Origin of the sequence: Paenarthrobacter sp. NPDC057981 (assembly GCF_042886835.1) — a bacterium.
Lineage (GTDB): Bacteria > Actinomycetota > Actinomycetes > Actinomycetales > Micrococcaceae > Arthrobacter.
Genome location: NZ_JBHVQI010000005.1, coordinates 114,220 through 170,210, shown reverse-complemented (window position 1 = coordinate 170,210; position 55,991 = coordinate 114,220). Strand labels below are relative to the sequence as shown.

The window sequence follows — 55,991 nt, the reverse complement described above, 5'->3', positions numbered from 1 at the left end:
CCAGCCGATGCTTGACGCTGTTGTCGACTTCCTGCCGAACCCGCTCGACGTCCCGCCGATGATCGGTCACGATCCCCGCGACGAAGAGAAGGAACTCACCCGTAAGCCTTCTGCTGACGAGCCGTTCTCGGCCCTCGCCTTCAAGATTGCTGCGCACCCGTTCTTCGGTCAGCTGACCTTCGTCCGCGTGTACTCCGGTCACGTTGAGGCCGGCGCCCAGGTGGTCAACTCCACCAAGGGCAAGAAGGAACGTATCGGCAAGCTGTTCCAGATGCACGCCAACAAGGAAATGCCCGTTGAGGGCGCTACCGCCGGCCACATCTACGCAGCCATCGGTCTGAAGGACACCACCACGGGCGACACCCTGTGCGATGCCAACAACCAGATCGTCCTCGAATCCATGAGCTTCCCGGAGCCCGTGATCTCGGTTGCCATCGAGCCCAACACCAAGGGTGACCAGGAGAAGCTCTCCACGGCCATCCAGAAGCTCTCCGCTGAGGACCCGACCTTCCAGGTCTCCCTCAACGAAGACACGGGCCAGACCATCATCGCCGGCATGGGCGAGCTCCACCTGGACATCCTGGTGGACCGCATGCGCCGCGAATTCAAGGTCGAGGCAAACGTCGGCAAGCCGCAGGTTGCTTACCGCGAAACCATCAAGCGCGCAGTCGAGCGTCATGACTACACGCACAAGAAGCAGACCGGTGGTTCGGGTCAGTTCGCAAAGATCCAGATTGCGATCGAACCGATGGACACCGCTTCGGGCGAACTGTACGAGTTCGAGAACAAGGTCACTGGTGGCCGCGTTCCGCGCGAATACATCCCGTCTGTCGACGCCGGTATCCAGGATGCACTGAACGACGGCGTCCTGGCCGGTTACCCGGTTGTCGGCATCAAGGCCACGCTGATCGACGGCGCGTCCCACGATGTTGACTCTTCGGAAATGGCGTTCAAGATCGCCGGACGTATGGCTTTCAAGGAAGCTGCACGCAAGGCGAACCCTGTTCTGCTTGAACCGCTGATGGATGTTGAGGTCCGCACACCTGAGGAATACATGGGTGATGTTATTGGTGACCTGAACGCCCGCCGTGGCCAGATGCAGTCCATGGAAGACGCAGCAGGTGTGAAGGTTATTCGTGCACACGTTCCGCTGTCCGGCATGTTCGGCTACATCGGTGACCTGCGGTCCAAGACCCAGGGTCGCGCTGTGTACTCCATGACGTTCAACAGCTACGCGGAGGTCCCGAAGGCAGTAGCCGACGAGATCATCCAGAAAACCCGCGGCGAGTAATCTCCCGGTAACGGATGCAATTCCGGTATCGGGAAGGCATCTAAGCGCATGAGGCGGGGCTGTGGCGAGAGCCGCAGCCCGGCCCCTGCGCAAACAGACTCGAGGAACTATCATTGGTTCCTGAATCTGCAATTTCATCAAAACCAAGCCCCCAAGTAGACTTGCTAAAGTTTCTGCCGCGAAAAGCGCGGCCGAGGAGCACTTCACTTGAAATCGTTCTAGGAGGAACCTGTGGCAAAGGCAAAGTTCGAGCGGACTAAGCCGCACGTCAACATCGGCACCATTGGTCACGTTGACCACGGTAAGACGACGCTGACTGCCGCCATTTCCAAGGTGCTGTACGACCAGTACCCGGATCTCAACGAGCAGCGCGACTTCGCGTCGATCGACTCCGCTCCGGAAGAGCGCCAGCGCGGTATTACCATCAACATCTCCCACGTGGAGTACCAGACCGAGAAGCGCCACTACGCACACGTAGACGCCCCGGGTCACGCTGACTACATCAAGAACATGATCACCGGTGCTGCCCAGATGGACGGCGCAATCCTCGTGGTTGCCGCAACCGATGGTCCGATGGCTCAGACCCGTGAGCACGTTCTGCTCGCCCGCCAGGTTGGTGTTCCCTACCTGCTGGTCGCACTGAACAAGTCCGACATGGTTGATGACGAAGAACTCCTCGACCTCGTCGAAATGGAAGTTCGTGAGCTCCTGAGCTCGCAGGGCTTCGATGGCGATGAGGCTCCGGTTGTTCGCGTTTCCGGCCTCAAGGCTCTGGAAGGCGACCCGGTTTGGGTCAAGTCCGTCCAGGACCTGATGGCAGCTGTCGACGAGTCCGTTCCGGACCCCGTACGTGACCGCGACAAGCCGTTCCTGATGCCGATCGAAGACGTCTTCACGATCACCGGTCGTGGCACCGTTGTTACGGGCCGCGCCGAGCGTGGAACCCTCGCCATCAACTCCGAGGTCGAGATCGTCGGCATCCGCCCGGTCCAGAAGACCACGGTTACCGGTATCGAGATGTTCCACAAGCAGCTCGACGAAGCATGGGCCGGCGAGAACTGTGGCCTCCTGCTCCGTGGTCTGAAGCGCGACGATGTCGAGCGTGGCCAGGTTGTCGTCAAGCCGGGTTCCATCACCCCGCACACCGACTTCGAGGCAAACGTCTACATCCTGTCCAAGGACGAAGGCGGACGTCACAACCCGTTCTACTCCAACTACCGCCCGCAGTTCTACTTCCGTACCACGGACGTAACCGGCGTTATCACCCTGCCGGAAGGCACGGAAATGGTTATGCCTGGCGACAACACTGAGATGACCGTTGCGCTCATCCAGCCGATCGCTATGGAAGAGGGCCTCGGCTTCGCTATCCGTGAAGGCGGCCGCACCGTTGGTTCGGGACGTGTCACCAAGATCATCAAGTAGTCATTGCTTGTAGATCGGTGATTTCCCGGCATAGCCGGTAGATTGCTCGGAAGAACCCCATCGCTTCTGCGGTGGGGTTCTTCTTTGCTATCATTTATCTATCGAATGGATAAAAATGCAACGCGGGGTCATTTATGGCCCTTTGGGAGACCCTTTATGGGCCATAAGTGACCCCGCGTTGTTTTGCTCTCTAGCTGGCTGACGCCCGACTGCCAGTAGCCCCGAGGAGTTGCCGTGAACGCCCTGCTGATTGTGATGCTGCTTGCCATAACTGCTGTTGTCAGTAACGCCGTGGGCCGGAGGCAGGGCCGCAAAACTCCGCTTCGGAACGCCGAAGCTTCCGGAACCGTGGATCCACAGTCCTACCATGCGGGTTTCCTGGCGGGGCATATGGCTGGATGGCGGGACGCGGAGGCCAAACGGCAGGGGAGTGTCCCACCGCCGACGCAGCCGGTGCGCCCGGTTCCGGCCCGCCCGGCTCCCGCACAGCCAGCGCCTGCCCGGCCAGCTCCACTTCAGCCGGGTCCGCTCCTATCCTCGCAGCTCCCATCCGCCCCGCTTCCGCCCGCCGCAGTCGGTTTTGCCGTACAGGGCCCGCCCGTCACACGGGAATCACCGGCGGAGGTGGCAGCACGCAAGGCAAAGCGGGACCAGCAGAACATCAATATCACCCTCTATGTCGCCAGCCTCCTGCTGGTTGCCGCAGGAGCATTGTTCGTGGGAACCAGCCTTCCGGAGTTCTTCCGCTTTGCAGGCATCTGGCTTATCACGGCGCTGTTCTACGTGTCCGGACTGGTCATCCATGCCAAGGTCCTGCGCTTGCGACCCGCGGCTACGGCATTCGTAGGAACAGGACTTGCGCTCATTCCGGTCACCGGCCTTGCCATGTACAACTTTGCGCTCCACAGTGGCCCCGCCGCATGGTTGGTCACATCGTTGCTGGGAACCGCCCTTTATGCCTATACGGCGGTGAGGTTGGACAACAGGGTCTTGGCCTACTTGTCGCTCAGCTTCGTGGTTTCCACCGCGTGGTCCGGTGTCTCCATACTCGGCGGAGCACTGGTTTGGTACTTCACGGCCCTGATCGGTGTTGCCGTACTCCTCACACTGGCAGCACTGCTGCGGCCACGCTGGATACCGCCCTTGTACGTTCGCCCGTTGATGACGCTGCATCCGTACGTTGTGCCGTTGGTTGCGTTGGCCGTGACCTTGACTCCGCACCTCCTGGCAAAGGGGGAGTACGCGCTTGTCATGCTGATGTGTGGCAGCTACTTCGCCGTCATGGGTGCCATCCCACGGGCGCGGCACAGGGTCCAGCATGTTTATGCTGCGCGGCTTGCCTTGACCCTGGCGCTAGCGGGGCTGGTCTGGGATCTCACGGCCGATGTCAGTACGGTGCTTTTTGCCGCCGTCCTTTGCCTGGGTGTCCAAGCCCTCGGGGTGGCCGTCGCAGGTGCGAGGTTTGCTCCGCGTCTCTGGTGGAACGATTCTGTGTCCTGCCTGGCCCTGCAGTTGGTTGCCTCCAGCGTCCTGACGGTAGTGCTGGGGCTTGGCGCCTTCGAATTGCCTGCCCACCTTCCATTGGCGGTGACCATGCTGACTGCCATGATGCTGGGCTTGAAGCTGCGCAACGGTGTTGAGTTTGCCCCCGCGGGTGTCCTTGTAGCGGCCTTGGCGTTCAGTGCGTGGCTGGGTGCTTGGCCTGTCGCCACTCTCCTGATTTCCGCCGCGTTTTTCTGGTTCCTGTTGACGATTGCCACGACCGACTATCGCCGGCAGCTTGTCCTTGCCGGACGGATCGCCCTGACGATTGCTGCCCCGGCCGCCGTGGCTGCCCTGTTCGAAGGCAGCCCGGACAGGGTGGCCTTCTCAGTGGTGGCGTTCGTGGCCGCGGCAGCGGTGCAGCAGTTGGTGAATGCGGTGCTGGCACCCAGTGGAACCCGGGTTCTGGCGCCGCAGTCTTCCGTGGCGGGGTTCGGTGGAGCTGCAATGGCGGGACTCCTGGTGCTGCCGGTGTTTGATGACACCCCAGGCCGCACCTTCGTCGCCACGGCGCTGCTGTGGGCCCTGGGTGCGGGAGTGGCATCGGGGATGTTGTTGCTCCACGGTACCCGCACTGCGCAACTCGGACCGACTCCATGGACCCTGTCCGTGGGCGAAATCCTGGCTCCGTCGACTGCCTTGCTGACCGGAATCCTGGCGGTTGCGGCCGTTTCGGTGGCCTTGGGAAACCTGGTTCTTGTGGTCGCCGTGGCCTACTTCTGCGCAACTGCCCTGAGGCTTGCCCATTCCTTCCATCGGCAGCTGTACTGGTGGTTGGCTCGGGCCGGTGGCACCCTTCTGGCGGCATCAGCCTACGCCGATGCAGGAGAGCACGGCTGGCGTGTCCTCCTGGCGGGTGAGACGCCGACAGTGCCCTTGGTGCTCGTGTTTGCGGCTGCTTTGCAATTGGCGCTGCCCTTGGGCGGATCCAGCCGGCGCCGGTTCCCGGCGGCGTCGATGATCGACGCCGCCGCGGTGCTTGGAGTGATGGCCGCTGCCACCATTGTCCTCACAACGGGCGGCAGGGTGGTTCAACCCTTCCTGTACAACAGCTGGCAACCCGGACTTGCCGCGTCGGCGACCGCTCTTGCCGCGATTCTGTGCGGTGTGGTCCTGCGCCGCCACCCAGGCGCGTGGCTCTTCGCCCCAGCAGCGTGTGCACTTCTTCTTCTCCTTCGGATGGGTAGCGTCCGAGACGTCGAGATCCTGTTCGCAATCTTCGCGGCCTATGGCGCTCTCATGGCGTGGACCGTTCGGGACCGGACTCTTCGTGGGGGATACCTGGTCGGGGCCCGCGTCCTGTTCACGGCCTTCGTGGGACTAGTGGTGTTCGACGCCACAGAATCATCGACCGCTGCAACCATCGCCCTAACTGTGGTCCTGTTGGTGCAGCACGGTGTGACGTTGCTCCTGCGCTCGTTCACCGTGGACATCGCCTTCCAAGGCGGCACTTTCGTGGCAACGTTGGGTGCCCAACTCCTCCTGCCGCTGGCCTACTTGGCGGCCGGGGATTACGACGGCGGTGGCCGTTGGGTGGTCCTGCTCGGCTTGGTCATCGTCCCGGCGTGTGCCGCTTTGGCTTCGCGTTTGTTGGCTGCGAGGGGTTTGGCCGGGATTCTCTGCGCATACCTTGGGGTCGTTGCGGTCATCGGGGGAGTGCTCGCAGCAGGTCCGGCGCTGCGCTTCCCGTCTGCCACCTGGCTCTATCAACCTCTATTGGACAAATCCCAGGTTCCCGTAGTTTTGCTGGGTCTGGCTCTGGCGCTTGTTGTCGGCCGGACCAGGATCGCAGCCCGACCGGTAGGGACTTCAGGGGTGAACGTCCTCACGCGCTGGTTCTGGTTGGTTTCCTCGCTGGCCATGGTGGTCACCGGCGGACTGTTGGCCCTGGCTGTTTCCCCCGGACTCAGCGGTCTGTCCGCCCTTGTGCTGGCGCTCGTCCTGTTTGCGGCCTCGCACCTGGAACGCGTGCCTGCCCTGTACGCAGCGGCGGCTCCGTCCGTGCCGCTTGGTGCGGTACCCGCCGTCGGAGGTTTGCTGGAGGGCCTGCCGCCCGGCGTCTGGACGGCCTATACCCCTTGGCTTGTGGGTGCCGCGGGTTCCGCTGTGCTCCTTTACGCCATGAAGGCGTTTGGTGGTCCGGCCATCAGAAGCGAACTCGGGCGGCAGCGGGCCCTGGCTGCCACGACTGCTGTGGCTCTCGCGTCGTCGGCTGTTGTCGGAATGGGGCGTGACGAAACATCCTTGGCCGCCTTCGGGCTCATGTCCGCGCTGGGCGTGCTGGTGGTGGCTGAGGTTCCACAGGGCAAATGGCTCGCCGGCGAAGTGGCGGCGTTGGTCTCCGTTGCCGCACTGCAACGGGCGGTCCTGTTTGCGGACGGGGCCAGGCCGGACTGGTTCTGGACAGTGCAGTGGTACGTGGCAGCAGCTGCTGTTATGGCAGGGCTGCGCTATATCAAAGGCCAGCACCGGGATGGATTGTGGCGACTGTGCGCGGGGGCAGGGCTTCTGTCGTTGACATCGCTCGCGACCATCTTTGGCGGTACAACGGCCCAGCAGTTGTACGTTCTGGTGGCCCACGTGCTGCTGCTCGCGGCGGGTCTTGTCGTAGCCGATCGCATACCAGTGGTTTGGGGGGCCGTCGGCGTGGTGCTGAGCATCATGTGGGCCCTCCGGACCTACGCCTTCGCGATGCTTGCGCTGGTTGCGGTGGGACTCATCGTCCTCGCCGTCTGGCGCTTGAACCGAAAGCCGTCTGGTCCCGGAGACCAGCCCGACATTGGGGACCACCCCGCGGCCCCGCAGGGGGTCGACGGTATCCGATAGGCTTGCAGTTCAAGGAGAGGAGCGCGGCATGGAATTCCTGATTTTCCTGGCAGTCATAGCTGCTATTGGTGGTGCGGTGCTGTGGGGACGCAAGAACTTCCGGCAAGAGATCGACAGGGCCAAGCGCATCCGCCGGGCCAACAAGAACCAGTAGCTTCCGGTTCGGTCAGCCGCCCTGCGTAACCGGGGAGAGATTTAACCTATCTGCGCTACATCCCGTTTCTTCGTGCGTGTGCCAAAGCCCGGAACCAGTAGAACGACTCCTTCGGAGTCCGTTCCAGCGTCTCGAAGTCCACATGGACCAAGCCGAACCGCTGCGAGTAGCCCGCTGCCCACTCAAAATTGTCCAGCAGGGTCCACACGTAGTATCCGCGCAGATCCACCCCTTCAGCCACGCCCCCCGGGCCGGCCGCCGTCACGGCGTGTCCAAGGTGCTCAGCCAGATAAGTGATGCGGTTGGTGTCCTGGATCGCGCCGTCCACGTGGGCCGGCTCCGGAAAGCTGGCGCCTCCTTCGGTTATGTAGACAGGCGGCAGGGCTGAGCCATACCGCTGCTTCATTTCCTGGAGCACCGTGGCAAGTTGCTCAGGTGCCTCGGGCCAACCAAAACCGGTGGTTTCGTATTCCTGGTACGCGGCCAGGTGGAAGGGGACATTGCCCATCTCTTCGGCCTGCCCCGTGGGTATCTCGGCAGGCCCCCTGCCGGAGGCCACTTTGATGGGGTAGTAATAGTTCAGTCCATAGAAATCCAGGGGCTGGCTGATGGTCTCAAGGTCGCCATCAAGTACGGGACCCAAAGAGCGGAACCAGGGCCACAGGGGAAGTGACGGCTTGGGGTATTGGCCCAGGAGGACTGCGTCGGCGTATATACGGTTCAGTATCAGGTCCAGCGCCTCGGCCATCAGGCGGTCCGACAGGCGGCTGCTCGCCGGCCGCACCGGGGAGTGCATGTTGGACAGCCCGATCTCTCCTTTGACCCCTTCTGCCCGGAGTGCCTTGACGGCCAGCCCATGGCCCAACAACTGGTGATGTGCTGCAGGGAGGCAGTCAAACAGGAGTTGGCGACCAGGGGCGTGCGCCCCCAACGCGTAGCCTTGCAGGGTCACTGAAACGGGTTCGTTGACAGTGACCCAATGATCGACGCGGTCTCCGAAGTGACGGGCGGCGATAGCGGCATAGTCTGCAAGCCGCTGGGAAGTGTCCCGGTTCATCCAGCCGCCCGCATGCTCAAGGGGGAGCGGGGTATCCCAGTGATAAAGCGTTACCATGGGGGAGATCCCCGCCGCCAGGAGCTTGTCCAGCAAGCGGTCGTAGAAGTCCAGGCCGCGCTGGTTGACGGCACCTTGGCCGTCCGGCTGGATCCTTGGCCAGGAAAGCGAGAGGCGATAGGAGTCCACCCCCAGCTCCTGCATGAGGGCTATGTCCTCATCAGCGCGGTTGTAGTGGTCGCACGCAACGGCGGGGGAGCCGCCGTCGACTATTGCTCCTGGCTTTTCCGCGAACGCATCCCAACCGGAGGGGCCGCGTCCATCGGCCGTGAGGGAACCTTCGATCTGGAAGGCTGCAGTTGCGACTCCCAGCCTGAAACCCGGCCGCAAGCGTGCAGCGAGATCTTCCACTGAGCCTGAATCCTGCACGGACATGCCACCATCATCCCCAGTCGGCAGGGGTCGGGCAATGGCCATTCCGGCCCCGATTGGCCTTTGCTCCGGATTTCCGCCATACTGGATGAGTTGTTCAAGCGCTTCTTCGTGTCCCGATCCGGATAATGCCGGGTGCCAGGGTCCAGGTTGAAGCCCAAACATAACCCTGAACCCCATGGAATGCGGTCGAGTCTGCGTTGAAATCGCGACACGCCCGACCGCGGGGGTCGGTGCGCCGGCAGGTTGAGGAACCCGGAATTTCCGGATTCAGCTTGTGCGGCGTGTGGTGGTAATACCTCAAACGCCTCGGCGGCCACATCAACAGGTAAGTAAACAGAGCAGCCCTAACTAGAGCAGCACTAGCTGAAAGAGAGTCAGGCGACATGGCGGGACAAAAAATCCGCATCCGGCTGAAGTCATATGACCACGAGGTCATTGATGTTTCAGCGCGGAAGATCGTTGAGACGGTCACGCGCGCAGGCGCAACGGTAGTCGGCCCGGTGCCGCTGCCCACGGAGAAGAACGTTTACTGCGTTATTCGCTCTCCTCACAAGTACAAGGACAGCCGTGAGCACTTCGAAATGCGTACTCACAAGCGTCTGATCGACATCATCGACCCCACGCCGAAGGCCGTTGACTCGCTTATGCGTCTCGACCTGCCTGCAGACGTGAACATCGAAATCAAGCTCTAGGGAGGTGCTGAGAGACTATGACCGCAACCCGTAACGTAAAGGGCCTGCTGGGCACGAAGCTCGGCATGACCCAGGTCTGGGACGAGAACAACAAGCTCATCCCGGTAACTGTCGTCCAGGCTGACTCCAACGTCATCACGCAGCTGCGCAACGCAGACGTCGATGGCTATGTCGCCGTCCAGATCGGCTACGGCCAGATCGACCCCCGCAAGGTCACCAAGCCGCTGGCTGGTCACTTTGAAAAGGCTGGCGTTACCCCTCGCCGCCACGTCGTCGAACTGCGTACCGCAGACGCCGCATCCTACGAGCTGGGCCAGGAGCTCTCTGTTGAGATCTTCGAAGCCGGCCAGAAGATCGACGTCGTCGGCACCTCCAAGGGTAAGGGCTTCGCCGGTGTTATGAAGCGTCACGGCTTCTCCGGTGTTGGCGCTTCCCACGGTGCCCACAAGAACCACCGTAAGCCTGGCTCCATCGGTGGCGCATCCACCCCGAGCCGCGTCTTCAAGGGCCTGAAAATGGCCGGCCGCATGGGCGCCGAGCGTCACACCACGCTGAACCTCACGGTTCACGCTGTTGACGTTGAGAAGTCGCTGCTCCTTATCAAGGGTGCCGTCCCCGGCGCCCGCGGCCAGGTCGTACTCGTACGTTCCGCCGTGAAGGGAGCCTAGTTCAATGACTAGCACTGTCAAGGTTGACCTGCCTGCAGAGATCTTCGACGTCCAGACCAACGTGCCGCTGCTGCACCAGGTCGTCGTCGCACAGCTCGCTGCTGCACGCCAGGGTACCCACAAGACGAAGACCCGCGCTGAGGTTTCCGGTGCAGGTCGCAAGCCGTTCAAGCAGAAGGGCACCGGCCGCGCCCGTCAGGGTTCCATCCGTGCTCCTCACATGACCGGTGGTGGCGTTGTCCACGGTCCGACACCTCGTGACTACAGCCAGCGCACCCCCAAGAAGATGAAGGCTGCTGCACTCCGCGGTGCCCTGTCTGACCGCGCCCGCAACGGCCGCATCCACGTCATCGCTGAACTGGTCGCCGGCACCAAGCCGTCCGCCAAGGACGCACTGGCTTCGCTGCGCTCCGTCACCGAGCGCAAGAACCTGCTCGTCGTTATCGAGCGCGCCAACGATGTTGCTGCACTGTCGGTGCGCAACCTCCAGGATGTTCACGTTCTGTACGCAGACCAGCTGAACACCTACGACGTGCTCATCTCCGACGACGTGGTCTTCACCAAGGCTGCTTTCGAGGCGTTCGTCGCTGACAAGGCAAAGAACGAGGAGGCCTCCAAGTGAGCGTAACCACCATCAAGGATCCGCGCGACGTCGTGCTTGCACCCGTCGTTTCGGAAAAGAGCTACGGTCTGATCGACGAAGGCAAGTACACCTTCCTGGTGGACCCTCGCTCGAACAAGACCGAGATCAAGCTGGCCGTTGAGAAGATCTTCTCGGTCAAAGTTGACTCGATCAACACCATCAACCGTGCCGGTAAGCGCAAGCGCACCAAATTCGGCTGGGGACAGCGCAAGAGCACCAAGCGTGCGATTGTCACCCTCAAAGAAGGCACAATCGACATCTTCGGCGGTCCGCTCGCGTAGCGGAGACCACTTTAACGAGGAAATAAATTATGGGAATCCGTAAATACAAGCCGACTACCCCGGGCCGTCGCGGCTCGAGCGTAGCCGACTTTGCTGAAATCACGCGATCGACTCCGGAAAAGTCGTTGCTGCGTCCGCTGCACAAGACCGGCGGCCGTAACAACACCGGTAAGATCACCACCCGTCACAAGGGTGGTGGGCACAAGCGCCAGTACCGTCTGATCGACTTCCGTCGTCACGACAAGGACGGCATCAACGCCCGCGTAGCCGAAATTGAGTACGATCCGAACCGTACGGCACGTATCGCTCTCCTGCACTACGTTGATGGCACCAAGCGTTACATCATCGCCCCCAACAAGCTGTCCCAGGGTGACTTCGTCGAGGCTGGCCCCGACGCTGACATCAAGCCGGGCAACAACCTGCCGCTGCGCAACATCCCGGTTGGTACCGTAATCCACGCAGTTGAACTGCGTCCGGGTGGCGGCGCCAAGATGGCCCGTTCCGCAGGTGCTTCGGTACAGCTCGTCGCCAAGGAAGGCCGTTTCGCCCAGCTGCGTCTGCCCTCCGGTGAAATCCGCAACGTTGACGTGCGCTGCCGCGCAACCGTCGGCGAGGTTGGCAACGCCGAGCAGTCGAACATCAACTGGGGCAAGGCCGGCCGTATGCGCTGGAAGGGCGTTCGCCCGACCGTCCGTGGTGTAGCCATGAACCCGGTTGACCACCCGCACGGTGGTGGTGAAGGTAAGACTTCCGGTGGACGTCACCCGGTTAACCCGAACGGCAAGCCCGAGGGCCGTACCCGCCGTCCGAACAAAGAGAGCGACAAGCTTATTGTTCGTCGCCGCCGTACTGGCAAGAACAAGCGATAGGAGCCTGGACACATGCCACGCAGCCTGAAAAAAGGTCCTTTCGTTGACCAGCACCTCTTTGTGAAGGTCGCACGGGAAAACGATAAGGGCACCAAGAACGTCATCAAGACCTGGTCCCGTCGTTCGATGATCATCCCCGACATGCTCGGGCACACGATCGCCGTACACGACGGACGCAAGCACATCCCGGTGTTTGTCACTGAGTCGATGGTCGGGCACAAGCTCGGCGAATTCGCTCCCACGCGGACATTCCGCGGCCATGTTAAGGACGACCGTAAGGGCAAGCGCCGCTAAGGCGCCTGACTTTACGTCTTAGACGAGAGAAGGAAAGCAATGGAAGCCAAGGCTATTGCGCGTCACATCCGCGTAACGCCTATGAAGGCCCGGCGCGTCGTCAACCTTGTTCGTGGTAAGCAAGCGAATGAGGCTCTGGCAATTCTGAAGTTTGCCCCCCAGGCAGCTTCGGAGCCGGTATTCAAGGTACTTCAGTCGGCAATGGCCAACGCACGCGTCCTCGCGGACCGTGACGGCGTTGCATTCGACGACAGCGACCTGTTCATCAGCGAAGCATTCGTTGACGAAGGCCCGACCATGAAGCGGTTCCAGCCGCGTGCCCAGGGCCGCGCCTACCGCATCAGGAAGCGGACCAGCCACATCACTTTGGTCGTGGCAACCCCGGAGAAAGAGGAGGCTCGCTAAGTGGGACAGAAAGTAAACCCGCACGGGTTCCGACTCGGCATCACCACCGACCACGTTTCGCACTGGTTCGCTGACAGCACCAAGCCCGGACAGCGCTACAAGGACTTCGTCCGCGAGGACATCAAGATCCGTCAGCTCATGTCCACCGGCATGGAGCGCGCCGGCATCGCCAAGGTCGAGATCGAGCGCACCCGTGACCGTGTCCGCGTGGACATCCACACGGCACGCCCGGGTATCGTTATCGGCCGCCGCGGCGCCGAAGCAGACCGCATCCGCGGCGAGCTCGAAAAGCTCACCGGCAAGCAGGTCCAGCTGAACATCCTCGAGGTCAAGAACCCCGAGATGGAAGCACAGCTTGTTGCCCAGGGCATCGCTGAGCAGCTGACTTCCCGCGTGGCTTTCCGCCGTGCGATGAAGAAGGCAATGCAGTCCGCACAGCGTGCGGGTGCCAAGGGCATCCGTGTTGCTTGCTCGGGCCGTCTGGGTGGCGCAGAAATGTCCCGCTCGGAGTTCTACCGCGAAGGCCGTGTGCCCCTGCACACCCTCCGCGCGAACATCGACTACGGCTTCTACGAAGCCAAGACCACCTTCGGCCGCATCGGTGTGAAGGTCTGGATCTACAAGGGTGACGTAACCGCCAAGGAACTGGCCCAGCAGGCAGCTGCTGCTCCGTCCCGTGGCCGTGCAGGAGACCGTCCGGGCCGCCCGGGTGGCGACCGCCGTCGTCGTAACGACCGTCCGGCAGCTGAGGCAGCACCTGCTGCCGTTGAAGCACCGGCCGCTGAAGCTGCTGCTCCGGCAGCAGAAGGAGGACAGGCTTAAATGCTTATCCCACGTCGAGTCAAGCACCGTAAGCAGCACCACCCGGGTCGTTCCGGCGCCGCTACGGGCGGCACCAAGGTCAGCTTCGGTGAGTTCGGTATCCAGGCCCTGAGCCCGGCATACGTTACCAACCGTCAGATCGAGTCCGCTCGTATCGCGATGACCCGCCACATCAAGCGTGGCGGTAAGGTCTGGATCAACATCTACCCGGACCGTCCGCTGACGAAGAAGCCTGCTGAAACCCGTATGGGTTCCGGTAAGGGTTCTCCGGAATGGTGGGTCGCAAACGTCAAGCCGGGTCGGGTTCTCTTCGAACTCTCCGGTGTCAATGAAGAGGTAGCTCGCGAGGCCCTGCGCCTGGCAATCCACAAGCTGCCGTTGAAGGCACGCATTGTGCGTCGCGAAGGTGGTGAATAGAAATGGCAGTAGGGTCGAAGGATCTCGCACCCGCACAGCTGGACGGTTTCGACAACGAGCGTCTCGTTGAAGAACTCCGCAAGTCCAAGGAAGAGCTGTTCAACCTGCGTTTCCAGTCCGCCACCGGACAGCTGGAGAACCACGGTCGCCTGCGCGCGGTAAAGAAGGACATCGCACGCATCTACACCGTTCTCCGTGAGCGCGAGCTGGGCATTCGTGCCGAGGTTGCCGCACCGGTTGTGGAAGCCAAGGAAGAAAAGAAGTCCAAGAAGGCTGCCAAGGCTGAAAAGGCCGAGGTTGAAGCTGGAGAGGACGCCAAGTGAGCGAGAAGGAAAACGTGACGGAAGCAGCAGCCAGCGCTGAACAGCGCGGTTACCGTAAGACGCGTCGCGGCTACGTTGTCTCCGACAAGATGGAAAAGACCATCGTTGTCGAGGTTGAAGACCGCGTGAAGCACGCTCTGTACGGCAAGGTTATTCGCCGCACCTCGAAGATCAAGGCTCACGACGAGCAGAACACCGCCGGCATCGGCGACCTCGTTCTGATCGCCGAGACCCGCCCGCTGTCCGCTACCAAGCGGTTCCGCCTGGTGGAGATCCTCGAAAAGGCCAAGTAAATCCGACGCCGGGCCCGCCCGGCATGGATTCACTGGAAAGGTCCGCATTCCTGACGGAATGCGGACCTTTCCGCGTTCCTGCCCGTTTCGGTCGAAGGCCGAAAACGTGCTAGGATATTGAGTTTGTATGGCGCCATTAGTGCGTCGTCAACCACCTCGTAAACAATCGTGCCGCTGCATACTGCCCCGCGCAGAGTTTTCTGCAAGGGAAGCTGATGCTCGTGGCACGGGCGTTTAGGCCTGTTCTGGCAAAATCCAGGCAGGTCAAGAGACACCCCGATCAACCGTTCCGCAAGGCTCATTCCGTATGCATGATTTCGGTCTGAGAACCGGCGCGACGCAAGGAGTAGAAATTGATTCAGCAGGAGTCGCGACTGAAGGTCGCCGACAACACGGGTGCTAAGGAAATCCTTACCATTCGCGTTCTCGGTGGATCCGGCCGTCGCTACGCAGGCATCGGTGACGTCATCGTCGCCACCGTCAAGGACGCTATCCCTGGCGGAAACGTAAAGAAGGGTGACGTCGTCAAGGCCGTCATCGTTCGTACCAAGAAGGAACGCCGCCGTGCGGATGGTTCCTACATCAAGTTTGACGAGAACGCAGCTGTGATCCTGAAGAACGACGGTGACCCCCGCGGTACCCGTATCTTCGGCCCGGTTGGTCGTGAACTTCGCGACAAGAAGTTCATGAAGATCGTTTCGCTGGCCCCGGAGGTGCTCTAGTCCATGGCTAAGATCAAGAAGGGTGACCTCGTTCAGGTCATCACCGGCGCCAAGCAGGAACGCGGCGGCGACCGCGGCAAGCAGGGCAAGGTCCTGCGCGTATTCCCCGACACCAACCGCGTGCTGGTAGAGGGAATCAACCGCGTCACCAAGCACACCAAGGTTGGACAGTCGCAGCGCGGCACCAAGACCGGCGGCATCGAGGTTGTTGAAGCCCCGATCCACGTCTCCAACGTTGCTCTGGTAGACCCGTCGACCAAGAAGCCGACCCGTGTTGGTTTCCGTCTCGACACCGTTGAGAAGGACGGTCGCACCAAGACCGTTCGCATCCGCGTGTCCAAGGCCACCGGGAAGGACATCTAATGACTGAGACTCTCGAGACTCCAGTGAAGATCGTTCCGCGTCTGAAGACGAAGTACGCAGAGACCATCAAGAAGTCACTGCAGGACGAATTCAACTACGCGAACGTGAACCAGGTTCCCCGCCTGGTGAAGGTTGTAGTGAACATGGGTGTTGGAGATGCCGCCAAGGACTCCAAGCTGATCGACGGCGCTGTCCGCGACCTCACCCTGATCACCGGCCAGAAGCCGCAGGTAACCAAGGCCCGCAAGTCGATCGCACAGTTCAAGCTGCGCGAAGGCATGCCGATCGGTGCACACGCAACTCTGCGTGGAGACCGCATGTGGGAATTCGTGGACCGTCTGGTTTCGCTGGCTCTGCCGCGTATCCGTGACTTCCGCGGCCTCAACGGCAAGCAGTTCGACGGTAACGGCAACTACACCTTCGGTCTGACCGAGCAGGTTATGTTCCACGAAATCGACCAGGACTCCATCGACCGCGTTCGCGGTATGGACATCACGGTTGTAACCACCGCCAAGACCGACGACGAAGGCCGCGCGCTGCTCAAGGCGCTTGGTTTCCCGTTCAAGACCGAAAACTAACTACGTGACAGGTCCGTCCGCGCAGGTTCGTAAGAACACGCGCAGCGGAAACCGGTACGAGGAAGGGCTATAGCCCAAATGACTATGACAGATCCTGTCGCAGACATGCTCACGCGTCTGCGCAATGCAAACTCGGCATACCACGACTCCGTGTCCATGCCGTACAGCAAACTGAAGGCACGCGTTGCCGACATCCTCAAGGCTGAAGGCTTCATTGCCGGCTGGAAGGAAGAGGACGCCGAGGTTGGCAAGAAGCTGACCATCGACCTGAAGTTCGGTCCGAACCGCGAGCGTTCCATCGCTGGCGTCCGCCGCATCTCCAAGCCGGGTCTCCGCGTTTACGCGAAGTCCACCAACCTGCCTCACGTGCTGGGTGGCCTGGGTATCGCAATCCTGTCCACCTCTTCCGGCCTCCTGACTGACAAGCAGGCCGGTAAGAAGGGCGTGGGCGGCGAAGTCCTCGCGTACGTCTGGTAACGGGAAAGGAAGAGAATAATGTCACGTATTGGACGTCTCCCCATCACCGTTCCTGCCGGAGTTGAGGTCAAGCTCGATGGCTCCGTCATCAGCGTCAAGGGTTCCAAGGGCGAGCTGAGCCACACTGTTGCCAGCCCGATCGAGGTCTCCCTGGAAGAGAACACTCTCACGGTCACCCGCCCGAACGACGAGCGCAACTCGCGTTCGCTGCACGGCCTGACCCGCACCCTGATCGCCAACATGATCCAGGGCGTTACCGAGGGCTACGAGAAGAAGCTTGAAATCGTCGGTACCGGTTACCGCGTTCAGGCCAAGGGTTCTGACCTGGAGTTCGCTCTGGGCTTCAGCCACCCGGTCAACGTCTCTGCGCCCGAAGGCATCACCTTCGTAGTAGAGGGTCCGACCAAGCTCTCTGTTGCGGGTATCAACAAGCAGCAGGTCGGCGAGGTTGCTGCCAACATTCGCAAGCTGCGCAAGCCCGACCCCTACAAGGGCAAGGGTGTCCGTTACGCCGGCGAAGTCATCCGCCGCAAGGTCGGAAAGGCTGGTAAGTAAACCATGGCCATCGCAATTAACAAGAAGCGTACGAACAAGAGCAAGTCGGCTGCACGCAACCGTCGCCAGCTTCGTATTCGCAAGCGCATCAGCGGTACGGCTGTACGTCCTCGTCTGGTCGTAAACCGTTCGGCACGCCACATCTTCGTCCAGGTTGTCGATGACAGCAAGGGTGTAACCGTGGCTTACGCTTCCACTTTGGAAGCTGACCTTCGCGCACTTGACGCAGACAAGACGGCCAAGGCCAAGCGCGTTGGCGAGCTCGTTGCAGAGCGCGCAAAGGCTGCAGGCGTCGAGGCTGTTGTCTTCGACCGTGGCGGTAACAAGTACCACGGCCGCATCGCCGCCGTCGCTGACGGTGCTCGCGAAGGTGGGCTGGCACTGTGACCGTTGAAAATAACGAAAAGGACATTCAGGTGACTGAAGCTGTAGCTGCTGAAGCAACTGAGACCGCACCCGCTACCGATGACCGCCGCGGCGGACGTCGTGGCGAGCGTGGCGACCGTGGCCAGGGCCGCGGCGACCGTGGTGGCCGTGGTGGCCGCGACGGCGGTCGTGAAGCCGAGAAGAGCCAGTTCGTAGAGCGCGTTGTCACCATCAACCGCGTTGCCAAGGTGGTCAAGGGTGGTCGTCGCTTCAGCTTCACCGCTCTGGTCGTCGTCGGTGACGGCAACGGTCTGGTCGGCGTTGGCTACGGCAAGGCCAAGGAAGTTCCCGCTGCTATCGCAAAGGGCGTAGAAGAGGCCAAGAAGTCCTTCTTCCGCGTTCCCCGCGTTGGCAACACCATCCCGCACCGCGTGCAGGGTGAGGCTGCTGCAGGCGTTGTCCTGCTGCGTCCGGCTTCCGCCGGTACCGGTGTTATCGCCGGTGGTCCGGTCCGCGCGGTATTGGAGTGCGTGGGTATCCACGACATCCTCTCCAAGTCGCTCGGTTCTTCCAACGCGATCAACATCGTTCACGCGACCGTTGACGCTCTGAAGCAGCTCGAAGAGCCCGCTTCCGTGGCTGCCCGCCGTGGCCTGCCGCTGGACGAGGTTGCTCCTGCTGCTCTGGTGCGCGCGCTCCAGAACCAGAAGGCAGGTGTTTAGTCATGGCTAAGAACCTGACTCCCTCCGACGCCAAGTTGGAGATCACCCAGATCAAGGGCGTCATCGGCGCCAAGCAGAACCAGATCGCTACCCTTCGGTCCCTCGGCCTGAAGCGCATCGGACACACCGTTGTCCGTACCGCTGATGCTGTAACCGTCGGCTACCTGAACACGGTTCCGCACCTCGTGAATGTAGAGGAGGCGAAGTAATGGCAGAGAACCAGACCGCCGCAGAGACTGCTGAGAAGCAGAACGCTCTGAAGGTCCACCACCTGCGTCCCGCCCCGGGTGCCAAGACCGCCAAGACCCGTGTTGGTCGTGGTGAAGGCTCCAAGGGTAAGACCGCTGGTCGCGGTACCAAGGGTACGAAGGCCCGCTACCAGGTAAAGGCTGGCTTTGCCGGCGGCCAGCTGCCGCTGCACATGCGCCTGCCGAAGCTGCGCGGCTTCAAGAACCCGTTCCGGGTTGAGTTCCAGGTTGTTAACCTGGAGAAGCTCAACGAGCTCTTCCCGGAAGGTGGCACCGTCACCGTTGAATCACTGGTTGAAAAGGGCGCCGTTCGCAAGAACCAGCCCGTGAAGGTGCTTGGCACCGGCGACATCACCGTCAAGGTCGACGTCACCGTCCACGCTTTCTCCTCCAGCGCTTCGGAAAAGATCGCTGCAGCAGGCGGATCCACCACCACTCTCTAAGGGTGTGTGGGGCATCAGCCCGCTGTCATAAAGAATCCCGGTATGCGGGGCTTCGGCCCCGGATACCGGGATTTTTTTCGTGGTTGTGGACTCTCGATTATTACGACGGCGTCACAAGCAGTTAGACTCGGTTGTTGGGTTTCATTGAGCCCGACCACATCCTTGTACTTTCTACTCAGGAGGACGCTTGCTAAGCGCATTCGGCCGGGCGTTTCGGACGCCTGATTTGCGACGCAAGTTGTTGTTCACGCTGGGAATCATCACAATCTTCCGCTTGGGAGCTTTCATCCCCTCGCCTGGTGTGAACTACCAGAATGTCCAGCAATGCTTGAACAACGGTGACACCTCGCAGGGCATTTACCAGTTGGTGAACTTGTTCAGCGGCGGCGCGTTGCTGCAGGTCTCGATCTTCGCCCTGGGCATCATGCCCTACATCACGGCGAGCATCATCGTGCAGTTGCTCCGGGTGGTTATTCCCCGGTTCCAGCAGCTCTACGAAGAGGGTTCCTCGGGACAGTCCAAGCTGACGCAGTACACCCGGTACCTCACCATTGCCCTGGGCCTGCTGAACGCCACCACTTTGGTGTCCTTGGCGCGGTCCGGGCAGCTGCTTCCCGGCTGTAACCTGCCGATCATCCCCGATGAGAGCATCATCACCACCCTCCTGATCATCATCACGCTGACGGCCGGCACCGGTCTGATCATGTGGATGGGTGAGCTTGTCACCGAGCGCGGTGTCGGCAACGGAATGTCCCTGTTGATCTTCACCTCCATCGCAGCCGGCTTCCCCCGTTCGCTGGGCTCCATCTGGGAGACCAAGGGCCCGGGCACGTTCTTCATCGTTCTGGCCATCGGTCTTCTTACCGTGGCCCTCGTGGTCTTCGTTGAGCAGTCCCAGCGCCGGGTTCCGGTGCAGTACGCCAAGCGCATGATCGGCCGACGCACCGTTGGCGGAACCAGTACCTACATCCCCATCAAGGTGAACATGGCCGGCGTCGTGCCTGTCATCTTCGCTTCCTCCATGCTCTACCTGCCCGGCTTGATTTCGCAGTTCAACCAGCCGAAGCCAGGGGAGCAGATGGCTCCATGGGTTGAGTGGATCAACAACAACCTCACCCGTGGCGACCATCCCATTTACATGGCGCTTTACTTCGCCATGATTGTGTTCTTCACCTACTTCTACGTGGCCATCACCTTCAACCCTGAAGAAGTGTCGGACAACATGAAGAAGTACGGCGGGTTCATTCCGGGCATCCGGGCGGGTAAACCGACCGCGGACTACCTGCAGTACGTGCTCTCCAGGATTACTTTGCCTGGAGCCCTCTACCTGGGCTTCGTGGCGTTGATTCCGCTGGTTGCACTCGTCCTGATCAATGCCAACCAGAACTTCCCGTTCGGTGGCACCTCAATCCTGATCATGGTGGGTGTTGGCTTGGAGACCGTCAAGCAGATTGATGCGCAGCTACAACAACGTCACTACGAAGGGCTTTTGCGATGACGAGAATGCTGATCATTGGACCTCCCGGTTCGGGTAAGGGTACACAGGCTGAGCGTATTTCCGAGCGCCTCGGCGTAGTCGCCATCTCCACGGGCGACATCTTCCGTGCCAACGTAAAGGGCGAAACCCCTTTGGGCATTGAAGCAAAGAAGTACATGGATGCCGGCGACTTTGTTCCGGACAGCGTCACGAACAACATGGTTCGCGACCGCCTGAGCCAGAGCGATGTCGAAAATGGCTTCCTCTTGGACGGTTACCCGCGCACCACTGCGCAGGTTGACTACCTTGACCAGATCCTCGCTGAGGGTGAGCAGGAGCTCGACGTCGTGCTCCAGCTGACTGCCGACGACGAAGAACTGGTTGCACGGCTGCTTGGCCGCGCCAAGGAAACAGGCCGCTCGGACGACAACGAGACCGTGATCCGTCACCGTCTTGACCTCTACCACGAGCAGACCGAAGCCGTGGTGGCGAAGTATGCCGAACGTGGAATCCTCACCCAGGTGGATGGCATCGGCGGTATCGATGAAGTTACCGACCGCGTGCTCACGGCCATCGAGTCGGCCAAGGCTGTCTAGGCTTTCCACATAGCCGGGCGACCGGAGCTTGAACGAAGGGTGTGTCCCGTACCATAAGGTGCGGGACACACCCTTTTCTTATGACGCGGCACATTCTTGGGGGAAGCGCATGCAGAGAGCTCTGTCAGGGCACAGCCGGATCGCGGGGCTTGAAGTCTACTTGCCGCCAGCGCGCCTGGACACGGCCGCCGTCGAACGCCGCATTGAAGAGTCCAGTCCCGGGTTCCGGGTCCCGAAAGGCCTCATCGGCAGGGTCACCGGTATCCGGTCCAGGAGTGTCATGGCCGATACAGAGCAGGCCTCGGACTTGGCCGCCAACGCTGCTGCCAAGGTCCTGGCGGAATGCGGGCTCCAGGCCCCGGATGTTGACCTGCTCATTTTCGCCTCCGCCAGCCAGGACATGGTTGAGCCCGCGACTGGCCACATGGTGGCCGCAAAGTTGGGGCTGTCCTGCCCTGTCATGGACGTCAAGAATGCCTGCAACAGTTTCCTGAATGGCATGGAAGTCGCCGATGCCCTGATTGGCAGCGGACGTTATGCCCGTGTCCTGGTGGCTACGGGGGAGTCGCCTTCAAGGGCCGTGCGGTGGTCGGTTCCGGATTTCCCGACGTTTGCCTCGAGCTTTCCCGGATACACGATGAGCGACGGCGGTGCTGCGGTGTTGCTGGAGGCTGCGGTTGGGCCTGGTGAGGCTGACGGCGCTGCGGCAGGGATTGTCGCTACGGCTTTCACTGCGAAAAGCAGCCACTGGTCCGTGGGGACTTTGGCGGCCGGCGGCTCGGCATTCCCACGTGATCCGGAGGCCAGCTATTTCGCCATGGATGGTGAAAAGCTCAAGGACGCTTTCCTGGACCTGGGCTCGGAGCTGCTTGATGAGACTCTCGAAGGCTTGGGTCTTTCCTGGACTGACTTTGCCGTGGTCTGCGTTCACCAGGTCAGCGCGCCTTACCGGCAGATATTCGCAGAGGGTGCCGGTGTGCCGCCCGGGCTGCTGGTGAACTCTGTCGAGGAGTTCGGCAATCTGGCATCAGTCAGCCTTCCCCTGCAGTTGAAGCTTGCTGTAGACAGTGGCCGTGCAGGGCCGGGCGATCTCGTCGCGTTGGTCGGCCTGGGCGGCGGAGTGAGCCTGGGAATGGCGGTGGTGCGGCTGTGAACGCCCTCATGCCGGACGCGGCACTGAAGAGTGCTGGCCCTACGCGGGACCTCTGCATAGCCATGCCGATGCTCAACGAGGAGAAGCTCGTAGGGCAAGCCCTCAGCTCCCTTGTTGCGCAGTCGTTCAGGGACTTCACTGTGGTGGTAGTGGATAACGGTTCCACGGACCGCAGCTGTGCCATCGTGGCGGACTTCGCGGCGGAGCATCCGGACATGGACATCAGGTTGGTGCATGATGCCGAAAAGGGCACGGGCGCGGCAGCTGATACCGGCATGCGCTTTGGTGTCGAGCACGGGGCGCGGTGGTTGGCGCGGACGGATGCCGATTGCCTGGCCGCACCGGACTGGACGGCGCGCATCATGGGGGCGTTCGATGACGGGCTGGAACTCGTGGCCGGCCAATTGGTTCCCCGCGAAGACGAGGGAATCACGCGCCGTGAACGGTTCTTGATGTTGTTCGCCGTTGAAGTGGCTTCCTTCTTCGGAAAGATCCGTCCCGGAAACAAGGGCGAGGGGTACCTTGGCCCGTACCAAATGCTTCCCGGGTGCAATATGGCCATCACGGCAGAGATGTACCACCGCTCGGGTGGCTTTCCGAGGACCAGGATCGAGGACCTCCACGAGGACCGGGCATTATCCAACCGGGTTCGGAAGCTGACGCGGAATTACGGGCTGCGACGCGACGTGGTGGTCTACGGGTCCTCGCGCCGTGTGAAGGCTTGGGGACTGAAGAACACGCTGGCGTGGTACGCGGATCACCGGTATCGCCCCGAACATGTGGACATCCGGTGATCGGCGGACCCGCGGTGGGGCGCCAGCAGAATACCCGGCAGATCGCGGCGGAACGGTGGGAGCGTCGTGTCCACCTTGGAGCGCACCCGGTGTTGTATCCGGTGATCCGTGGGCTTGGCGGATTACGTCCCGTCCTGAGGCTTCCAGGACTGGGAGTCCTGGTCAGCGAAGCCGGCTTGGTCCGGGAAGTGTTGATGAACCAGGAACTTTTCGTGAAGGACGGCCCGTCGGGCTCGGGGGCGCTGTGGACTCCCGTGGTGGGGCCGAAGGCGCTGCTGAACATGGACGGCGAGGAGCACAGGCTCCTGCGGCGGCGGCTGGCAGACATTTTCACTCCGCGTTCCGTTGCAGGCATCGTGGAACCCGCGGCCCTTGCGTTGGAGTCACGCGTCCGCGGCGATTTGGCCACACAGGGCCGGGTGGATCTGGTGGACTGTGTAAAGGAATTGGCCGGTGGTGTCATTTCCCGGTTGCTGGGGATCCCGGCGGATGCCCCGGGCAGGTTGGCGGACAGGGAACTCTTCGACCTCGGTTCCTCCATCTCGTCACTTGTTCGCCTGGGCCGGCCGTCGCTTACGGCGAGCCAGGTGGCCAAGGGAAAGGCCGCCGTCGAGGTCTTGGCTGGTCCGGTCCGGGTGGCCTACAGGGAAGGCGACCCGGAAACCTTCCCCGGCAGGCTCCATGAACTGGGCATGTCCGAGGACGAGGCGATGGGCATCATCAGCGCCTTCGTGATGGTGGGCACCGAGACATTGGTGTCGTTCGTGCCGCGATTGGTGGCGTTGCTTACTGACAGCGGACAGCTCGGCCAACTCGCCCGGGACCGGTCCGCCCTTCCTGCAGCAGTCAACGAGGCGTTGCGCTTCACTGTTCCCTCGCCGATGATGCTTCGGGACGCTGTGGGAGACGGAACCATTGGCGGCACGAAGGTGCTCACAGGAGACAGGATCCTGCTCTCAACCATTCACGCCGCCAAAAGCCTAGGGGGTTTTGATCCCTCCCGGCCAACCCCACAGCAAGCACGCCAGCTATGGTTCGGTGCCGGTCCGCACTTCTGCATCGGCATGCCGCTGGCCATGGCCGAAATCAATTCGGCTCTGGAGCTGCTGCTGGACCTGTATGCCCAGCGGCCGTGGCGGATTGCTGCACGCCACGTGAGCAGGGGAGTGCTGATACCCGGCTACCGGAGGCTGGAGTTGGCCCATGCCTGAGGAAGCACCTGCCCGGTCCATCGCCACCGCGGATTTGATCAGCGCCGTGTATGCCTCCGCTGAGCGCGTCCCCGACCGCCCGGCCATCACGGCACCCGGAAGGAGGCAGCCGCGCTGGACCAGACAAAAGAACGACGGCGTACGGCCCGGCCGCACCATCACGTACCGCGGGTTGGTAGATGGTATCGAGGCAACGGCGCGGGGGCTTCTGGAAGAGGGATTCGGCGCAGGGGAGCGGATGCTCTTTTCCGTTCGCCCCAGTCCGGAAGCCTTCATCCTGGCCCTGGGTGCAGTCCGGGCCGGTGGTTCCGTGGTCTTTATCGACCCTGGAATCGGGCCTGCGCTCTTCCGGGACCGGGCGGAGCTTGCCGCACCGCGCTGGGCTGCCTCCGAGTCCGTCCTGTATGCCCTGAGTGCCAAGAGCCCGCTCCGTCCCCTGGCGAGGAGACGGGGACTCCTCCTCCCGGATTACGGAGCAATGGACGTCCGGCACTTTTACTCCGGCCCCTGGTTGCCGGGCGTGCCCCGCGGTGCTTCGCCGGTCAAGGCTCTCGCGGGCCCTTCGCACGGAGACGTGAGGCAGGATGACGCCGACCGGCCCCTAACCGAACAGGAAGCTGTCATCATCTTCACCTCGGGCACCACCGGCTCACCCAAAGGCGTGGTTCACACCCGCGGCTCGCTCGCGGCGGGTTTCGAGCAGTTATCCACGCGGTGCACCTTCGGTGAGGGCGACCGGATCCACTCCGAGCAGCTCATGATGGGCCTGCCGGCCCTGATCGCCGGGGCACACTGGACCATGCCAGGTTATGGCTTCTCCGCGCACATCGATCCGCTGCGGCTGGCAGCAGAGTTGGGTCCTGCCTCGGGAGAGGGAACAAGCTACGACGCCGCCACCCACCTTTTCCTGGTTCCCTCGCAGCTGGCGCCCATCCTGGATGCCGTCGAAGAGGGATCCGTGCAGCTGCCCGGAACGCTGCGGACCGTAATGCTCGGGGCCGCGCCGATTCTTGCGCCTTTTCTGGACCGCGCCATGAAGCTCCTGCCCGATGTGGACTTCAAGCTCATCTACGGCATGACAGAGGTGCTGCCGATCGCGATCGCGGACGGTCGGGAGAAGTTGGCCTTCGCCTCCGGGGCGGAAGCCGAGTTCACGGCTCCCGATGGCAGCGGAGAAGGTGACTTCCTCGGGGAGCCGCTGCCCGCCGTCGGAATCCGGGTAGCCGAAGACCACGAGCTCTTTGCCAGCGGCCCGAACATGTGCCGCGGCTACTTGGGCGAGGACGCCATGGCGGAGCACTCGACAGGGGACCTCGTGCGGCTGGACCATGGCGGAACAGGGACACCCAGGTTGGTCATGATCGGGCGCAAGAAAGACATGATCATCCGCGGCAAGACGAATATCTATCCCGCCCTCTACGAGCCATTGATCGCTGCGTTACCAGGTGTCCGGCAAGCGGTCATGGTGGGTGTTCCGGACAGCATCGGCGACGAAGCAGTCTGGCTGGCAGTAGTCCCGGGTCCCGGACAGGCTGCCCAAGCCCTCAAATCCCGCTTGGCCAGGGAACTGCCCAAGATCATCGATGAGTCCGCGCTCCCGGACTATATGGAAGTCCTGGATGCCCTTCCCACCACGGGAAGGCACCGCAAAGCTGACCGCGTGGCGTTGCGGGCCATGTTCGCCGCCCGCCCAGCGCCAGGGTCGGCAGAATGAGGATCGCAGTCACCGGCGCTACTGGGTTCATCGGTGGCGCGGTGGCCAACGCTGCTGAAGCCCGCGGCTGGGAGGTGGTGCGTTATGCCCGCAGACCAGGGAAGGGATTGCGCTATTGGGACTTGGCCGGGTTGCCGCCTGCACAGCTTCCGGCCGTGGATGCGGTGGTCCACGCCGGCGCCCACGTAGCCGACTGGGGAGACGCGGCGCTCTTTCACCGCACAAACGTGCTGGGGACCAGGGCAGTTGCCGAGGCCTTCGCCGCCACCCGCCTGGTGCACCTATCAAGTTCAAGTGTCTATCCCTGGTGGCAACCATGCGTGGACCGCGCAGAAGAGGAAGTGGCCTCCCGGCACCTGAATGCCTATGGCCGCAGCAAAGCGCTCGCCGATGTGGAAGCGCGGAACCACGGCAATGCCGTAGTCCTGCGCCCCCACGGCGTTTATGGTCCGGGGGATCGAACGCTCCTTCCCCGCCTGGTTGGCAACATCACGGGCGGGCGGCTGATCAGTGTGGGTAACCCTCGGGTGAAACACCAGCTGACGCATGTGGACAACCTGGTCCGGGCCGTTCTGGCTGCCTGCCAGTCAACGGTGAAGGGCGCCGTCAACGTCGGAGATGCCGAACCCGTCGAACTGGGAACTGTCCTCCGGCAGGTCCTGGACGTCTCCGGCCATTCCGGCGTTCCCATCACCTATCTTCCCGAGCCTGCGGCGATGGCGCTCGCAGCGGTTTCGGAAGCCGCATCACGGATCAGCGGCCAGGCTCCGAAGGTGACCCGCTACGCTGTCAGCCAGGTGGGGAAGCAGCGAACCTACCGTTTGGACCGGCTGCGCCAGGAGCTGGGAATCGAGCCAATTTCGACCACGGTCTCCGATGCGGGAAAATGGTTGGAGCACGGGGCCTGATCGGTCCCAACCGCAAACCTTCCAGAGGAGAACATGGCGTTCGGTCAGCCCCGCATTGAATACAAGAGCAACGAGCAGATGCGCACCATGCAGCAGGCCGGGCTCGTCCTGAGCAGCGCACTGGACGCTGCCGTTGCTGCTGCCAAGCCCGGCGTCACCACCAAGGACCTGGATGATGTCTTTGCCGCGGTGCTCAACGACGCCGGAGCCAAGTCCAACTTCCTTGGCTATCACGGTTTCCCGGCTACCATCTGCACCTCCGTGAATGAGGAAGTGGTCCACGGCATTCCCGGCGGTCGCGTCCTCCAGGATGGCGACATCATCTCCATCGACGGTGGCTGCATCGTTGATGGCTGGCACTCGGACTCTGCACGCACTGTCATCGTTGGCACCGCTGACCCCGAAGACCAGCGGCTCTCGGATGTCACTGAGGCTGCCATGTGGCGCGGTATAGCGGCGCTGGCCAAGGGTAAGTTTGTGGGCGATATCGGCAACGCAATCGATGACTACGTCTCCTCGGTTCCCGGCAAGCCCTTGGGAATTCTTGAGGACTACGTCGGCCACGGCATCGGTTCCGAGATGCACATGGCCCCTGATGTCCTGAACTACAGGACCAGCCACCGTGGTCCCAAGATCCGTCCCGGGCTTTGCCTTGCCATCGAGCCGATGCTGGTTCGCGGTGACATCGAAACCGCAACCCTCGACGACGACTGGACAGTCGTCACCACGGACGGCAAGCGTTCCTGCCAATGGGAGCATTCGGTAGCCGTCCACGAAAAGGGCATCTGGGTACTGTCCGCCCCCGATGGAGGCGCCGCACAATTGGCGCCCCTCGGCGTCGTTCCTGTCCCGATCCCGTAACACCCGCATAAGAAGAGCGCGGCTACTGCAGTAGCCGCGCTCTTGCTTTGTCGTACAAGGGTCAGGACTTCAGCTTCGGCTTGACGTCCTTGGTGTAGATGCCTTCAAGTGTCTTTTTCAGTTCGGCCATGGTGGCCTGCACGTCGCCCTGCTGGGTGAGGATTTTGGCCGCCGACTTGGCCATTTCCTGGTCCGCGCCTGGCAGGAACACGCGTGCGTTGTCCTGGACCTTGGTGGCTGCGAGCTGGTCCATGGCGGTCTTGATCTGCGGGGTGGCCGCCAGGACAGCGGACATGTCAGCCGAGACCCGGGTAGGCATGTAGCCGGTCGCGGCGGAGAACGCAGCAGTGTTCTCCGGCTCGGTCATGAACTTGAGGAACGTCGCGGCGGCCAGCTGTTCTTCCTTGGTGATGCCGCTGGGGATGCCCAAACCGGCACCGCCGGTGGGGCAGACACCGCTGGGTGCCTGGGGACCGCCGGGCAGGAATCCGACGCCGACATTGAACTTCGCTGCCTTCAGGACGCCCAGGAGTGAGCCCGTCGAGGAGATGGTGGAGGACGTGATGCCGGCGGCGAAGTCGTCAGCTGCTTCCTTGGAGGAAACACCTGCCCAGCCGTCCTTGTAGATGGAGTCCTGGGCCCATTGAAGGGCTGCGACGGATTCCTTGGAGTCGCAGGTGATGTCCCAGCCCTTGGACCAGCCGCCGCCCCAACCCCACAGGTTGTTTTGCAGGGTCCACCCGGCATAACCGGCGAGGGCGGGGTAGATGTAGGCGTACTGCGCCCCGGAAGTGGCCTTGAGCTTCGGTGCCCACTCCGCGAACTCCTGCCACGTGGCCGGTGCCCGGTCGGGGAGACCCGCTGCCTTGAAGTGGTCCTTGTTGTAGTAGAACAGCGGGGTGGAACGGCCGTACGGAAGGGCCCACTGCTTGTCGTCGTACTTGTAGTCGTCCACCAGTGATTTCTGGAAGTCGTCGATCTTGATGTCCAGCTGTTTGACCAGGCCATCGATCGGAATGATGCTGCCGTTGGAGAAGTACCGGAACCACCAGACGTCGGACAGGACCACGAGGCCGGGCAGGCCGGTCTTGGCTGCCTGGGACGTCTGGAACTTTTGGGCAATCTCTTCGTAGTTGGCGCCGGCGGTGACCAGATTGACTTTGATGTCCGGGAACTTGGCGTGGAACTTCTCGATGATGGCCTTCTCGACGTCCTGGGACTTGCCGGGGTGGTTCGTCCAGAAGTCGATGGAGGCCGCGGGCTTGACGCCGCTGAAGTCGATGGTTCCGGTGTCGACGGCGTCTGCCGGACCCGCCGTCGACGGTCCGCCGCAAGCGGCGAGGGCCGCAGCTCCGGCTCCGAGGCCCGCCAGACCCAGGAAATGGCGGCGGTCAAGGGTGGTGCTCATGGTGCTTCCTCTCAATAACTGACGTTGATGCGAATAGTGCGTTGGAGAATCAACCGGTGACACTGCCTTGGGTCAGCCCGGCGACGATGTAGCGCTGGAGTGCGGCGAACACCAGCAGGATGGGGACGATCACCAGGACCGCTCCGGCCATGAGGATTCCCCAGCCCGCGCCGTTGCCTTCAGAGTTCTGGAGCAAGGTCAGGCCAACGGGCAACGTCATGGTTTCGGGACGGTCGGTGATGATCAGTGGCCAGATGTAGTCGTTCCATTCACTGACCACGGTCACCAGGGCCACGGTGGCGATGGATGGCACGGACACGGGGACGATGATCTGCCACAGCCTGCGCCAGTGGCCTGCCCCATCGATCTCCGCGGCTTCCAGGATCGACGGCGGCAAGGTCAGGAAATGTTGACGCAGGAGGAAGGTACCGAACGCCGTGCCAAGCCCCGGCAGGATGATGCCCCACAGGGTGTTCTTGCCGCCCATGCCGGCGATCAGGATGTAGTTGGGCAGGATCGAGACCTGGGCCGGGACCATGAGGGCCACAAGGATCAGCACGAAGATGACGTTCTTGAACGGGAAACGCACGAACACCAGCGCGTAGGCGGTGAGGATTGCCAGGACCACCTTGATGGACGATCCCACCGCGGTGACGATCAGGCTGTTGGCGAAGAACTGCGCGAACGGGACCGTGGTCATGGCCGTGACGTAGTTCTGCAGGTTCAGCGTCTCCGGAAGGATCTTCAGATCCATGGTGACGATCTCGCCGGGCTGCTTGAAGGAGCTCAGGAGCATCCACAACAGGGGCAGGAACACCACGAGAGTCGCGATGATCAGAGGGACATACCCGGTTGCAACTGTCTGCAGCAGATTGGATCTGGAGAGTGGACGCTCCGGCGCAGCGGTTTGTTCGGCGTCTTCACGAACCAGGACGGGTGCCGGGGCGCTCATGAGTAGTGGACCTTTCGCTCAACGAACCGCAGTTGGAGGACGGTAATGACGAGCAGGATGGCAAAGAGGATCACCGAAACCGCTGCCGAGTAGCCGGCCCTGTTGTAGGCCCCGAATGCCTGGAGGTAGGCCTCGTAGATCAGGGTGCTGGTGCCGTTGCCCAGCGGAGTCATGATGCGGATGAGGTCGAAGGCCTGCAGCGAGCTGAGCATGGTGGTGATGAGCAGGAAGAACGTGGTGGGGGAGAGCAACGGCAGCGAGATGTTGAAGAACCGCCGGACACTGTTGGCCCCGTCCAATGCGGCCGCCTCCATCACGTCCCGGGGCAGGGATTGCAGCCCAGCGAGGAACACCACTGCGCAGTAGCCCAGGTTCTTCCACACGTAGACGATGATGACCATCACCAGGGAAAGTTGGGGGTCGTTGATCCACTGGGGACTCTGTTGGCCCAAGCCCCGGAGGATCCAGGCGAGGACTCCATATCCGGGATCGAAGATGAACAACCACACCAGGCCGACGCCGACTCCCGACAGAACGTAGGGCGCGAAGACCGCAGAGCGGGCGAACGTGGTGCCCCGGACTTTCGAGTTCAGGGCCAAGGCCACCAGCAAGCCGAGGACCATGGACCCGCCCACGGTCAGCACAGTGAAGATTGCCGTGGTTCCCAGGACCTTGGACGCGTCATCGCTGCTGAAGAACGTGACGTAGTTCTGAAGTCCGACCACCGTGGCCCTTGAAGAACCGAGCGTCCAGTCCAAGGTGGAGTAGTAGATGTTGTTGATCAGGGGCCAATAGGTGAAGGTTCCGATCAACAGCAGGTTTGGCAAGGCCATGGCCAGGAACACCACGAAATCCTTGCGGCTACGGCCGGACCAGCGTGGCCGTGCCCGAACGGGTGCGGCGCTGCTCGTGTTTATCAAAGGGGCAGTCATGTAGTACTCACGGTTTCGGCGAATGCGGGGGCGCCTGCCCCCTCACAGGGGGCGGCGAAGACAGGCCTAGCTCACCACATTGGCCATGGCCTCCATGGCCAAAAGCCGCCTCCGTAGCGAGAGTTGTCTTACACTTCCGGGACCGTTCACCGGACGTTACCCGCGCATTCGTATTTGAGGCCCGACTCCCGTTTTGTTGCCGCATGGGCGGTTGCGCCGAGGTGGAGAATGGAGCCATGAATTCGATCACCGATGTTGAAGGCATCCGGATTGGGCACGTGCAGAAGAACGACGACGGGTGGCTCAGTGGCGTGACCGTTGTGCTGCCTCCGCCCGGAACCGTCGGGTCCGTGGATGTCCGGGGTGGGGGACCGGGGACGCATGAGACAGACGCACTGGATCCAACGACGCTCGTATCCACGGTGGATGCCGTGGTGCTGACCGGCGGGAGTGCCTTCGGTCTGGTGTCGGCCCATGGCGCCCAGCGATGGTGCGAAGAACAAGGGCGGGGATTCGCTGTCCCCGGCACTGTGGTTCCGATTGTTCCGGCCGCAGCCATCTTCGACCTCGGCCGCGGTGGCGACGTGCACGCCCGACCCGACCAGGAGATGGGCTACCAGGCAGCTGCCGCGGCCTTCGCCTCAGGTGACCATGCCGCCGTCGAACGCGGAAACGTTGGTGCCGGTACCGGTGCCGTCATTGCCCGCGGGCAGTACAAGGGCGGCGTGGGAACCTCGTCAATCGAACTCGAGGGTGGCGTCATCGTAGGTGCGCTGGCGGTGGTTAACGCGCTGGGGTCGCCGGTGTATCCTGCGGGACTGCAGCCCTCTGCGCGCTCGGTCGTTCCTCCCTTAGACGCGCGCGGCCGGGCTCCAGCCCCGCAGTCAGGGGGCGAGGCGGCCGGCGCAGAACCGCAAGGCCTGAACACCACGCTCGTCGTCATCGCGACCAATGCCGTGCTGGATGTAGCCGAGTGTAGGCGGACTGCTTCGTCCGGGCATGCGGGCCTGGCGCGGGCGCTTGATCCGTCCCACACTTTGGCCGACGGCGACACCGTTTTCGCCTTGGCGACTGGCGCCGTCGGCCTTGACCGAAGCAGCGAACAAGCGCGGCAGGTATCGCTGATTACCCTGCAAAGCGCGGCGGCCGAAGCGGTCCGGTTGGCCATCCTGGACGGCGTGGAGTCAGCCCAAAGCATCACGACGGCGGCGGGCAGCTTCCCGGCCTATCGTCCGACGGGGGAGTGACGGCCGACGATACGTGCGCTACCATGGTCGGATTTAACTTTCCAGCCTGATTGGCGTAGAGTTATTTGTTGGTTGTCTGTGCAGCCGCGCCCTTTTTGGTGTCGTGGTTCCAGGATGGTCAAACAAACAAAAAACGTCCGTTGGATCTTCGGTGCCTCATCGAAGGACGGCGGCAAACAACAGTTAGCGGAGGATATGGCCAAGAAGGACGGGGTCATTGAGATCGAGGGCGTTGTGACTGAAGCGCTGCCCAACGCGATGTTTCGTGTTGAGCTCACCAACAAGCACATCGTTCTCGCACACATCTCTGGGAAGATGCGTCAGCACTACATCAGGATTCTCCCAGAGGACCGGGTAGTGGTGGAGCTGAGCCCATACGACCTCACACGTGGTCGTATCGTCTACCGCTACAAGTAAATTGCTGGGCGGCAGGCAATAGTGCCCAAGCCGCTCCAGCAGATCAACTGCAAAACACGCAAAGGAACGCCATGAAGGTCAAGCCGAGCGTCAAGCAGATCTGCGACAAGTGCAAAGTGATCCGCCGTAACGGCCGGGTCATGGTGATCTGCGAGAACCCGCGCCACAAGCAGCGCCAGGGCTAATTCCCTTTCGGGAATCAGCGCCCGCAAGGGCAAACCTGGGTTGCTAGCCCACGCAAGTAAATAAAGGCAGCACAAGCTGTGCCAGGACTGCTTCACAGAGCCTGGTCAGCGAACCCCCGGTCGGAGGCTGGGGCCGCACTGAAAGTGCGGGTGTACTGCCTACGACCTCCGGTTTATTCAAGGAGTACCGCCACTATGGCTCGTCTCGCTGGCGTAGACATTCCCCGCGAAAAGCGGTTGGAAATTGCGCTTACTTACATCTACGGCGTGGGCAAGACCCGTGCACACGAAACCCTGGCTGCCACCGGCATCAGCGCTGACGTTCGCGTCAAGGACCTGACTGACGCCGAACTGGTTCAGCTGCGTGACTACATTGAAGGCAACTACAAGGTTGAGGGTGACCTTCGCCGCGAGGTAGCCGCTGACATCCGCCGCAAGGTCGAGATCGGCAGCTACGAAGGCCTGCGCCACCGCAAGGGCCTGCCCGTACGCGGACAGCGTACGAAGACCAACGCTCGTACCCGCAAGGGCCCGAAGCGCACCGTCGCCGGCAAGAAGAAGGCCGGACGTTAATCCCTCGGGATTGACCTGGTTTTCCCCCGATAACTTTCTGTAGGAGAAACAATGCCCCCGAAGACTCGTGGAGCGGTTCGTAAGCCGCGTCGCAAGGATAAGAAGAATATTGCGCTTGGACAGGCGCACATCAAGAGCACCTTTAACAACACCATCGTGTCCATCACGGACCCGACTGGCGCTGTGATCTCCTGGGCTTCCGCCGGTGAGGTTGGCTTCAAGGGCTCCCGTAAGTCCACCCCGTTCGCTGCCCAGATGGCTGCCGAAGCTGCTGCAAAGCGCGCTCAGGAGCACGGTCTGCGCAAGGTTGACGTTTTCGTCAAGGGACCGGGTTCGGGACGCGAAACCGCAATCCGTTCGCTTCAGGCTGCTGGCCTCGAGGTTGGCTCCATCCAGGACGTCACCCCCAGCGCCCACAACGGTTGCCGCCCGCCGAAGCGCCGCCGCGTCTAATTAGGTTCACCCTGCCTGACTGGCCGGGCCTGCTGTGGATGGTTTTACCGTCCATAAGCATGGCCCGGCTGGTCAGGCTGGAAACCGAAGCCGATTTCCACCACCTGTGTTGCGTCATATAGCGGATGCTCGCCGAAAGGAAACCTAAGTGCTCATTGCACAGCGCCCCACCCTGTCTGAAGAAGTTGTATCCGAGAACCGCTCCCGTTTCATCATTGAACCGCTGGAGCCGGGCTTCGGTTACACCCTCGGAAACTCCCTCCGCCGTACCCTGCTCTCCTCCATCCCCGGTGCTGCTGTAACCAGCATCCGGATCGATGGCGTGCTGCACGAGTTCACCACGGTTCCGGGTGTCAAGGAAGATGTCACCGAGATCATCCTGAACATCAAGAACCTTTCGGTTTCCTCTGAGCACGACGAGCCGGTTGTTGCTTACCTGCGCAAGCAGGGCCCCGGAGTCGTCACCGCCGCGGACATCGCTCCGCCGGCCGGCGTCGAATTCCACAACCCGGATCTGCACATTGCCACTCTGAACTCGAAGGGCAAGTTCGAACTCGAACTGACCATCGAGCGCGGCCGTGGCTACGTTTCGGCAGCTCAGAACAAGTCCGGCGACTCCGAGATCGGCCGTATCCCGGTCGACTCGATCTACTCGCCGGTCATGAAGGTAACTTTCCGCGTGGAAGCTACCCGTGTTGAGCAGCGCACCGACTTCGACAAGCTCATTGTCGACGTCGAGACCAAGCAGGCAATCGCTCCGCGCGATGCTGTTGCTTCCGCAGGCACCACCCTGGTGGAACTGTTCGGTCTGGCCCGTGAGCTGAACACCGCAGCTGAAGGTATCGAGATTGGCCCGTCGCCGACGGACGCTGCCCTGGCAGCTGACATGGCTCTGCCGATCGAGGATCTGGACCTCACGGTCCGTTCCTACAACTGCCTCAAGCGTGAGGGCATCCACACCGTGGGTGAACTCGTTGCCCGCTCCGAGGCTGACCTGATGGACATCCGTAACTTCGGTGCGAAGTCCATCGACGAGGTCAAGGCAAAGCTCGTCGAACTGGGTCTGTCCCTCAAGGACTCCCCTCCCGGTTTCGATCTCGCAGCCCGCGCCGCAGCCATCGAAGAGGACGACGCCGCGTTCAGCGACGACGAGCTCTAAACAGCAGATCTTGGCCGTCGGGTCCAGCAATGGACCTGACCGGCTTACATAACAGGAGAAATAACTATGCCTACCCCCACTAAGGGTCCGCGCCTCGGAGGCGGCCCGGCTCACGAGCGTCTGATGCTCGCGAACCTGGCAGCTGCTCTTTTTGAGCACAAGCGCATCACCACCACGGTCACCAAGGCCAAGCGCCTCAAGCCGTACGCAGAGCGTCTGGTCACCTTCGCCAAGCGTGGCGACCTCGCTTCCCGCCGCCGCGTTCTCGGCCTGATCAGCGACAAGGGCGTTGTCCACGAGCTGTTCACCGACATCGCCGGCGCCGTTGCCAACCGCGATGGTGGCTACACCCGCATCACCAAGATCGGCAACCGCAAGGGCGACAACGCTCCCATGGCTGTCATCGAGCTCGTTCTCGAGCCGGTTTCCCCGAAGCAGGCCGTTGTTGCTGAAGCAACCGCTGCCGCTGCCAAGGCTGCTCCGGCTGCCGAGGAAGAGGTCGTTGAGACCGAAGCCGTAGAGACCGAAGCTGCTGAAACCGAAGAGGCTCCGGCCGCTGAAGCCGAAGCTGCTGACGCTGAAGTTGCTGAAACCGAAGAGGCTCCGGCCGCTGAGGACAAGAAGTAATTCACTGAATTCTTCACAGTAGACTTGAGTCTATGAACGAACGAAAACCCGCTGCCCCCGTTTTGGGGGGCGGCGGGTTTTTGCGTGTCCGGCTTGATCTTTCCTACGACGGCGGTCCTTTCAGCGGGTGGGCATTGCAACCGGGTCTGCGGACCGTGCAGGGCTCCCTTGAAGAAGCTCTGGCGTTGCTTCTGCAGCGAAGTGTTCGTGTAACCGTCGCTGGCCGGACCGATGCCGGAGTCCACGCCCGCGGCCAAGTAGTCCACTTCGACGTCACCGAAGCCGAGTGGCTGTCACTGCCGCGCGGGCACGAACTTGATCCCGCCGTCGCCCTTTTGCGGCGGCTCCGCGGCGCTTTGAGCCGCGTCCTTGGCGACCTCACCGGTGCAGTGGAAGTGCACGACGCCGGTCTGGCGCCGGAAGGTTTCGACGCGCGCTTTTCGGCACTGTGGCGCAGGTACAGTTACCGGATTGCCGACGGTCCGGGGCGATGGGATCCGGTGCTCCGTGGCATCACGCTCTGGCACAAGGCGGCCTTGGATGTTGCCTTGATGAACGAGGGCGCTCAGTCTTTGCTGGGGCTCCAGGATTTCCGCTCGTACTGCAAGCCCCGGGAGGGTGCCACTACTATCCGCGAACTGCAGAAGTTCTCGTTTGCGCGGGGGAGCGACGGCGTCATTGTGGCCACCGTGCAGGCTGATGCGTTCTGCCACAACATGGTGCGTTCGTTGGTCGGCTCAACCCTGCGGGTGGGGGAGGGGCTGGAACCCCGGGCGTGGCTTCACGAGCGGCTGCTTGAAAGAAAGCGCGATGCCAAGTCGGTGCTGGCCGCGCCTCATCCGCTGGTCCTGGAAGAAGTCGCCTACCCGTCCGACAGTGAACTGCTGGCCCGGGCCGAATTGACGCGCGCCCGGCGCGAGTAGCGTTTCTTCCTGCTGTGCCCGGACGTTGGAGGACCCCCTCCCGGCTCTGGGTACCGGAAGGGGGCCGTTGTGGCACTCCGTGGTCTGGGATCCGCGAAGTGCCGGTCTATTTCCCGAGGGAAGGATCAGCTGAAGGCCTGAATGATCCTGATGGCCGCGGGACCCAGAAGGACTATGAACAGCACCGGGAAGATGCAGAACAGCAACGGGAAGAGCACCTTGACGGGGAGTTTCATCGCCTTTTCTTCGGCGCTCTGACGCCGCCTGACGCGCGCCTTCTTGGCCTGGGCCCGAAGCACATTGGCGATACCGATCCCGTATTTATCGGCCTGGATGACTGCAAGGACGAAGCTGCGGATGTCCGGTACAGCGCACCGCTCGGCAAGGGCTTCGTAAGACTCCTGCCGGGGCCGGCCCACTTGGATGTCCTGCAGCGTGCGTATCAGCTCCTGGGGCAGGGGACCGGTTCCCTGAGCTGCGGTCCGTTCCATGGCGGCTTCGAATCCGAGTCCCGCCTCCACCGAAATCAGCATTTGATCCAAGGTGTTCGGAAATTCCAGCTTGATGGCTTCCTGCCGTTTGAGGCCCGTGTTGTAGATCAGGAGGTCGGGCAGGAAATAGAGGAACAGTGTAAGAAATATTGCCAGGCCTAAAATCCCTGGCCCTGGGCTGACGAGAAACAGGAGCGTACCGGCGGCTGCTCCGGCCAGCGCCAAGGCCGGCTTCAAGGACAACAGCCTGGGGAGCGGCATTGACATTGGACGCCCGGCGAGGGCAAGCCAGTGATCGAGCTTGGCCTCGTAGCTTCCAGGGGTCAGCTTCCGGGCAACACCCAGCAGGAGAGGTGGGCGTTGCAGATTCACACCACCACCTTGCGTGAAGCCGGAACCGAGGTTGGTCTGAATTGCGACGATACCCTTACGGTCGATGCTGATCAGGGACCACGCAAAATATGCAAGAGGCAGCACGATGACCGCGATAATCAGCCATGCGATGGGAGTCATGAGCTTTATCTCCTAGAACTTGATCTTCACGGTGCGGCTCATCCAGAAACCGCCGACGGCGAACAGGATCACGCTGATGACGATCATGGCGATCCCCAATGGGTGGCCTGTGAAGAGTTTCAGATAATCGGGGTTCAGCACTGACATGAACATCCCCACCGCGACAGGCAGGATCATCAGAACTACTGCCGACATCTTGCCTTCGGCGCTGAGGGCGCGTACGTGACCCTTGATTTCACTGCGTTCCCTGATGGTTCCCTCGACCTGCTCGAGAACCTCGGCCAAGTCGCCGCCCACTTCGCGGTTGATCTGGATGGCTTGACCAATCCACTGGAAATCCTCGCTGTCCATGCGGGCCGCGCAATCCTCTATCGCTTGGCGCGGGTCCTTGCCGACTCTCACCTCGTTGACGATGCGGCTCAACTCTTCGGACGTCGGGGCTTGCGACTCTTGTGCCGCAGCCTGCAAAGACCTCATGATTCCGTGCCCCACACGGAGGCCACCAATCAGCATCTGGATAGTGTCCGTCAGTTGCAGCTCGAATTTTGCACGGCGTTTCTGTGTCTTGAGGACCAGGACCAGTTTCGCCAGGAAAGGGACCAACACGGCCAAAAAGATGCCGCCAAAGACGCCGAAAACCAGGGAACCGACTACCGCGGTAACGACTGCGCTGGCGGCCACAAGCACCATGAAATCGGCCGGCGCCTGCTTGACACCTGCTTGATAGAGAACCTCCCTGTTGAATGGTCCTCCCGAGCGTCCGAGCGCGGTGCCCATGAATCTGACAGCAGTCTCGGATACCAGGCCCACGGCTGACGTATCTGTGGGGGCATCCAGTCGGCGTCGTTCAATGGGGATACTGCTGCGTTGCGGTTTAAGGACAACCACCACAAGGATGACGAGTGCACCCACGCACAAGGCGATGGCCAGGAAAAACGCGCTTGGAGAATCCACAGTCATCGCCTCCCCACGGGCACTGAGGCGACACCGAAGGCCGCAGGCGAAACCTGAATGCCAAGCTCGGCGAATCGGTCCAGGAAACGAGGACGCATCCCGGTGGGAACAGCCCGGCCCAAAAACCTTCCTTGGGCATCCAGCCCCGCCGAATAGTCGAAGAGGAACGCGTCCTGCAGTGTCACTACGTCCCCTTCCATCCCTTGGACCTCAGTAACGTGGGTTATGCGTCGGCTTCCGTCACGTAAGCGGGTGACCTGAACAATCAGATCGACTGCCGAAGACACTTGTTCACGGATCGCCCGGAGCGGAAGGTCCATCCCGGCCATGAGCACAAGCGTTTCCAAGCGGGCAATCGCATCCCGGGGAGAGTTTGCGTGCACGGTGGACAGCGATCCGTCGTGGCCGGTGTTCATGGCTTGAAGCATGTCCAGGGACTCACCGCCGCGTACCTCTCCGACTATGATCCGATCGGGACGCATACGCAGCGAGTTACGGACCAGATCGCGAATGCTGATGGCGCCCTTGCCTTCGATATTGGGTGGGCGGCTCTCCAGCCGGACGACGTGGCGTTGTTGCAGCTGGAGCTCCACGGCATCTTCGATGGTCACGATGCGGTCTGATTCCGGAATGAATGATGACAGGACATTCAGCAAGGTCGTTTTGCCCGTGCCTGTGCCGCCGGAGACGATGACATTGAGACGGGCCCGAACGCACGCAGTGAGCAGCTCCGCCATCTCCTGGCTCATCGAGCCCCAATCGATCAGGTTTCGAACAGTCAAAGGAACATGGCTGAATTTCCTGATGGTGAGGGAGGGTCCATTGACTGCAAGGGGAGGAATGATCGCGTTGACACGGGAGCCGTCTTCCAAGCGGGCATCCACCAACGGAGAAGATTCGTCGATACGGCGTCCGACCTTGGAAACGATTCTTTCGATCACCTTCCTCAGATGGTCATCCGAGCTGAATTGGAGTTCCGTCAGGGTCAACTGTCCGTGACGCTCCACGTAGATCTGATCGAAACGGTTTACCATGACTTCCGTGACTGAGGGATCCTCCAGCAACCTCTGCAAGGGACCGTAACCCATCACTTCGTCGGAGATCTCACGGATGAGCCGGCGTCGTTCCTCCGGCGAAAGAGGAACCTGTTCGTCGTCGATCACCGCTGAAAGCTCTTCCACGGCGAACGAGCGGAGGTCCTCTTCAGAGGATGAGGCATCTGCGATCCTGCTTCCAATGCGCTCAAAAAGGGAGTCCGCAGCCCGCCTCTTTAACCCGGCCAAGGCATCCACGGCAGGAGTTGCCGGTGCACCACCCAGCATGGGAGTCGTTGGTGTAGGCGGGGTGGCCCATTCGCCGTCCGTTATTGTTCCTGGAGCATGTGGTTCCCCGGGGGCGACGGAAAGCGGATTGTTCTTCGAAAGCCTCTCGGACAATTTCATGAGACGACCACCCTTCGGTGCAACTTGTTGTGCGGCGCCGACTCCAGCCTCGGATCGAAGCGCTGAACCAGCTTTCGTAACCCCTTGATGGCTGTATCCCTGGCTGTTCCTTGCAACACGGGAATGCCACGGTTGGTGGAGTAGGGGAGCGTCCTTGATCGCGGTATCACGGTATCGACAGGCACTCCGATGGTCGCCTCGACGTCCTGCACAGACAGTCCACTCTTACGGTCCGCAAAGTTCAACACAGTGTGCCGGCCCTGCGGGAGGAGCTGGAGTTCTTTCAGGACGCTGAAACTCTTTCGAAGGCCCCGGATGCTTGGAACGTCCATCCCACACACCCAGACGCCGTCGGTGGCCAATTCCAAGGTCGCAAGGCAGTGCTCCCCAAGACCTGGGGCGGTATCCACCACCACGTACTTGAATTCACTGGCCAATTGGGTGAGGAGCCGGGTGACGTGATCGGCAGTGATGTAGTCCGAGTCCGATGGCTTCCGGGGTGCGCATAGGGCGTAGATTCCGGCCGGGTGGACGGTCAGGAACGCCTTGAGGACCATGGAGTCCTGGGCCGCAGCTCCGTGCACTGCCTCGGTTATGGAGTGCTCCGGCTCCAGCATCAGACCGGAAGCGACGTCGCCGAACTGCAGGTCCAGATCCACGATCACCACGCTCATCGGTGCGAGGGTTCCCAGCCCAATGGCGAGATTCGTGGCAACGGTAGTTTTCCCCACGCCGCCCTTGGGAGACATGACGGCAATGACCCTACCCCGTTCCTGCCCGGAATCGGCAGCGGGCTGCATGCCGCGTCGCCGACTGGCCGCAGCCAAGCACGCGCGCTCCAGAAGTACTCGAAGCTCATTCACCTCCGCTTCGGGTGACACGACATCCCTGACCCCTGCGTGCATGGCTTTCAGCACAATCTCAGCAGTGGGATCGGCGACCATCAGAAGGCTTATTTCCGGGTACTGGAGGTCAATCACCGTTGCCAGCTTGAAGGCATCGTCAGGGTTGACTCCGGGGCCGAGGATCATCACCTCGGGTGGTGCCCCCGTGAGCTGATTGAAGATTTCGTCAGTGCCTGCCTGGAGGACTGCTGGAGCCAGGGTCTGCAGGTCACCGTGAAGCGCCCCGGTGATTGCTTGGCGAACGCGTCCTTCAAAGTCGCGAACGGCGGTGATGGCTACGAAACGGCTCATTGGACCAGCCCTCCGAAGGTTGTCGTCGGCGGGTCGCTTTTTGCCGTCTTGGCTGTCTGCTTGGAAAGCCATAAAGTGCCGAATTCCGAACCGAAGACCATCTTGGCTGCGTTGGCATCGCTCAATGCCACGGTCACGTACGCCGAGCCGTTGGGCAGGGCGACGGCTTTGTCCGTTCCGGCTGACTTTTCGGAATCAGGTGCCGCCTGCTGAACCGCCGTCACCAGGACGTCGTGGTAAAGCAGCTCTGTAAAGTTCTTCCAGCCTGCCAGGTTTTGCGGGACGTTGGCGCCAGCGGCTATGGCTTCATCCAGCTTGAACGAAGCGAAAACCGTCACCGTGTCGCCGGCCTCGATTCGGCCGCCGAGCATGCGCTCGGGGGCCAGCACGAAGGTTGTTTCCTGCAGACCCTCAGGGACAGGGACGGTTCCCGGAACCAGATCCTTCGGGCTCACCATTTTCAGTTCCAGCAGTTGTTCGCCTGGCTGAAGGTCCGCGGATGTGACCTTGCCCTTTTGATCGGACAAGGCGCTCACGGCTCCCGATGCGACGGCGGATTGCGGCAGCGTCTCCATCTTGACTTTGGACCCTATGTCCTCGGCCTTGGTGCCGGCTGCAATGTGTTCTTTGACGACTAGTACGTTTACGGGATCAAGCCCTTGCTGCGCCCGCTTGTCTGCTCCCTGTACATAGGTGACCAGCAATACGGTGCCTATGACTGCCAACAGCAGTGCGGCAATGCCTCCCAGTAGGCGTGTTTTCACTTGGTAACTCCCTTCGAGTTCTCGTGAGATTGATGGCAGGCACCCGGAGAGCGCCTATTTGGTGAGCGTTACCACCGACGCTCCATAGTTGGGTATGCCACCGGAGACTTGAGAAGCTTCTTCGAGTGACACGAAACGGGAGAAATATCCCTGTATTGCCCTGCAGTTGTTGGTGCAATTGGGCGCAGCTGGGTCCAATTTCTGGCCCCCATCGAATTTGTAACCGGTCACCTGGAATGCGGCGAACCCGACCAATGTGTACTTGGTCTTGTTTCCGTTTTGGGCCGCTGTCTTGAAAAGCGGTATCAACGCGGGCTGGTCCATGATGTGGGCAAGCACCGTATTGCAGGTCGCTCCGTTGGGGAAATGATTGCCGGGTTGGCCCTGAACGACAGCGCCGACGCTGATGTTTGTCGAGCACGCTGACGTGGTTTCCAGCCAGCCGAATCCACCCGGCTGATAACCGTTCTGTGCAACGCATCCGCCCACAGCGGGCGCATTTGTGTCATAACGAAGCGTCACGTGCGTGGGGATGGGATCGCCGGAAAAGTTACCTGTGGAGTTCAACGAGGCCAGCTGGGACGGTGACAGGTACTTCTTGAAGACGCACTCGCTGACCGTCCAGGGCAGAGTCGTTGCACTTGACGGAGCGCCCCAGGACGCTTCCGCCGTGGCTGTCACTGCGGCAGTCTCAAACCCCAAAACTTGGGCGAAGTACAGTGACAAACTGTTCTGGCCGCTGTTATCACGGGCGTTGGTTACTACGCGGACCGTGGTCGCCGCAGGAAAAGTGACAGCAGCGCCGCTGGTGTTGTCGTTGGCGTTGCTGTTGGCAAATTGGTTAGCCGTGGTTGCCGTGTTTCCACAGCTGCCCTTGGCGCACCCGGTAGCGATGGCAAGCGCGCCGGAATCTGCGCCATTCTGTAGTTGCGCTTTTTCGGCGTAAACAGCTCCCACGTCGATAGCCAAGGCGGCGAAGCCGAGAAGAACCACCATGAGCACTGCAACAATGACCGTGGAGGCTCCCTGCTCGTCAGAGGTCGTGCGAGCCTCCACCCCAGTGGGTGGCCGAAGCTTGGTCAGCCACCGCATCTCATCACCCCCACTCCCGAGAGGTTGAGGGGAAAGATGCCGATTCCATCCAGGAAACCGGTCATCGATGGCAACGTAACGCTGGTGGTTACCTTGACGTTGGAACCAGGAGCGCAGCTGGAAGCATTGTCCGTGACGCTAACGCCGAGGCCGTTCAGGGCCGGCGCGGCGGACAAAGCTGCTCCGGAGACGTTAAGGCCGCCTTCCTGGTAATGCACAGCCGCATAGCGCGCTCCTTCACGAGCAGCTTGCGTGAGGGAAACCTGGACGTTGTATGCACGTCCAAACTCCATGATTCCGAACAGGATCAGCAGCAAGAGTGGCAGTATCAGGGCCAATTCCACGGCTGCAGCGCCCCGCTCATTCGTTGTGGATTTCACGTTCATCTCCGGTCCCAGATCCAACAGAGAGTGTTTTTAAAGCAACGGGTTGGCCGTGGTTGCCAAGCGGCAGCCGCGACCAACCACGTCGCAGACCAGAGCTAGAGGATGCCGCCGAACAGAAGGCTGACACGTCCGCCGAGCAGGACGGCAGCGCCGCCGACGACGACCGCGATGGCGGCGACGATGAGGCCGTATTCAACCATCGTTGCGCCCTTCTCTTCCTTCGTGAAGCGGTCCTTGACGCCGGCGATGAAAGCGATGGTGTTGATCATGAAAGCAGACATTGGAAAATCCTTCCCAGAAATGATTATGTGGATGACATTTATAAGGCCAGCAAATTGCGGAATTTGCCTCGTTCCCAAACCGCCTCTTTTGTTTCCTTGGCCGTTCGGAATTCGATGACTCAAGAATTGCCCAGCCACGGCATAAGCCACAATGCGTAGCCGTACTCGATTTATTTGGGCATGGATTACCTGCCCGGTGAGCGTTGGGGAGCCAAGTACTCAGTTTCGGTGGCTGAACAAGCAGGAACTACTTGGTTTTAGCAGGAGCCTTACTAATCAGAGAGCGGCCATGAGGAGAGAAGAGCACGTACTCAGCCAGGCTCAGTGCAGGGCGAGGATCACGCCGAAGGCCGCGAGGACCATTGCGGGTCCATGAGCCGTTTCTGCTGGTTTTTCCGCGGATCGCAACCGCAACATGAGCACCGTCAGCACCCCGCCCACCACGAATCCCAGCAAGCCGCCGAAGAGTACTTGCTGCCAACCCAAGTAGCCCAAGTACATTCCAACTGGTGCGGCGAGCTTCACATCGCCCATTCCGAGGGCTCCCGGCGAAATAAGTCCCAAAATCAGGTAGCCAACGAAGAGTATGAAGCCCCCGGCGAGTGCCCGGAGCAGGTCAACCCAGCCCGGATCAAGCACGGAGGAAAGTGCCAGGAGCCCCAGGGCGCCGGCAAGAAGGACCAGGACAAGGGGATTGGGAAGCAAATGAAGCGTGAAATCAATGCGGGAAAGTTGAACGCCTAAGACTGCCAATAAAAGAAAGGCCGGCAATTCCGGCGAAACTCCAAGCCGCCACCCAAGCAAAGCGAAGAGCAATGCGGTAAGCGCCGCCGTCGTGATCCGTACCTTAAGGGGAGGCAGGCCGCCGAGCCGCGGCAGCGAGCGGGCGATGAGCAGCTCGCACAGCGGGCTGAGCAGCAAGCCGGCAAGCGCAAGCAGGAGTGGCATGGCAAGTCCGTCAGTCACGTGCTCTCCCTCATTAACACAGGTACCCCCGGGCGGTCTAACCCCATTTTGACCCGGACGCCTCGTTACCGGTATTGTTTAGAGTCGTTGTGCGTGTCCTATCTCGATGACACATGCCTTCAGGGGGATCCAGTTGCAGGATCGCTAACTCCGGAGGCATTTCGAGATCTTGGGATGACTGGTACATAGAGCCCTCACCTCTGCTCCGGTAGCGCATACATAGTAGGTACACGACTCACTGCGTGTCGCCTAAAACATGAACGCCAGAACAAGAACGAGGCAAAACCGTGCGTACGTACACCCCGAAGCCCGGCGATATCAACCGCCAGTGGCACGTCATTGACGCCACCGACGTTGTCCTTGGTCGTCTTGCCAGCCAGACCGCAACACTGCTGCGCGGAAAGCACAAGCCGACCTATGCGTCCCACATGGACATGGGCGACTTCGTCATCATCATCAACGCTGAAAAGGTTGCCCTCACCGGCGCCAAGCTGGAGCAGAAGCGCGCATACCGCCACTCCGGTTACCCGGGCGGCCTGACCTCCGTCAACTACGCCGAGCTGCTGGAATCCAACCCGGTTCGCGCTGTTGAGAAGGCCATCAAGGGCATGCTCCCCAAGAACTCCCTGGCAGCTCAGCAGCTGGGCAAGCTCAAGGTCTACGCAGGCTCCGAGCACCCCCACGCGGCACAGCAGCCCAAGACTTTCGAAATCACCCAGGTCGCCCAGTAGTCCTGGCCACCAACCAACTTTTCATTACAAGGAGAACCGTGGCTCAGAACGAAGAACTGACCGCCGAAGCCGTCGAGGCTGAGGAAAACCTCACCAGCTACACCTCTGAAAGCAGCGCCGCTGCTGAAGACGCTCCCAAGAAGGAGCGCCCGGCACTGACCGTTGCCGGTGCAGCTGTTGGCCGCCGCAAGGAAGCCGTTGCACGCGTTCGCGTTGTTCCGGGTTCCGGCAAGTGGATCATCAACGGCCGCGAGCTGGCCAACTACTTCCCGAACAAGCTGCACCAGCAGGATGTCAACGAACCGTTCCGCGTTCTTGACCTCGAAGGTGCTTACGACGTCATCGCCCGCATCCACGGCGGTGGCCCCTCCGGCCAGGCTGGTGCACTGCGCCTCGGCATCGCCCGTTCGCTGAACGAGATCGACGTCGAGAACAACCGCGCCACCCTCAAGAAGGCTGGCTTCCTGACTCGTGACGCCCGCGTCATCGAGCGTAAGAAGGCCGGTCTCAAGAAGGCACGCAAGGCCCAGCAGTACTCCAAGCGTTAATTCGCTTCGCCCCACGTCAGGGGTATCGGAGGCCCGTCCCATCCATTCGGTGGGGCGGGCTTCCGCCGTTTAAACACGCCGCAAAGGTAGGCCGGGAGGGGACGCTCCCAAGCCCCGATGAACAGCTGGTGCCGTGGCGTCGTCTAAACTTGACCCGATGTCTAGATTATTTGGAACAGATGGCGTGCGCGGTCTCGCGAACGGATTACTCACCGCTGAACTGGCGATGCAGCTCGCGCAGGCGGCCGCCGTCGTACTCGGCCATGACCGCGCGACAGACGGAAAACGGCCCCGGGCGGTAGTCGCCAGGGACCCCAGGGCCAGCGGTGAATTCCTCGCCGCCGCCGTGGAGGCCGGGCTTTCCAGCTCCGGTATCGACGTCTACGACGCCGGTGTTCTCCCCACCCCCGCCGCGGCTTACCTGGTGGCAGACCTCGACGCCGACTTCGGAGTCATGCTGTCCGCCTCCCACAATCCTGCGCCGGACAACGGAATCAAGTTCTTCGCTCGGGGCGGTCAGAAGCTGCCCGACGACGTCGAGGACGCTATCGAGGCGCAGCTGGGCAAAGAGCCGCAGCGGCCCGTAGGCGCCGACGTCGGACGCATCCAGCGCTTCTCGGACGCCGAGGACCGCTACATCGTCCACCTGCTCGGCACGCTCCCGAAGCGCCTGGACGGCCTGAAAGTGGTGCTGGACTGCGCCCACGGCGCCGCGAGCGGCTGCTCGCCCCAGGTGTTCAAGGACGCCGGCGCGGACGTCGTGGTGATCGGTGCCGAACCCGATGGCCTGAACATCAACGAGGGCGTGGGTTCGACCCACCTGGGTCCCCTGAAGGAAGCTGTCGTCATGCACGGCGCCGACCTCGGCGTAGCGCACGACGGCGATGCTGACCGCTGCCTTGCCGTCGACCACGAAGGCAACGAAGTGGACGGTGACCAGATCATGGCGATCCTGGCGCTGGCCCTCAAGAAGGCAGGAAAGCTCAAGGACGACATCCTGGTTGCCACGGTCATGAGCAACCTTGGCCTCAAGATCGCCCTCCGCGATGCCGGCATCACCATCCGTGAAACCGGTGTGGGTGACCGCTACGTACTGGAGGAAATGCGCGACGGCGGTTACAACCTGGGCGGCGAACAGTCCGGCCACGTGATCTTCTCCGACTACGCAACCACAGGCGACGGCGTCCTGACCGGTCTGCAGCTTGCCGCGCAGGTGGCCCTCACAGGACGCTCCCTCCAGGAGCTTGCCGGCGTGATGACCAAGCTCCCGCAGCTCATGATCAACGTCAAGGGCGTCGACAAGGCCCGCGCCGCCACCGACGAAGGAGTGGCCGCGGCTGTGGCCGCAGCCGAGCTGGAACTCGGCGAAACCGGCCGCGTGCTGCTCCGTCCCTCGGGCACGGAGGCACTGGTCCGCGTGATGGTGGAAGCGGCGGACATGGAAACCGCCGAACGCATCTGCACGGAGCTCGCAGCAGTGGTCAAGGAGCGTTTGGGCGCTTCCAGCGAGATGGCCGTCTAGGAACGGAGCTAAAGGTAGTCCGGCGCTGCCTCAAGCCCGAAGTATTCTTCGAGAGTCGCGATGCCGCGTGTGGCCATGTCCACCGCGGCATCGACTCCGATATACCTCAGGTGCCAGGACTCGTAGAAGTAGCCTGTGGTGTCATGGAACATCCAGGGGTACCTGACGACGAATCCGTACTTGGGTGCATTGGCCTTGGCCCAGATGGCTGCCGGTTGCTCGGCGAAGCATGGCTGGAAGCTGCAGGCTCCGCCACCGTCGCCGATATCGAAAGCCCAACCCGTCTGGTGCTCTGAGTGGCCCGGGCGCGCCGAAGCACGGTCGGCCGCGGCCTGCCCGGTGCTGGCAACATATCCGTTGTACGTGGACACCTGGGTGGTGTAGGAGCGGTAGCCCGAAGCCAACGTCATGATGACGCCCTCCGAAGCAGCAGCGCCGAACATCTTTTCTGCGGCAGCCGCCGTCGTGCTGTTCAGCAGTGCGGCTTCTCCGCTGACGGCGAGCCGTACGGCCGGCTGCACCAAATCTGCGGGCACAAAGTTCTGCGGGTTCAAGGGACGGTGCTTATTGACGATGACCCAGGGGCTGGTGGGGTCGGTCAACGAGTACTGGGTCTTCAGGGTGCTGGACGGAACCGGACTGGCGGTGGGCTCCGCAGTGGCTGTTGGCTCTACCGTTGGCTCAGCAGTGGGTGCAGCAGCGCTACTGGAAGCTGCAGCTGACGGCGTAATCTCAGCCTGGACCGGAGTTGTAGCCGCAGCGGGGGAGGGTATGCCGTTTTGCGCCGTGCAGGCGGTCAGGGCGGCCAGCCCGGCTCCGGCGGTGAGAAGCCCCGCGAAAGCCCGGCGGCTGGGCAACGGAGTGTTTTCGGTGGGCAACTAGACCTTCCTTAACAGCATGCGCCGGATGGAGTGGTCCGCATCCTTGGTGAGCACAAGCTGTGCGCGCCCACGCGTCGGCAGGACGTTTTCCTTCAGGTTGGGCTCGTTGATGCGCTTCCAGATGCCCCGGGCGGTGGATTCGGCGTCTTCGTCGGACAAGGTGGCGTACCGGTGGAAGTAGGACTCGGGCTGGGCGAAAGCGGTGCTCCGCAGCTTCCGGAAGCGGTCCACGTACCATTCCTCGATGTAAGAGGTCTTGGCGTCGACGTAGATGGAAAAGTCGAAGAAGTCACTGATCGCCAGGCCTTGTTTTCCGTCCATGCGGGGCCGCGCCGGGGCCAGCACGTTCAGGCCCTCGACGATCAGGACGTCGGGGCGCCGTACGACGACTTCCTTGCCCGGCACGATGTCGTAGGTAACGTGCGAGTACCACGGCGCCCGGACTTCCTCAGCCCCGCCCTTGACCTCCGAAACGAAGCGGAGAAGCCCGCGTCGGTCGTAGGACTCAGGGAAACCCTTGCGTTCGAGTAGGTGGCGGCGCTTGAGCTCAGCCAGCGGGTAGAGGAAGCCGTCCGTCGTGATGAGTTCGACGTTGGGTGTGCCCGGCCAGCGGCGCAGCATCTCGCGGAGTACGCGGGCGATGGTGGACTTGCCGACCGCCACGGAACCGGCGACGCCGATCACAAATGGCGTGCGCTGGGTCTGCTCACCGAGGAAGGTAGTGGTTGCCGCGTGCAGCTGGTGCGAGGCTTGGACGTAGAGGTGAAGGAGCCTGGACAGGGGCAGGTAAACCTCCCTGACTTCCTTCATGTCCAAGGGATCTCCGAGCCCCCGCAGGCGGAAAATGTCCTCTTCGTTGAGGGGCTGCTCCATCTGCGCCGCGAGCCTGGACCAGGTTTGACGGTCCAGCTCAACAAACGGGGAAGCGCCGTCGCCATTAGCTTCGGTGCGTTGCAAAGTCACGATCATGATTCTGCCCTCCGCGCGGCTGATCAGGAAATGCGCGATGACCAAGGGGTGAATTGTGCGTTCTTGACAGGGCGCTAACACGGCTTGGAAATAGGATGTCCCACGTCAGTTGTTTGCAGAAGCCGCTAGGCTTGTATCCATGTGTGGAATCGTAGGCTATGTTGGCAATTCGTCTCGCGAGGCAGCTGGTTACAGCGCCCTGGACGTCGTAGTGGAAGGGCTGCGCCGTCTGGAGTACCGCGGCTATGACTCCGCCGGCGTCGCAGTAGTAGCCGATGGGGCAATCTCATCGCGTAAAAAGTCCGGCAAGCTGAGCAATCTGGTCGAGGAACTTGAAGCTCACCCCGTTCCCAAGTCCATGACGGGCATTGGCCACACCCGGTGGGCCACGCACGGTGGCCCCACCGACCGTAACGCGCACCCCCACCTCTCTGATGGTGGCCGCCTGGCTGTCATCCACAACGGCATCATTGAGAACTTCGCTGAGCTCCGCCAGGAACTGCTCGCCAAGGGTGTCACGTTCGAATCCGAGACCGACACTGAAGTGGCTGCCGCCCTTTTGGGCGACATCTTCCGGAACCAGCTCAAGGGCGACGGCGGCAACCTCACTGAAGCGATGCGCCTCGCCTGCCAGCGACTTGAGGGTGCCTTCACTCTCCTGGCCGTGCACGCGGACCAGCCCGACGTCGTGGTTGCTGCCCGACGCAACTCACCCCTGGTAGTGGGCCTGGGCGACGGCGAGAACTTCCTCGGCTCCGACGTCTCCGGCTTCATTGACTACACGCGCCGCGCCGTGGAACTGGGCCAGGACCAGATCGTCACCATCACCGCGGACTCCGTGGAGATCACCGACTTCTTTGGCGCACCTGCCGAAGGCAAGGAATACCACGTTGACTGGGACCCGGCATCGGCCGAAAAGGGTGGCTTCAGCTCCTTCATGGAGAAGGAAATCAACGACCAGCCGGACGCCGTGGCACAGACCCTCCTGGGCCGCTCGGACCTGAACGGCCAGCTGACGCTGGACGAGCTCCGTATCGACGTGGAGCTCCTCAAGCAGGTGGACAAGATCATCGTCCTCGCCTGTGGTACTGCCGCGTATGCCGGCCTGGTGGCCAAGTACGCCATCGAGAACTGGTGCCGCATCCCCACGGAGGTGGAGCTCGCCCACGAGTTCCGCTACCGCGATCCGATTGTGGACGCCAAGACACTGGTGGTTTCCATCAGCCAGTCCGGTGAAACCATGGACACCCTGATGGCCGTCCGCTACGCCCGCGAACAGGGCGCCAAGACGATCTCCATCTGCAACACCAACGGCTCCACCATTCCCCGTGAATCCGACGCAGTGCTGTACACGCACGCCGGCCCGGAAATCGCTGTTGCGTCCACCAAGGCATTCCTCGCGCAGATCACTGCCGCCTACCTCCTGGGCCTCTACCTGGCCCAGCTGCGCGGCAACATCTTCTCCGGCCAGATCAAGGACGTCCTCGCGGACCTCAACAAGATTCCGGCCAAGATCCAGACCATCCTCGACAACGCAGGACCCCTTCGCGAGCTCGCCCGCAGCATGAAGGACGAAAAGTCCGTGCTGTTCCTGGGTCGCCACGTGGGTTACCCGGTGGCTCTCGAAGGTGCGCTGAAGCTCAAGGAAATCGCCTACATCCACGCTGAAGGCTTCGCTGCGGGCGAGCTCAAGCACGGTCCGATCGCCCTGATCGATGACGGCCAGCCGGTCTTCGTCGTCGTACCGTCCCCGCGCGGCCGCGACTCGCTGCACTCCAAGGTGGTCAGCAACATCCAGGAAGTCCGCGCACGCGGTGCCCGCACCCTGGTCATCGCTGAAGAGGGCGACGAGTCGGTCAAGGACTACGCAGAGCACGTGTTCTACGTTCCGGAGACTCCTACGCTGCTCATGCCGCTGCTCACCACGGTTCCGCTGCAGATCTTCGCGGCCGAACTGGCCGGGGCTAAGGGTTACGACGTCGACCAGCCGCGTAACCTCGCCAAGAGCGTGACCGTAGAATAACGCCATGATTGTTGGCATTGGCGTAGACGTCGTAGACATTGAGCGGTTTGGGCGACAGCTTGAACGGACTCCAGGCCTGAGGGACAGGCTGTTCGTGCCAGCCGAGCGTGAGCTCAACACGCGGTCCTTGGCTGCCCGCTTCGCGGCGAAGGAAGCTGTTGCCAAGGTTCTGGGCGCACCGGCAGGCATGAACTGGCAGGACTGCTGGATCGGCCTCGACCAGAATGGTCCAACCGTCCAGGTCAAAGGCACTGTGCTTGCCGTGGCTGAGGCCAAGGGTGTCAAACGCTGGCACCTGTCCATGAGCCACGACGGCGGCATCGCCACAGCGACCGTCCTCGCCGAGGGCTAGACGGGCACATCGACACATGATCAGCGCCTTCACCGGACAACAGATCAGGGACGCGGAACAACCGCTCCTGGACTCCGGTGAGGGCGCTGTTCTTATGCAGCGGGCAGCGTATGGCCTTGCCCAAGCGGTGATCCGCGAGGTGAGAAAAAAGCGACGGCTGGCAGGAGCGGGCGCGACGGTCCTTGTTGGTAAAGGCAACAACGGCGGCGACGGCCTCTACGCAGCGGCGCAGCTGGCCCGCCGCGGAATGCGTACGACGGCGATACTCGCCTCGGACACGGTTCATGCGGACGCCCTGGCCGCCTTCCGGGCTGCCGCAGGGCGTGTTCTACGCCTCGAAGCCTCCAACGCGGAAGAACTCGCGGTGTTATGTGCCGGCGAAGACGTGGTCATCGATGCTCTCCTGGGTACAGGCGCCCGCGGCGGTTTGCGCGATGCCCCGGCCGAACTGGTGGCGGCGCTCCAGGAACTCCGGCCCTCGCTGGTGGTGGCCTGCGATGTCCCGAGTGGCCTGGATGCAGGCACGGGCGAGGTCCACTGGCCGGTTCTGGAAGCCCATCTCACAGTCACTTTCGGCGGTGTCAAAGCCGGTCTGCTGAGTGACCCCGGTGAAGGCTGCACCGGCCGGGTCGAACTGGTGGAGATCGGTATCGAGTCCACGCTGCGGCACGAGCCACCGGAACTGCGCCGGCTCACGGCCCGGGACCTGAGCGCTTTGTTGCCCCGCCCATCAAGGCGCGCCCACAAATACTCACGGGGCGTCTTGGGAATCGTTGCAGGCTCCAGCCGTTTTGCCGGCGCCGCCGTTCTGAGCGTGCATGTCTCTGCCCTGGCAGGGGTGGGCATGGTGCGCTACCTCGGCCCTGAATCAGCGGCCCGAATGGTTCTCAGCCGGACCCCTGAGGCCCTCTGGGAGACGGAGGACCCGGGCAGGGTGCAGGCTTGGGTGGTTGGTCCAGGCGTCGACGGGCAAGAGCAACTTGAGCGGGCAGGAGCTGCTGCGGAGTCCGCACTCCGCGACGACTTGCCGGTTGTGGTCGACGCCGGTGCGCTGAGCCTCTTGCCGGACCGTTGCCCTCCACACTGGATCCTCACTCCCCACGCCGGTGAACTCGCTTCGTTGCTGGACTCGCTTCCTTCCACGGGCGAACTGGCCGTAACCCGTGCCGACGTCGAATCCCGTCCACTGCACTTCGTACGGCAGGCCGCGCAACAAACGGGAGCCACAGTGCTCCTGAAGGGTGCCACCACCCTGGTGGCATCGCCGTCGGGAACTGTTTTCAGCCAGTCCGACGGCACCCCCTGGATGGCGACCGCCGGGAGCGGCGACGTCCTGGCGGGGGTCCTCGGAGCTTTGGTGGCGCAGGCCGCCGAAGAGCTGGCAAACGACGACGGCGCGTATGCCGCTTTGGGTTTGGCTTCCGAGGACCGCTGGGCTGCTGTCGCGGCCGTGGCGGCGGGAATCCACGGGCGGGCTGGAGTGCTGGCTTCTGCAGATTTTGATGGTGGCCCTATTACTGCCTCGGCGATCGCAGAGGCCGTTCCGCGCGTTATGGGTTCGCTCAGCGCGGAATACGACCGAACAATACCGTAAGGTTGCTGTCGTTGTCAGGGTCATGAGTAGGCTTGCAACAGTTGTTCGCATCAGCAAGAGGAGAACGCATGGAAGTCTGGCCTGGATCGGCTTATCCGCTCGGAGCCACGTTTGACGGTACCGGCACCAACTTTGCACTGTTCAGCGAAAGGGCTGAACGGGTTGAACTGTGCCTCTTCGACGACGACGGCGGCGAAGTCCGCGTCGACGTCACGGAAGTGGACGGCTATGTCTGGCACTGCTACCTCCCCACGGTGCAACCAGGACAGAAATACGGCTACCGCGTTCACGGTCCCTACGACCCCGACGCCGGCCAACGCTTCAACCCCAACAAGCTCCTGCTGGACCCCTACGCCAAGGCAGTCCACCGGCAAATCGACTGGGATCCTTCCCTGTTTTCGTACAACCTGGGGGACCCCGACTCCCGGAATGACGAGGATTCGGCAGCACACATGATGCTGGGCGTCGTCATCAACCCCTTCTTCGACTGGGACGGCGACAAACTCCCCAGGATCCCGTACCACAAGTCGGTCATCTACGAAGCCCACGTCAAGGGCCTCACGCAGCTTCACCCTGAAGTTCCGGAAGAGCAGCGCGGAACGTACGCGGGCGTTGCGCACCCGGCAGTGATTTCGCACCTGCAGAAGCTGGGTGTCACGGCCATCGAACTGATGCCGGTGCATCAGTTCGTCAACGACGGAATCCTCCAGGACAAGGGCCTGAGTAACTACTGGGGCTACAACACCATCGGCTTCTTTGCCCCGCACAACAGCTACAGCTCCAAGGGCGATACCGGCCAGCAGGTCCAGGACTTCAAGGCCATGGTCCGTTCGCTGCACGACGCCGGCATTGAGGTCATTCTCGACGTCGTCTACAACCACACCGCAGAAGGCAACCACCTTGGCCCCACGCTGTCCTTCAAGGGCATCGACAACTCGGCGTACTACCGCCTGGTGGAAGACGACCAGAAGTACTACATGGACTACACCGGCACCGGTAACTCCCTGAACGTGCGCAGCCCGCATTCCCTGCAGCTGCTCATGGACTCGCTGCGGTATTGGGTGACCGAAATGCACGTGGACGGTTTCCGCTTCGACCTTGCCTCCACCTTGGCCCGTGAGTTCTACGACGTCGACAAGCTCTCCACGTTCTTCGAACTCATCCAGCAGGACCCCGTAGTTTCCCAGGTGAAGCTCATTGCAGAACCGTGGGATGTCGGACCCGGCGGCTACCAGGTGGGCAACTTCCCGCCGCAGTGGACGGAGTGGAACGGCAAGTACCGCGACACTGTCCGCGACTTCTGGCGGGGCGAGCCCTCCACACTAGGCGAATTCGCGTCCCGGCTGACAGGCTCGGCGGACCTCTACGAGCACTCGGGGCGCCGTCCGTTCGCATCCATCAACTTCGTCACCGCGCACGATGGCTTCACCCTGATGGACCTGGTGTCCTACAACGAGAAGCACAACGAGGCCAACGGCGAAGACAACAACGACGGCGAATCCCACAACCGTTCATGGAACTGTGGCATCGAAGGGCCAACGGACGACCCCACCGTCCTGGCCCTGCGGGCACGACAGCAGCGCAATTTCATCGCCTCTCTGTTCCTGTCCCAGGGCGTCCCGATGCTCCTGCACGGTGACGAACTGGGCAGGACCCAGCAGGGCAACAACAACGGCTACTGCCAGGATTCGGAGCTCACCTGGATCAACTGGGAGAACGTCGACCAGCCGCTGATCGAGTTCACGGCAGCCGTCAGTGCGCTGCGGGCAAAGCACCCGAGCCTGCGCCGCAGCCGCTTCTTCGACGGCAGGCCAGCGCTCCGTGGCGAGGGCGAACGCCTCCCGGACATCGTGTGGCTGGACAAGGACGGCACCACCATGACGCCATCGGACTGGGACGAAGCCCTGGGCCGTTCAGTGGGTGTGTTCCTCAACGGTGACGGCATCCAAGGACGCGACAACCAAGGCCGACGCATCACTGACGTCAACTTCCTCTTGTACTTCAACGCGGACCAGGAAGAGGTGGACTTCCGGATACCCGCCGACGAGTATGCGCCGGCCTGGGATGTCATGATCGATACCGCAGGAGAAGGAGCGGAAGCCGGCGTCATCAAGCCGGACCAGATCCTCTCGGTAGGCGGGAAGTCCCTGGTGGTACTGCGTGCACACAGCACCCCGGAGATCGAACCGGACCACTCCGTTGCGGCCTCGCTGGCAGCCCTGACGCAGACGAGCACCCCGGAAACGGCCTCCATCACGGCTCCCGCCGTGACGTCCCTGCCGTATGACTACAAGGAAGCTCCGGCAGAAGAGGCTGCTGAAGAAGCCGGCGACCCGAAGGAGTCAGAGTCATGAGGACCCCCTTCTCGACGTACCGCCTCCAGATCCGTTCCGGCTTCACCTTGCAGGATGCAGCCGAACTCGCGGGCTACCTGAAATCACTGGGAATCGATTGGGTGTATGTCTCTCCAATCCTGACCGCGGAGCAGGGATCGGACCACGGCTATGACGTGACCGACCCTTCCACCGTGGATCCGGCCAGGGGAGGTTCTGAGGGCCTGGCCGCACTGTCCAAGGCTGCCAAGGACCACGGCCTGGGGATTCTTGCCGACATCGTGCCCAACCACATGGGTGTTGCCTCTCCCAAGCAGAATGCCTGGTGGTGGAGCCTTCTGAAGGAAGGGCAGGAGTCCAAGTACGCCGAAGCCTTCGACGTCGACTGGGACTTCGGCGGCGGAAAGATCCGTATCCCGGTGCTCGGCAGCGACGACGACCTCGATGAACTCAAGGTC

Annotated in this window: 63 protein-coding genes (2 of these 63 only partly in view); 48 read left to right on the top strand and 15 right to left on the bottom strand. The window is 62.0% G+C overall.

Annotated features, from left to right (window positions below; genetic code table 11):
* The 4 genes from fusA to ACFVSI_RS08075 form a co-directional block, all read left to right on the top strand.
* Positions 1–1,291 carry the 3' portion of an elongation factor G gene (fusA, locus tag ACFVSI_RS08090; RefSeq protein WP_144659413.1) on the top strand. It extends 824 nt beyond the left edge of the window, so 1,291 of the gene's 2,115 nt are visible here — the last part of the coding sequence; the start codon falls outside the window, past its left edge; its stop codon occupies positions 1,289–1,291.
* A gap of 231 nt (positions 1,292–1,522) precedes the next feature.
* Positions 1,523–2,713, top strand: coding sequence for an elongation factor Tu (tuf, locus tag ACFVSI_RS08085; RefSeq protein WP_144659414.1), 1,191 nt, complete (start codon positions 1,523–1,525; stop codon positions 2,711–2,713).
* A gap of 624 nt (positions 2,714–3,337) precedes the next feature.
* Positions 3,338–7,081 carry a hypothetical protein gene (locus tag ACFVSI_RS08080; RefSeq protein ID WP_387821709.1) on the top strand — a complete coding sequence of 1,248 codons (3,744 nt, stop codon included), beginning with the start codon at positions 3,338–3,340 and terminating at the stop codon, positions 7,079–7,081.
* 28 nt (positions 7,082–7,109) lie between these two features.
* A complete protein-coding gene (locus ACFVSI_RS08075; protein ID WP_281450706.1) occupies positions 7,110–7,235 on the top strand; it encodes a hypothetical protein in 126 nt (41 codons plus the stop codon).
* A gap of 55 nt (positions 7,236–7,290) precedes the next feature.
* On the opposite strand, the gene ACFVSI_RS08070 is transcribed toward ACFVSI_RS08075, so the two are convergent.
* Positions 7,291–8,724 (bottom strand): GH1 family beta-glucosidase, encoded by a 1,434-nt coding sequence (locus tag ACFVSI_RS08070; RefSeq protein WP_387821706.1) that lies wholly within the window; start codon positions 8,722–8,724, stop codon positions 7,291–7,293.
* Between the two features lie 383 nt (positions 8,725–9,107).
* Between ACFVSI_RS08070 and rpsJ the strand changes: the two genes are divergently transcribed.
* The 28 genes from rpsJ to map all read left to right on the top strand — a co-directional run bounded on the left by rpsJ (position 9,108) and on the right by map (position 27,619).
* Positions 9,108–9,416, top strand: coding sequence for a 30S ribosomal protein S10 (rpsJ, locus tag ACFVSI_RS08065; RefSeq protein WP_003803825.1), 309 nt, complete (start codon positions 9,108–9,110; stop codon positions 9,414–9,416).
* Positions 9,417–9,433: 17 nt separating this feature from the next.
* Entirely contained in the window at positions 9,434–10,084 is a 651-nt protein-coding gene (gene rplC, locus ACFVSI_RS08060; RefSeq protein WP_144659417.1) for a 50S ribosomal protein L3, read from the top strand.
* A gap of 4 nt (positions 10,085–10,088) precedes the next feature.
* Positions 10,089–10,706: a 50S ribosomal protein L4 gene (gene rplD / locus ACFVSI_RS08055; RefSeq protein ID WP_018776684.1), complete on the top strand. Its 618-nt coding sequence runs from the start codon at positions 10,089–10,091 to the stop codon at positions 10,704–10,706.
* Positions 10,703–11,008, top strand: a complete 306-nt coding sequence (gene rplW / locus ACFVSI_RS08050) for a 50S ribosomal protein L23 (protein WP_011775593.1) — start codon at positions 10,703–10,705, stop codon at positions 11,006–11,008. The genes rplD and rplW overlap by 4 nt, the downstream gene beginning before the upstream one ends.
* A 29-nt stretch (positions 11,009–11,037) precedes the next feature.
* Positions 11,038–11,877 (top strand): 50S ribosomal protein L2, encoded by an 840-nt coding sequence (gene rplB, locus ACFVSI_RS08045; protein ID WP_021472409.1) that lies wholly within the window; start codon positions 11,038–11,040, stop codon positions 11,875–11,877.
* A 12-nt stretch (positions 11,878–11,889) separates the two neighbouring features.
* A complete protein-coding gene (gene rpsS / locus ACFVSI_RS08040; protein WP_011775591.1) occupies positions 11,890–12,171 on the top strand; it encodes a 30S ribosomal protein S19 in 282 nt (93 codons plus the stop codon).
* Positions 12,172–12,210: 39 nt separating this feature from the next.
* Positions 12,211–12,576, top strand: a complete 366-nt coding sequence (gene rplV, locus ACFVSI_RS08035; protein WP_018776683.1) for a 50S ribosomal protein L22 — start codon at positions 12,211–12,213, stop codon at positions 12,574–12,576.
* Positions 12,577–13,398, top strand: a complete 822-nt coding sequence (gene rpsC / locus ACFVSI_RS08030) for a 30S ribosomal protein S3 (protein WP_011775589.1) — start codon at positions 12,577–12,579, stop codon at positions 13,396–13,398. It abuts the gene before it with no gap.
* Entirely contained in the window at positions 13,399–13,815 is a 417-nt protein-coding gene (gene rplP, locus ACFVSI_RS08025) for a 50S ribosomal protein L16 (protein WP_076801229.1), read from the top strand. It begins immediately after the preceding gene.
* A gap of 2 nt (positions 13,816–13,817) precedes the next feature.
* Positions 13,818–14,138, top strand: a complete 321-nt coding sequence (rpmC, locus tag ACFVSI_RS08020) for a 50S ribosomal protein L29 (protein WP_014922387.1) — start codon at positions 13,818–13,820, stop codon at positions 14,136–14,138.
* A complete protein-coding gene (gene rpsQ / locus ACFVSI_RS08015; protein ID WP_144659419.1) occupies positions 14,135–14,431 on the top strand; it encodes a 30S ribosomal protein S17 in 297 nt (98 codons plus the stop codon). The genes rpmC and rpsQ overlap by 4 nt, the downstream gene beginning before the upstream one ends.
* A gap of 353 nt (positions 14,432–14,784) precedes the next feature.
* Positions 14,785–15,153, top strand: coding sequence for a 50S ribosomal protein L14 (rplN, locus tag ACFVSI_RS08010; RefSeq protein ID WP_003803789.1), 369 nt, complete (start codon positions 14,785–14,787; stop codon positions 15,151–15,153).
* 3 nt (positions 15,154–15,156) lie between these two features.
* Positions 15,157–15,516 (top strand): 50S ribosomal protein L24, encoded by a 360-nt coding sequence (gene rplX / locus ACFVSI_RS08005; RefSeq protein WP_144659420.1) that lies wholly within the window; start codon positions 15,157–15,159, stop codon positions 15,514–15,516.
* Positions 15,516–16,094 (top strand): 50S ribosomal protein L5, encoded by a 579-nt coding sequence (gene rplE / locus ACFVSI_RS08000; RefSeq protein WP_144659421.1) that lies wholly within the window; start codon positions 15,516–15,518, stop codon positions 16,092–16,094. The genes rplX and rplE overlap by 1 nt, the downstream gene beginning before the upstream one ends.
* A gap of 78 nt (positions 16,095–16,172) precedes the next feature.
* Positions 16,173–16,571 carry a 30S ribosomal protein S8 gene (gene rpsH, locus ACFVSI_RS07995; RefSeq protein WP_003803767.1) on the top strand — a complete coding sequence of 133 codons (399 nt, stop codon included), beginning with the start codon at positions 16,173–16,175 and terminating at the stop codon, positions 16,569–16,571.
* An 18-nt stretch (positions 16,572–16,589) separates the two neighbouring features.
* On the top strand, positions 16,590–17,126 hold the full coding sequence (rplF, locus tag ACFVSI_RS07990) for a 50S ribosomal protein L6 (protein WP_144659422.1): 537 nt from the start codon (positions 16,590–16,592) through the stop codon (positions 17,124–17,126).
* A 3-nt stretch (positions 17,127–17,129) separates the two neighbouring features.
* Complete coding sequence (gene rplR / locus ACFVSI_RS07985; protein ID WP_144659423.1) at positions 17,130–17,513, top strand: 50S ribosomal protein L18; 384 nt, start codon at positions 17,130–17,132, stop codon at positions 17,511–17,513.
* A 29-nt stretch (positions 17,514–17,542) separates the two neighbouring features.
* A complete protein-coding gene (rpsE, locus tag ACFVSI_RS07980) occupies positions 17,543–18,214 on the top strand; it encodes a 30S ribosomal protein S5 (RefSeq protein WP_186313505.1) in 672 nt (223 codons plus the stop codon).
* 2 nt (positions 18,215–18,216) lie between these two features.
* Entirely contained in the window at positions 18,217–18,423 is a 207-nt protein-coding gene (rpmD, locus tag ACFVSI_RS07975) for a 50S ribosomal protein L30 (RefSeq protein WP_144659425.1), read from the top strand.
* Positions 18,423–18,905 carry a 50S ribosomal protein L15 gene (gene rplO / locus ACFVSI_RS07970; RefSeq protein WP_387821696.1) on the top strand — a complete coding sequence of 161 codons (483 nt, stop codon included), beginning with the start codon at positions 18,423–18,425 and terminating at the stop codon, positions 18,903–18,905. Before rpmD ends, rplO begins: the two co-directional genes overlap by 1 nt.
* 187 nt (positions 18,906–19,092) lie before the next feature.
* The gene (gene secY / locus ACFVSI_RS07965) at positions 19,093–20,403 is read left to right on the top strand and encodes a preprotein translocase subunit SecY (RefSeq protein ID WP_144659427.1); all 1,311 of its coding nucleotides are present in this window, start codon (positions 19,093–19,095) and stop codon (positions 20,401–20,403) included.
* Between the two features lie 5 nt (positions 20,404–20,408).
* On the top strand, positions 20,409–20,978 hold the full coding sequence (locus ACFVSI_RS07960; RefSeq protein ID WP_174754477.1) for an adenylate kinase: 570 nt from the start codon (positions 20,409–20,411) through the stop codon (positions 20,976–20,978).
* Positions 20,979–21,087: 109 nt separating this feature from the next.
* A complete protein-coding gene (locus ACFVSI_RS07955; RefSeq protein WP_387821692.1) occupies positions 21,088–22,131 on the top strand; it encodes a 3-oxoacyl-ACP synthase III family protein in 1,044 nt (347 codons plus the stop codon).
* On the top strand, positions 22,128–22,925 hold the full coding sequence (locus tag ACFVSI_RS07950) for a glycosyltransferase family 2 protein (protein WP_387821689.1): 798 nt from the start codon (positions 22,128–22,130) through the stop codon (positions 22,923–22,925). The genes ACFVSI_RS07955 and ACFVSI_RS07950 overlap by 4 nt, the downstream gene beginning before the upstream one ends.
* The gene (locus tag ACFVSI_RS07945) at positions 22,922–24,136 is read left to right on the top strand and encodes a cytochrome P450 (protein ID WP_387821687.1); all 1,215 of its coding nucleotides are present in this window, start codon (positions 22,922–22,924) and stop codon (positions 24,134–24,136) included. Before ACFVSI_RS07950 ends, ACFVSI_RS07945 begins: the two co-directional genes overlap by 4 nt.
* Entirely contained in the window at positions 24,129–25,850 is a 1,722-nt protein-coding gene (locus ACFVSI_RS07940; RefSeq protein WP_387821686.1) for an AMP-binding protein, read from the top strand. The genes ACFVSI_RS07945 and ACFVSI_RS07940 overlap by 8 nt, the downstream gene beginning before the upstream one ends.
* The gene (locus ACFVSI_RS07935; protein ID WP_387821683.1) at positions 25,847–26,758 is read left to right on the top strand and encodes an NAD-dependent epimerase/dehydratase family protein; all 912 of its coding nucleotides are present in this window, start codon (positions 25,847–25,849) and stop codon (positions 26,756–26,758) included. The genes ACFVSI_RS07940 and ACFVSI_RS07935 overlap by 4 nt, the downstream gene beginning before the upstream one ends.
* 33 nt (positions 26,759–26,791) lie before the next feature.
* Positions 26,792–27,619: a type I methionyl aminopeptidase gene (gene map / locus ACFVSI_RS07930; RefSeq protein ID WP_144659432.1), complete on the top strand. Its 828-nt coding sequence runs from the start codon at positions 26,792–26,794 to the stop codon at positions 27,617–27,619.
* A gap of 61 nt (positions 27,620–27,680) precedes the next feature.
* Here map and ACFVSI_RS07925 read toward each other — a convergent pair whose 3' ends face one another.
* From ACFVSI_RS07925 to ACFVSI_RS07915, 3 genes are read right to left on the bottom strand one after another with little or no spacing between them, the layout of a single operon-like run.
* Positions 27,681–29,027, bottom strand: a complete 1,347-nt coding sequence (locus ACFVSI_RS07925) for an ABC transporter substrate-binding protein (protein WP_387821679.1) — start codon at positions 29,025–29,027, stop codon at positions 27,681–27,683.
* A gap of 49 nt (positions 29,028–29,076) precedes the next feature.
* A complete protein-coding gene (locus ACFVSI_RS07920) occupies positions 29,077–29,979 on the bottom strand; it encodes a carbohydrate ABC transporter permease (RefSeq protein WP_306843288.1) in 903 nt (300 codons plus the stop codon).
* A complete protein-coding gene (locus ACFVSI_RS07915; protein WP_387821676.1) occupies positions 29,976–30,911 on the bottom strand; it encodes a carbohydrate ABC transporter permease in 936 nt (311 codons plus the stop codon). The genes ACFVSI_RS07920 and ACFVSI_RS07915 overlap by 4 nt, the downstream gene beginning before the upstream one ends.
* Before the next feature lie 236 nt (positions 30,912–31,147).
* Here ACFVSI_RS07915 and ACFVSI_RS07910 point away from each other — a divergent pair, with 236 nt between their 5' ends.
* The 8 genes from ACFVSI_RS07910 to ACFVSI_RS07875 all read left to right on the top strand — a co-directional run bounded on the left by ACFVSI_RS07910 (position 31,148) and on the right by ACFVSI_RS07875 (position 36,495).
* Positions 31,148–32,158 carry a P1 family peptidase gene (locus tag ACFVSI_RS07910; RefSeq protein WP_387821674.1) on the top strand — a complete coding sequence of 337 codons (1,011 nt, stop codon included), beginning with the start codon at positions 31,148–31,150 and terminating at the stop codon, positions 32,156–32,158.
* Between the two features lie 195 nt (positions 32,159–32,353).
* Positions 32,354–32,575: a translation initiation factor IF-1 gene (gene infA / locus ACFVSI_RS07905; RefSeq protein ID WP_009358723.1), complete on the top strand. Its 222-nt coding sequence runs from the start codon at positions 32,354–32,356 to the stop codon at positions 32,573–32,575.
* Positions 32,576–32,646: 71 nt separating this feature from the next.
* Positions 32,647–32,760, top strand: coding sequence for a 50S ribosomal protein L36 (rpmJ, locus tag ACFVSI_RS07900; protein ID WP_011775570.1), 114 nt, complete (start codon positions 32,647–32,649; stop codon positions 32,758–32,760).
* Positions 32,761–32,955: 195 nt separating this feature from the next.
* On the top strand, positions 32,956–33,333 hold the full coding sequence (gene rpsM, locus ACFVSI_RS07895) for a 30S ribosomal protein S13 (RefSeq protein ID WP_011775569.1): 378 nt from the start codon (positions 32,956–32,958) through the stop codon (positions 33,331–33,333).
* A 51-nt stretch (positions 33,334–33,384) separates the two neighbouring features.
* A complete protein-coding gene (gene rpsK / locus ACFVSI_RS07890) occupies positions 33,385–33,786 on the top strand; it encodes a 30S ribosomal protein S11 (protein WP_021472435.1) in 402 nt (133 codons plus the stop codon).
* 148 nt (positions 33,787–33,934) lie between these two features.
* Positions 33,935–34,945, top strand: coding sequence for a DNA-directed RNA polymerase subunit alpha (locus ACFVSI_RS07885; RefSeq protein ID WP_011775567.1), 1,011 nt, complete (start codon positions 33,935–33,937; stop codon positions 34,943–34,945).
* A gap of 66 nt (positions 34,946–35,011) precedes the next feature.
* Positions 35,012–35,572 carry a 50S ribosomal protein L17 gene (rplQ, locus tag ACFVSI_RS07880; RefSeq protein WP_387821671.1) on the top strand — a complete coding sequence of 187 codons (561 nt, stop codon included), beginning with the start codon at positions 35,012–35,014 and terminating at the stop codon, positions 35,570–35,572.
* A gap of 32 nt (positions 35,573–35,604) precedes the next feature.
* Positions 35,605–36,495 carry a tRNA pseudouridine synthase A gene (locus ACFVSI_RS07875; protein WP_387821669.1) on the top strand — a complete coding sequence of 297 codons (891 nt, stop codon included), beginning with the start codon at positions 35,605–35,607 and terminating at the stop codon, positions 36,493–36,495.
* A 125-nt stretch (positions 36,496–36,620) separates the two neighbouring features.
* On the opposite strand, the gene ACFVSI_RS07870 is transcribed toward ACFVSI_RS07875, so the two are convergent.
* The 9 genes from ACFVSI_RS07870 to ACFVSI_RS07830 all read right to left on the bottom strand — a co-directional run bounded on the left by ACFVSI_RS07870 (position 36,621) and on the right by ACFVSI_RS07830 (position 44,562).
* Entirely contained in the window at positions 36,621–37,499 is an 879-nt protein-coding gene (locus tag ACFVSI_RS07870; RefSeq protein WP_306843253.1) for a type II secretion system F family protein, read from the bottom strand.
* Between the two features lie 12 nt (positions 37,500–37,511).
* A complete protein-coding gene (locus ACFVSI_RS07865; protein WP_387821666.1) occupies positions 37,512–38,459 on the bottom strand; it encodes a type II secretion system F family protein in 948 nt (315 codons plus the stop codon).
* Entirely contained in the window at positions 38,456–39,775 is a 1,320-nt protein-coding gene (locus ACFVSI_RS07860) for a CpaF family protein (protein ID WP_387821746.1), read from the bottom strand. Before ACFVSI_RS07860 ends, ACFVSI_RS07865 begins: the two co-directional genes overlap by 4 nt.
* Before the next feature lie 116 nt (positions 39,776–39,891).
* Complete coding sequence (locus tag ACFVSI_RS07855; protein ID WP_387821663.1) at positions 39,892–41,091, bottom strand: CpaE family protein; 1,200 nt, start codon at positions 41,089–41,091, stop codon at positions 39,892–39,894.
* Positions 41,088–41,855: a Flp pilus assembly protein CpaB gene (locus tag ACFVSI_RS07850; protein ID WP_387821660.1), complete on the bottom strand. Its 768-nt coding sequence runs from the start codon at positions 41,853–41,855 to the stop codon at positions 41,088–41,090. The genes ACFVSI_RS07855 and ACFVSI_RS07850 overlap by 4 nt, the downstream gene beginning before the upstream one ends.
* Positions 41,856–41,909: 54 nt before the next feature.
* Positions 41,910–42,911, bottom strand: coding sequence for a TadE/TadG family type IV pilus assembly protein (locus ACFVSI_RS07845; protein WP_387821657.1), 1,002 nt, complete (start codon positions 42,909–42,911; stop codon positions 41,910–41,912).
* A 23-nt stretch (positions 42,912–42,934) separates the two neighbouring features.
* Positions 42,935–43,333 (bottom strand): TadE/TadG family type IV pilus assembly protein, encoded by a 399-nt coding sequence (locus ACFVSI_RS07840; RefSeq protein WP_387821654.1) that lies wholly within the window; start codon positions 43,331–43,333, stop codon positions 42,935–42,937.
* A gap of 95 nt (positions 43,334–43,428) precedes the next feature.
* Entirely contained in the window at positions 43,429–43,614 is a 186-nt protein-coding gene (locus ACFVSI_RS07835; RefSeq protein WP_387821651.1) for a Flp family type IVb pilin, read from the bottom strand.
* Between the two features lie 321 nt (positions 43,615–43,935).
* The gene (locus tag ACFVSI_RS07830) at positions 43,936–44,562 is read right to left on the bottom strand and encodes a prepilin peptidase (protein ID WP_387821743.1); all 627 of its coding nucleotides are present in this window, start codon (positions 44,560–44,562) and stop codon (positions 43,936–43,938) included.
* A 305-nt stretch (positions 44,563–44,867) separates the two neighbouring features.
* On the opposite strand from ACFVSI_RS07830, the gene rplM reads away from it, so the two are divergent.
* The 3 genes from rplM (at position 44,868) to glmM (ending at position 47,381) form a co-directional block, all read left to right on the top strand.
* A complete protein-coding gene (gene rplM, locus ACFVSI_RS07825) occupies positions 44,868–45,311 on the top strand; it encodes a 50S ribosomal protein L13 (RefSeq protein ID WP_144659444.1) in 444 nt (147 codons plus the stop codon).
* 38 nt (positions 45,312–45,349) lie between these two features.
* The gene (gene rpsI, locus ACFVSI_RS07820) at positions 45,350–45,859 is read left to right on the top strand and encodes a 30S ribosomal protein S9 (RefSeq protein ID WP_262275591.1); all 510 of its coding nucleotides are present in this window, start codon (positions 45,350–45,352) and stop codon (positions 45,857–45,859) included.
* 157 nt (positions 45,860–46,016) lie between these two features.
* Entirely contained in the window at positions 46,017–47,381 is a 1,365-nt protein-coding gene (glmM, locus tag ACFVSI_RS07815; protein ID WP_387821647.1) for a phosphoglucosamine mutase, read from the top strand.
* Between the two features lie 8 nt (positions 47,382–47,389).
* Here the strand turns inward: glmM and ACFVSI_RS07810 are convergent, their stop codons facing one another.
* Positions 47,390–48,259 (bottom strand): D-alanyl-D-alanine carboxypeptidase family protein, encoded by an 870-nt coding sequence (locus ACFVSI_RS07810; protein WP_387821644.1) that lies wholly within the window; start codon positions 48,257–48,259, stop codon positions 47,390–47,392.
* Positions 48,260–49,231 carry a type I pantothenate kinase gene (gene coaA / locus ACFVSI_RS07805; RefSeq protein ID WP_144659448.1) on the bottom strand — a complete coding sequence of 324 codons (972 nt, stop codon included), beginning with the start codon at positions 49,229–49,231 and terminating at the stop codon, positions 48,260–48,262.
* A 139-nt stretch (positions 49,232–49,370) separates the two neighbouring features.
* On the opposite strand from coaA, the gene glmS reads away from it, so the two are divergent.
* The 5 genes from glmS to treY all read left to right on the top strand — a co-directional run.
* Positions 49,371–51,254, top strand: coding sequence for a glutamine--fructose-6-phosphate transaminase (isomerizing) (glmS, locus tag ACFVSI_RS07800; RefSeq protein ID WP_387821641.1), 1,884 nt, complete (start codon positions 49,371–49,373; stop codon positions 51,252–51,254).
* A gap of 4 nt (positions 51,255–51,258) precedes the next feature.
* Entirely contained in the window at positions 51,259–51,606 is a 348-nt protein-coding gene (locus ACFVSI_RS07795; protein ID WP_066277757.1) for a holo-ACP synthase, read from the top strand.
* Positions 51,607–51,622: 16 nt separating this feature from the next.
* A complete protein-coding gene (locus tag ACFVSI_RS07790) occupies positions 51,623–53,200 on the top strand; it encodes an NAD(P)H-hydrate dehydratase (RefSeq protein ID WP_387821638.1) in 1,578 nt (525 codons plus the stop codon).
* A 68-nt stretch (positions 53,201–53,268) separates the two neighbouring features.
* Positions 53,269–55,554 (top strand): glycogen debranching protein GlgX, encoded by a 2,286-nt coding sequence (gene glgX, locus ACFVSI_RS07785; RefSeq protein ID WP_387821635.1) that lies wholly within the window; start codon positions 53,269–53,271, stop codon positions 55,552–55,554.
* On the top strand, positions 55,551–55,991 hold the 5' end (the start) of the coding sequence (gene treY / locus ACFVSI_RS07780) for a malto-oligosyltrehalose synthase (protein ID WP_387821633.1). It continues 1,872 nt past the right edge of the window; the window shows 441 of its 2,313 coding nt (coding positions 1–441); the start codon lies at positions 55,551–55,553; the stop codon falls past the right edge of the window. The genes glgX and treY overlap by 4 nt, the downstream gene beginning before the upstream one ends.

Coding starts and splice junctions, on each gene's coding strand:
- ACFVSI_RS07870 (WP_306843253.1), bottom strand. CDS start 37,499: ATGACTCCCATCGCATGGCTGATTATCGCGGTCATCGTGCTGCCTCTT.
- glmM (WP_387821647.1), top strand. CDS start 46,017: ATGTCTAGATTATTTGGAACAGATGGCGTGCGCGGTCTCGCGAACGGA.
- rpmJ (WP_011775570.1), top strand. CDS start 32,647: ATGAAGGTCAAGCCGAGCGTCAAGCAGATCTGCGACAAGTGCAAAGTG.
- ACFVSI_RS07840 (WP_387821654.1), bottom strand. CDS start 43,333: ATGAACGTGAAATCCACAACGAATGAGCGGGGCGCTGCAGCCGTGGAA.
- ACFVSI_RS08070 (WP_387821706.1), bottom strand. CDS start 8,724: ATGTCCGTGCAGGATTCAGGCTCAGTGGAAGATCTCGCTGCACGCTTG.
- ACFVSI_RS07795 (WP_066277757.1), top strand. CDS start 51,259: ATGATTGTTGGCATTGGCGTAGACGTCGTAGACATTGAGCGGTTTGGG.
- ACFVSI_RS07960 (WP_174754477.1), top strand. CDS start 20,409: ATGCTGATCATTGGACCTCCCGGTTCGGGTAAGGGTACACAGGCTGAG.
- ACFVSI_RS07955 (WP_387821692.1), top strand. CDS start 21,088: ATGCAGAGAGCTCTGTCAGGGCACAGCCGGATCGCGGGGCTTGAAGTC.
- infA (WP_009358723.1), top strand. CDS start 32,354: ATGGCCAAGAAGGACGGGGTCATTGAGATCGAGGGCGTTGTGACTGAA.
- rplR (WP_144659423.1), top strand. CDS start 17,130: ATGGCCATCGCAATTAACAAGAAGCGTACGAACAAGAGCAAGTCGGCT.
- rpsK (WP_021472435.1), top strand. CDS start 33,385: ATGCCCCCGAAGACTCGTGGAGCGGTTCGTAAGCCGCGTCGCAAGGAT.
- ACFVSI_RS07935 (WP_387821683.1), top strand. CDS start 25,847: ATGAGGATCGCAGTCACCGGCGCTACTGGGTTCATCGGTGGCGCGGTG.
- rplX (WP_144659420.1), top strand. CDS start 15,157: ATGGCTAAGATCAAGAAGGGTGACCTCGTTCAGGTCATCACCGGCGCC.
- glmS (WP_387821641.1), top strand. CDS start 49,371: ATGTGTGGAATCGTAGGCTATGTTGGCAATTCGTCTCGCGAGGCAGCT.
- rpsJ (WP_003803825.1), top strand. CDS start 9,108: ATGGCGGGACAAAAAATCCGCATCCGGCTGAAGTCATATGACCACGAG.
- ACFVSI_RS07860 (WP_387821746.1), bottom strand. CDS start 39,775: ATGCTGGGTGGTGCACCGGCAACTCCTGCCGTGGATGCCTTGGCCGGG.
- ACFVSI_RS07865 (WP_387821666.1), bottom strand. CDS start 38,459: ATGACTGTGGATTCTCCAAGCGCGTTTTTCCTGGCCATCGCCTTGTGC.
- map (WP_144659432.1), top strand. CDS start 26,792: ATGGCGTTCGGTCAGCCCCGCATTGAATACAAGAGCAACGAGCAGATG.
- ACFVSI_RS07855 (WP_387821663.1), bottom strand. CDS start 41,091: ATGAGCCGTTTCGTAGCCATCACCGCCGTTCGCGACTTTGAAGGACGC.
- ACFVSI_RS07835 (WP_387821651.1), bottom strand. CDS start 43,614: ATGTCTGCTTTCATGATCAACACCATCGCTTTCATCGCCGGCGTCAAG.
- ACFVSI_RS07920 (WP_306843288.1), bottom strand. CDS start 29,979: ATGAGCGCCCCGGCACCCGTCCTGGTTCGTGAAGACGCCGAACAAACC.
- rpsM (WP_011775569.1), top strand. CDS start 32,956: ATGGCTCGTCTCGCTGGCGTAGACATTCCCCGCGAAAAGCGGTTGGAA.
- ACFVSI_RS07915 (WP_387821676.1), bottom strand. CDS start 30,911: ATGACTGCCCCTTTGATAAACACGAGCAGCGCCGCACCCGTTCGGGCA.
- rpmD (WP_144659425.1), top strand. CDS start 18,217: ATGGCTAAGAACCTGACTCCCTCCGACGCCAAGTTGGAGATCACCCAG.
- ACFVSI_RS07830 (WP_387821743.1), bottom strand. CDS start 44,562: ATGCCACTCCTGCTTGCGCTTGCCGGCTTGCTGCTCAGCCCGCTGTGC.
- rplF (WP_144659422.1), top strand. CDS start 16,590: ATGTCACGTATTGGACGTCTCCCCATCACCGTTCCTGCCGGAGTTGAG.
- rplE (WP_144659421.1), top strand. CDS start 15,516: ATGACTGAGACTCTCGAGACTCCAGTGAAGATCGTTCCGCGTCTGAAG.
- glgX (WP_387821635.1), top strand. CDS start 53,269: ATGGAAGTCTGGCCTGGATCGGCTTATCCGCTCGGAGCCACGTTTGAC.
- rplV (WP_018776683.1), top strand. CDS start 12,211: ATGGAAGCCAAGGCTATTGCGCGTCACATCCGCGTAACGCCTATGAAG.
- ACFVSI_RS07875 (WP_387821669.1), top strand. CDS start 35,605: ATGAACGAACGAAAACCCGCTGCCCCCGTTTTGGGGGGCGGCGGGTTT.
- rpsH (WP_003803767.1), top strand. CDS start 16,173: ATGACTATGACAGATCCTGTCGCAGACATGCTCACGCGTCTGCGCAAT.
- coaA (WP_144659448.1), bottom strand. CDS start 49,231: ATGATCGTGACTTTGCAACGCACCGAAGCTAATGGCGACGGCGCTTCC.
- rpmC (WP_014922387.1), top strand. CDS start 13,818: ATGGCAGTAGGGTCGAAGGATCTCGCACCCGCACAGCTGGACGGTTTC.
- ACFVSI_RS07940 (WP_387821686.1), top strand. CDS start 24,129: ATGCCTGAGGAAGCACCTGCCCGGTCCATCGCCACCGCGGATTTGATC.
- ACFVSI_RS07925 (WP_387821679.1), bottom strand. CDS start 29,027: ATGAGCACCACCCTTGACCGCCGCCATTTCCTGGGTCTGGCGGGCCTC.
- rplC (WP_144659417.1), top strand. CDS start 9,434: ATGACCGCAACCCGTAACGTAAAGGGCCTGCTGGGCACGAAGCTCGGC.
- rplD (WP_018776684.1), top strand. CDS start 10,089: ATGACTAGCACTGTCAAGGTTGACCTGCCTGCAGAGATCTTCGACGTC.
- rplQ (WP_387821671.1), top strand. CDS start 35,012: ATGCCTACCCCCACTAAGGGTCCGCGCCTCGGAGGCGGCCCGGCTCAC.
- rplO (WP_387821696.1), top strand. CDS start 18,423: ATGGCAGAGAACCAGACCGCCGCAGAGACTGCTGAGAAGCAGAACGCT.
- ACFVSI_RS08075 (WP_281450706.1), top strand. CDS start 7,110: ATGGAATTCCTGATTTTCCTGGCAGTCATAGCTGCTATTGGTGGTGCG.
- rpsS (WP_011775591.1), top strand. CDS start 11,890: ATGCCACGCAGCCTGAAAAAAGGTCCTTTCGTTGACCAGCACCTCTTT.
- ACFVSI_RS07910 (WP_387821674.1), top strand. CDS start 31,148: ATGAATTCGATCACCGATGTTGAAGGCATCCGGATTGGGCACGTGCAG.
- ACFVSI_RS07790 (WP_387821638.1), top strand. CDS start 51,623: ATGATCAGCGCCTTCACCGGACAACAGATCAGGGACGCGGAACAACCG.
- rplP (WP_076801229.1), top strand. CDS start 13,399: ATGCTTATCCCACGTCGAGTCAAGCACCGTAAGCAGCACCACCCGGGT.
- rplB (WP_021472409.1), top strand. CDS start 11,038: ATGGGAATCCGTAAATACAAGCCGACTACCCCGGGCCGTCGCGGCTCG.